We start from the raw sequence: 41,862 nt of genomic DNA on the forward strand, positions 1-41,862 counted from the left end.
CTCAGCATCACAACGAAAGCCGCCTGATCATGCCCTCAGGCCATCCGGGAAATTACACCAGCTTGACGGACGTGACCGCTGATTGCCCGCCTGGACCGGACCCTGCGCCAGACCGGACGCACCGACGCCGATCTGATCGACACGCTGACCGAGGTGAAGGCCTGGCGCAACCTGCTGTGCCACGCGGTCTGGCAGCCGGCGCCCGCGGGTGGGTGGCAGCCGGTCTTTGCCGGCAGTCGAGGCGAGCGCTTTGACGGAACGCTGGGGATCGAGGATCTGCGTGCGGTCCGCGCGCTGACCATGCACACCGCCCATAGGGCCGCGCGGGTGATCCATTCCACGGGCGATGGCGACTGGACGACCGACGACTGAGGGCGGACATTGCGCCGTTGAACCGGAGTGCCGATGATGACCACGCCTGATACCCCCCGAGGTCCCCTGCAGTACCCGCCGGTTTGGCTGGCCCTGTTCGCCGCGATGGCATGGGCCGCCGGACAGTTTTGGCCACACGGGTCCCCGTTCGTTCGGGTGATGGGGTGGGCGCTGATCGCAGCCGGTATCCTGCTGATGGGGGTGGCTGCGCTGACGATGGCACGCGCCCGCGCTACCCTGATGCCGACCAGCCGCCCCACGGCGCTGGTCACCCACGGCGTCTACGCATTCAGCCGCAATCCGATCTATTTGGCCGATGCGATCATCCTCGCCGGGTTGTGCCTGATCTGGGCACCGCTGGCGCTGCCGGTGCTGGTTCCCGGTTTCATGATCGCGATCACGCGGCGCTTCATTACGCGCGAGGAAAGGTGGTTGCGCGAGCGGGATGCCGCGACCTTCAGCGCCTGGGCCGCACGGACACGGCGCTGGCTCTAGCGGACCGGCCCTCCTGCCCGGCAAGGCGTGCCGGGCGGCCGGTCGTTGCAATCCCCCCGCGGGCCGGGCTAACACCGCGCCACCCTAGTGCACGAGGCCCTCATGTCCGCCCCCCTGCGTCTTGGCATCGCCGGTCTCGGCACGGTCGGGATCGGTGTCGTCAAGATCATCCAGAACCACGCCGACCTGCTGGCCGCGCGCTGCGGCCGCGCCGTGACCATCACCGCCGTCTGCGCCCGCGACCGGCACAAGAACCGCGACGCCGATCTGTCGGACTACGCGTGGGAGGAATCGGCCGTCGACCTGGCCCGGCGCGATGATGTGGACGTGTTCGTCGAGCTGATCGGCGGCGACGAGGGCATCGCCAAGGACGCGACCGAGGCAGCGCTGGACAGCGGCAAGGATGTGGTCACGGCCAACAAGGCGATGCTGGCCGTGCACGGCCAGGCGCTGGCCGAGCGGGCCGAGGCGCAGGACAGGCTGATCAGGTTCGAGGCGGCGGTCGCGGGCGGAATCCCGGTCATCAAGACGATGACGGAAAGCCTGGCGGGCAATGCCCTCACCCGCGTCATGGGGGTGATGAACGGCACCTGCAACTACATCCTGACCCGGATGCAGTCCGCGGGCCTGCCCTACGAAACGGTATTCGAAGAAGCCCGGCAGCTCGGTTATCTGGAGGCTGATCCGACGCTGGACGTGGGCGGCATCGACGCATCTCACAAGCTGGCGATCCTGGCCGCGATCGCCTTCGGCACCCGCGTCGCCTTCGACGCGGTGGAGATCGAGGGCATCGAGCGGGTGTCGATCGACGACATCAACCGCGCCGCCGACATGGGGTACCGGATCAAGCTGCTCGGCGTTGCCCAGATGACGGCGCGCGGGCTGGAACAGAGGATGTCGCCCTGCCTCGTGCCCTGCGACAGCCCGCTGGGCCAGCTGGAGGGCGGCACGAACATGGTCGTGATCGAGGGCGACGCGGTCGGGCAGATCGTGCTGCGCGGCGCCGGTGCCGGCGAAGGGCCCACCGCCAGCGCGGTCCTGTCCGACATCGTCGACATCGCGCGGGGCATCCGCCTGCCGGTGTTCGGCCAGCCGGCCGCGGCGCTGCAGACGCCCCATCCGGCCCGCACGGCGGTCCCCGCTGCCTATTACCTGCGCTTGGAACTGGCCGACAAGCCCGGGGCGCTGGCCAAGGTGGCCACGGTTCTGGGCGACGCCGGCATCTCGATCGACCGGATGCGCCAGTATGGCCATGCCGCCGGATCGGCCCCGGTACTGATCGTCACTCACAAGACCACGCCCGAGGCGATCGACCATGCCATCGCCGCCCTGCCCCGTACCGGCGTGATCACCGGCGACCCCGTCGAGCTGCGCATCGAAGAGGTGTGACGGCGGCCTGCGTCGCCGCTCAGCGCGGCGGCTCGGCCGGCATCAGGTGCCGCAGACCCTGCGAGACATCGGCGCGCACCGCCAGTCGCAGTCCCGGTTCGTCCCCGGCCCGCAAAGCAGCCAGGATCATCCGGTGGTGCCGGGGCGGCTCATTGCGGCGCATCCTCTGGTAGACGGCGCGCATAGTCGGGCCCAGCTGCAGCCAGATGGTTTCCAGGACGGCGAGCATCGCCGGCGCTTGCGCCCGCAGATACAGGGTGCGATGAAACTCCAGATTGGACCGCATGTAGCCGACCGCGTCATGGTTCTGCGCGGCGTCGCCGATCCCGGCGTTGATCGCCGCCAGCCGGTCGATCAGCGCCAGATGCGCTCGTGGCAGGGCGCGCGCGGCAAGTTCCGGCTCGATCAGCGCCCGCAGGGTCGCCAGTTCCTCCAGCCGCTCCACCGACAGTTCCGGCGTCGTGACACGGCCGGACCCGGAGAGCGTCAGCGCGCCTTCGGCGACCAGCCGTCGCACCGCCTCGCGCGCGGGGGTCATGCTAACCCGGTGTTCCGCGGCCAGCCCGCGCAAGGTCAGGGCACGTCCCGGCGGCAGTTCGCCCAGCATGATCCGCCCGCGCAGGCTGCGATACAGCCGCTCATGCGCGGCGGGCTGGGTCGGGGTGGCAGTGGCCATGAGATGCTTGTGATCACACGCACGGCACGGGTCAAGAGACGCGGCGGCCCCGTGTTCGGTCAATCCTCCTGCGGGACTCTAGTCGCGGAAGCGCCAGCACAGCAGATCGCCGCCGTGCCGCCGCAACCACGCCCGATGCGCTGCATGCTCCGGCAGCAGGCGCTCTACTTCCCCCCAGAACCGTGGCGAATGGTCCATGTGAGCCAGATGCGCGACCTCGTGGGCGGCGACGTAATCCAGCACCGCCGGTGGGGCCATCGCCAGGCGCCATGAAAACATCAGCCTGCCATCATGCGTGCAGCTGCCCCAGCGCGACCGCGTGTCGCGCAGGGTGATCGCGGCAAACCCTCGGCCCAGCACCGCCACATGACGGTCGCAGGCAGCGGCCAGCCGGTCGCGGGCCCGATGTTTCAGCCACGCCTCGAGCAGCGGACCGACCGGGCGGTGATCCGGGACCATAAGCACGTCCGCATCCAGCGCAACGGTCCGCACCGGACCCGGCGTCACGATGCGGTCGCGCCCCTCGACCGGAAGGGCAGACCCAGGGACCACAGTCCGGGGCACCGGCATGGCGCTGCGGGTCTGACGCAGCCACCCGGCCCGCGACACGGCGAAGGCGCGCGCCGCGGCGGGATCGGCGCGCAGCGGCATGGTCAGCACCACACCGCCGTCGCTACGCGAAACCCGCAGGGTCATCCGGCGCGCGCGCGCATGGCGGCGCAGCGTGACCGGGATGTCGCCGTCCACCACGATGATCGCTGCATCCCCTCCGGTCATCCCTGCCATCCCGTCGAACCGTCAGCCCGGCCCGGATCGGGGAAAAGGCTTTGACACCCCCCGGCGCCTGTGGCACGGGACACCGGATCTACCTGACCCCGGCAGAAAGACATTGCAATGCCCAAGGAAGAATGGGGCACGAAACGCCTGTGCCCGCAGTGCCAGACACGGTTCTATGACCTGCAGCACGATCCGATGACCTGCCCGTCCTGCGGGGTCGAGTTCACGCTCGAGGCGCTGCAGAGCGGCCGCACCCGGGCGCTGATTTCGGAAAAGACCGCAGCACCCGACACCGACCAGGACGCAAGCCTTGATGACGAGGAGCTGGGTGACGACGCCGGCGATCTGGACGACGATCTGCTGGAAGACGACGACGATGAAGACAACGTGTCGCTGGACGAGATCGCCGACGTCGCAGAAAGCGACGAGGACTGATCCTCGCCAGGCGCCGCGCGTGAACAGAGGGGCCATGAGGCCCCTTTTTTCATGGCGATCGTCACCGCCCGCGCTGCCTGACTTTTTGCGCTTGCGCCCCCGGACGCCTGCTCCTATACGACCCCCCACGCAGGCAGCGGTTGCTGCTGCGGACCTCCGGTGGGGCCATAGCTCAGTTGGTAGAGCGCTTGAATGGCATTCAAGAGGTCAGGGGTTCGACTCCCCTTGGCTCCACCAAACTCCACTGCCCCGCCAAGGGTCCGCTTTCTCGGACCGCGCGACGGTGAACCCGCCCGGAAAAGTAGGCGTCAATCGATACCAAAACAGCTATTTCGTCTGGCCCTCAAGGCAGCGGGATCGATCGATCAACGCTGAGTGTAATGCTGTTCTGATACAGGTCGGGCAGCAGCAGGGTCAGGGGCTGTCGCAGGGTGATCGGCATGATTCCGTCGACCGAGGGCAGAGCAAGTTCGACCTGCAGTTCACTCTGATCGAATGTGATCGTGTCGCGGATGGCCGCTTCCAGCTCCTCGAGATCAGTGGCCGTTTGCGGGCGATGGATCAGCGCTTTTCGCGTTGCGATGTCTGCCGCGAAGACCAGTTGATTGCGGATGAACAGGGCGCGGCCGAACTCGAATATCCCCAGGATCAGGACGATGGCGAGCAAGCCGACCAACGCGAACTCGATCGCCGCCACCCCGGACTCGCAGCACAGCGGGCGGCGCAGCTGTCGACGGTGCGTCATCGCACCTGCACTTGCAGGGATCGCGACAGGACGATGTCTGGGAGGAATATCCCCGAGAATGACTTCGAAGCAGTCAGAGAATAATAGATCCCCGTGGGCTCGGCGCCCGGACAGGTGGTGGAACAATCAACTGTGACCTGGGGGTTGTCGGGACAGGCACACATTGGCGACGTCGGCACCTCGACGAAAACAGACTCGTCGCCACTGGCTGCGATTAGCATCGGTTCGATCTTTGCAGCGTCAACACCCGCCATGATGCTCTGCGCCCCTGTTCGCAGAAGCGACCCGATGGTCATCTGCTCGGTGAGCGCGCGGCCCACATCCACGGTTCCGAGGAGGCCGAGCACCAGAACCGGAGCGAGCAGGGCAAACTCGATGGCGGATGCGCCCCGTTCCGCGACAAGGATCGAGGACAGCTTCCGGTAGACGGTGAGCGGGAACGATCCCATCAGGCAACACGTCTCCTCGCGCTGGCAGGACTAGCCTGACCGACGCGATAAGCCCGATGGCGAATGGAAACAATCGCAAAGCGGGAACAAGGTAAACGCCAGATCAACGCGCAGGGTCGGCTTCGCTGTCCAACACAGACGAGGTCAGTCAAAACCGGCGGCTAAATGGCAATGCCGGAGAAGGTCGCTGCCTACTGGACCTGAACGACAAGGCGGGGAGCCTAGGTGGCCGGCGTGACCTCCACGGCCGAAACCGGGCTTGCGACCGGCGCGGCGCCTGTCTGGTATTGCTGTATCACGTCGACCGCGCGTGGTCCAAAGCCGCCCGGGTTCGCGCCATACCCATAGGCAGGCCCGATCGTCTGGCTGCTCAGGTTTCTAAGTTGCGCCGACCCGGCGTCCGGAAACAGCCCGTCCGTATGGGACATCGGGTCCGCGCACCCTGCCAAGGCCGTGACAGCGCTCAGAAACAGGGCTCTAACCACCGCTGCTGCCCTCGATGATGTGCCCAAACGGTCCGTCGATCGAGCGCCTGCGCAGGCGGCGCTCCAACTCGCCGCGGGTGATCTCCTGCGTGCCGGTCAGGAAGAACTCCCCCTCGGTCGTCAGGATCGAGTCGTCCAGCGGGGTTGCGATCCGTTCCGTGGGGCCACCAGGCTTGTTCAGGTACGGTGTGACGATGATGACCAGGTCGGTTTCATCCTTCTGCCACGACGCCGAGCGAAAGAGCGCCCCCAGCACCGGAACGCTACCCAGCCACGGCACCTGCGACCGGCGCCGCGCGTTGTTGCGCTGCAGCAGGCCGGCGATCACGAAGCTCTGCCCGGCACGTAGTTCGATCGTCGTACTGGCGCGCCGCGTGGAAAAGCTCGGCAGCTCGATGGTGCCGGTGTTGTAGGTGTTGTTCAGGTCAAGCTGGCTGACCTCGGGCTCGAGCGTCAGGTTGATCAGGCCGTTGCCCAGCACGACGGGCGTGAAACTGAGCCGGACCCCGAACTCCTTGTATTCGACGCTCACCTCGTCACCGTCCTGCGCCACCGGGATGGGCACCTCGCCACCGGCCAGAAAGCTGGCCGTTTCCCCGGACAGCGCGGCCAGCGTCGGCTCGGCAAGGTTGCGCACCAGCCCCCTCTCCTCCAGCGCCTCGATCAGGAGATTGACCGATATCCCGTCCTCGACCAGGGTCGCGAGGAAGCTGCCGAACGGCACCGGATTGGCGATCCGGCCGGTCCCCAGCTGAAGGCGGTCATTCGAGTCGCTCTGCGCCACGACCCCGAGGCCGATGGCCTGGCCGGCCTCGCGGGATGCCTCGATCATCCGGACTTTCAGGAAGACCTGCTGCGGATCGACGACGTCGATGGCGTTGACCACCGCGTCCGATCCGTACTGGTCGGCGATTTCCAGCACGCGCGTCAGCGTCACCGCGTCGGGAACGGTTCCCGACAGGCGCAACCGCCCGTTCACGGATTCCGCCCTGACATTGCCACCCACCCCGCGCAGCACCGACGCAAGGTCCCCCGTGTCGACCGTGATCTCGAGATCGACCAGCCCGACGAGCGCGTCCTCTGAAAACACCTGCAGGTTCGTCTGCCCCAAGCTCTGCCCCAGGATGAAGAACGATCGCGGGGACACCACGACGACATCGGCGATCTCGGCGTCTCCGATCACCACTTCCTGGATGTCCTGTGCGGTCGTGAACACGCGGGACTCGCCCACCGGGATCTGCAGTTGCGCGGCTCGGCTGGTGCTGAGCGTGACCCCGGTCCCGTCCTGCGCCACGCCGGAGGTTGCAAACAGGCACAGCAGCATGAACGCCCACGCAAGCCGCGGCAGCATGGCGTTAACCGGATGAGGCATTGCGGAGGATCCTGAGGTTGTTCTCGATGACCGGGTGGCCGGGCTGCAGGCGCCGGGCCTGCGCCAGGCTGACCGAGGCGCGGCCGTAATCGCCGCGGAGCAGGTACGAGAAGCCGACGTTGTTGTGATAGGCAAAGGTTTCGCCGCCGATCTTGCGGCAGCTGGCATAGGTCTGATCGGCGAGCTCGAACCGGTACAGCCAGTCATATGAGCCTGCGAGGCCCAAGCAGGCCTCCATGTTCCGGGGCGACCCTTTCAATGCCTGCGCGAAATAGCGCGCCGCATAGCGCTGGCGCTGATGACGCCGATCATCATCGTCGGCGGCATCGTCGGCGGCTTCTTCACGCCGACCGAGGCCTCGGTGATTGCGGCACTCTATGCCCTCTTCCTCGGCGTGGTCGTCTACCGCACCATCGGCCTGCGCCTGCTGACCGAGGTCCTCTACGACACGGGGCGCTTCGCCTCAATCGCGCTGTTCTGCATCGGCACCGCCAGCGCCTTCGGCTGGCTGCTGGCCTATTTCAAGGTGCCGGCCGCCCTCGTCCTCTACGTGCAGGCGATGGAGCTGGGCGTGACCGAGATGGGCTTTGCGGTGGCGATCGCGTTCCTGATCATCGGCTGCTTCATCGATGCGATCCCCGCGATCATCATCCTCGGAACGGTGCTCTGGCCGGTCACCCAGGCGGTGGGCATGCACCCGATCCACTTCGCCATGATCGGCGTGATCAGCCTGGCCTTCGGGCTGGTGACGCCGCCCTACGGGCTGTGCCTGCTGATCTCCTGTTCGGTGGCCGGCATATCGGTGAAACGGGCGCTGCGCGACGTCGCCATCATCCTGGCGCCGATGCTGGCCATTCTGGCACTGATCATCATCTTTCCGTCGATCAGCCTCTGGCTGCCGCGGATGCTGATGCCACAATTCGTCGACTGAGCCGTCGAGGGGAGCATCTAGGCATGGACCGAGCCTGTCGTTCGTCATGACACCGGGAGGGAACAGATGACTGGCAGCGAAGCCCGACCGGACCTCTGGCTCTATCAGGACGCGATGCCGTTCTGGGTGGAGCGCGCGCAGGACCGGCGGCATGGCGGCTTCTTCGACCGGCTCTCTGCCGACGGCGCGCGCTATGCGGAGGATGCCAAGACGACGCTGGTACAGGCGCGTATGCTGTTCACCTGCGCTCATGCCCGGCTGCACGGCGGCGGCAGCGAATGCGTCGACGGCGCCGAGGCTGCGCTGGCCTTTCTCACCGATCATCTGCGCGACTCGTCCGATGGCGGCTTCTTTCGCGCGGTCGGCCGCGACGGCAGCCGGGCCGCGCCCGCCGCGAATCTGGTCAAGGACGCGTACGACCACAGTTTCGTGCTGCTCGGCCTCGCGGCCTGGCTGCGGCTCGGCGCCTCGCCCGCAGCGCGGGCGTTGATCGATACCACGTTCGACTGGCTGCACGGCACGCTCTTCGATCCGGCCACCGGCGGCTATCACGAGGATGACCGCGTGACGCGACCGGCGGAGCCCTATCCGCTGCCACGCCGTCAGAACCCGCACATGCATCTGTTCGAGGCGCTGCTGGCGCTCTACGAGACGACGGGCGAGGCGCGCTGGCTGGATCACGCCCGCCGCATCCTCGGGGTGTTCGAGGCGTATTTCTTCGACGCCGAAACCGGTTCGCTGCGAGAGTTCCTGGATCGTGACCTGGGTCCGGCGCCGCCGCCCGCGGGGCTAATCCGGGAACCCGGCCACCAGTTCGAATGGGTCTGGTTGCTGCACCGCTACGCGGCGCTGACCGGCGACCACCGCTTCGACGATCACGCCACGGCACTCTATCGCTTCGGCTGGACCCACGGCACGCACCGGGGCGGCGGCTTCGATGGCGCCGTCTATGACGAGATCGATCCGTCGGGCGCGCCGATCACCACGTCGATGCTGCTGTGGCCACAGACCGAGGGCATCAAGGCGCATCTGGCGCGGGCCGAGTCCGCCGGAGAGCGCGACGGCGTGGCCCGCGCCCGGCACTTGTCGGCCATGCTGTTCCGGAACTACATCAGCCCGGACCGCCCGATCTGGCGCAACCAGATCGACCTTGACAGCAGGACCCTGCAGCCCGACGCACCGACGCGACTGCTGTACCACGTCGCGATGGCGGTCATCGAGGGCCAACGGCTCGGGGCATGAGGGCATGCCCGTGGCGTGTGAAATCCGGAAGTCGCGTGCGGACATGCGGCATGAACGGCTTGGCGTCTTGGCGTTGTCGAAGGTTGGCGCGGGGAGCCGTATCCGAGCGAGGACAAGCGGGCGCTGTCGCGACGACCTGCCGGCTTCAGCCCTCCGCCTGGCCGCAGCGCAGTGGATCCGAGGCTGTCGGTGGCAAGGGATGGCCGGTAAGCTGATCGTCGAGGCGGACGCCGGGATCCCGGTGCCAGAAGGACTGTGATGAATGACGATCTATGTCGATGCCGACGCCTGCCCCGTGAAGGCCGAGGTCGAGCGCGTGGCCACCAGACACCAGTTGCGCGTCCTGATCGTGTCCAACGGAGGGATCCGGCCGTCGGCAAACCCGCTGATCGAAACCGTGATCGTGCCGGAGGGACCGGACGAGGCCGACAGGTGGATCGCCGATCGCGCCGGTCCTGGCGATGTGGTGGTCACCGGCGACATTCCCCTGGCCGCGAAATGCGTCGAAGCGGGTGCCCAGGTTCTGAAGCATGACGGCGCGACGCTGAGCGCGGAAAACATCGGCAACGTCTTGGCGACACGCGACCTGATGGCCGATCTGCGGTCCGCCGATCCGTTCCGGCAGGGCGGCGGGCGAGGGTTCACGAAAGCCGACCGGTCGCGATTCCTCGACGCGCTGGAACGTGCCGTGCGCCGAGCGAGCCGCTGAGCGGCCCCATGCTGAAGCCGCAACGGAACGGACCACAGCCGAACACCTCGGCAGAATCGGCGAGGCTCCTGCCGGATCGGGCTTCGCGAGAAGCTCAAATCCTCAGGACCGGGATATTTTACCTGCTTGGGCGGTTATAGGAGCAGCAAGGTTCGCCGGGACAAAGGGGACAGATGTGAGCAAAGAGGAAACGATGCACGATGTTCCGCCGGGCGAAACCTCGTCGAAGGCGGACCGACCGACGCTCTACCTCACCCTGATGACGATCGTCGCCGTCGTTCTGTCGGGCTGGGCCCTGCATGCCTTGGCAACGGTCTTCGTCCCGCTTCTCACCGCAATTCTCCTGGCGCTTGCCGTGATCCCGGTCCGCGACTGGATCCGGAAACGGGTATCGCGCAGGTTCCAGTGGCTGGGCATCGTGGCTGCCATGGCACTGATCCTGCTGATCCTGGCGGGGTTCGTCGCGGGCGTCTGGATCGCCGCGCAGCAGGTGACCGAACGGGTGCCCAGCCTTGGACGGCAACTCGTGGGCGAACTGCAGGACGGCGGCCAGCAGGGCTCGGTCCCGGAGCAAACAACGGCGGAACCAGGCGATCTTTTGGACATGGCAACGGATGCGCTCGTTGCTGGTGACGCACCCACGGGTGAGGACCGAACCAGTCGCCCCGACGCCGCGACCGCCAGCGCTCCGCCCGGCGGCAACGACCCCGTACGCGGTGCCGCCGAAAGCATCGGCTCGGCAGACCAGTCGCCTGCCCCGTTTCTGCGGATGGTGGGAGAACGGAGCCTGCGGCTTGCCGGGGGACTCGCGGAAGCCATCCTCAGCTCCTTCCTGTCGCTGGTCGCCGGGGTCGCACTGATCCTGTTCCTGACCCTGCTTCTTCTGATTGAGAGCGGCGAATGGCGCGGCAAGATCCGGACTATCATGCAGCCACGCAACGAATGGCGGCTCACCGAGTCCGCCGACGTGATCGCAGGCAAGGTGCGTGACTATCTTGGGATGCGGGCGGTGGTGGGGGCTGCAACTGCACTACTCTACGCGCTGTGGCTGTGGCTGTTCGGGGTCGACCTGGTTCTCGTCTGGGCGCTGCTGACGTTCCTCTTGAACTTCGTTCCGACGATCGGCTCGCTGATTGCCGGGCTGCTGCCGGTCGCCTACGCCATGATCACCCAGAGTTGGGGCTCCGCCCTCGCGGTCGGCGCAGGCCTCCTCGTCATCGAACAGGTGATGGGCAACTACTTCGATCCGCGTCTTCTGGGCCGCAGCATTGCCCTGTCCCCGCTCGTGATCCTCGTGTCGCTGGTGTTCTGGGGTTGGGTCTGGGGCATAGCCGGCACGCTGCTGGCCGTCCCGGTGACCGTCGCCATGGTGGTGCTCGGCGCCCACGTTCCGGTGCTGCGGCCCTACGCACTCCTGCTGACCGACCGAACAAGCATGAGGGGACTGGATGAGGCGACGCGGGCCAAGTAGGCGCAGCCAGCCTCTGGCTGCGGACCTGTCGCGTCTCCCCACCAGCAACCTTGGCGCACGCTCGACCAAGACGTCCGATCCATCCGCGAAGTTTCAGCATGGCCGCGCACTTCCATCGCGCGCGGGTCCATTGCGGCCGGACGCGTTGACACTTCGATGATCCATGCCCATTCTCTGCGTCTGCCAGGGGTGCTCCGTTCGGGGCTGAGATGCGCGGTTCGCGCGAACCCTCAAGCTGATCTGGGTAATGCCAGCGGAGCGAGGAGAAGCCATGTTCATCGGCGCGCAACTGTCCCTTTATCCCATGGCGTCCGACTTTGTCGGAGTCATAACCCACGCACTGGGTGAGCTGGACCCCTATCGCGACGCATTGCGGATCGAGACCGACGACATCTCGACGCTGATGGTTGGCGCGCCGGGCCCGCTCTTCGATGCGATCCGGGATCTCTTCGCAGCGGCGGCCCGCGGGCCAGACCACGTCGCGCTGCATGCGACGCTGTCGCGGGGCTGCCCCGGAGAGCCTGACGAGCCGTCCTGCCGCTGCGAGACGCTGACGGTGGCGCAGGACCAGCCGCTCGCCGTTCGCAGCGCGGACGCGCTTGCCGCGGTGGCGGACGCGCCACTGTCAGGGGTCGAGATCGACGTGCAGTTCTCGCTCTACGTCATGGGCGCCGACCGCCACATGGACGAGATCTACGGATGCATCGACTTCCTGAAACAGTCCGGCGTGTTCCTGCGGTCGAAGAACTTCTGCACCCGGCTGCGGGGCGACGCCGGCCCCGTGGTCGAGGCGGTGCGGCAGGCGTTCCTGCGCTTCGGTCCGGCCGAGGGGCATGTCACCATCGACCTCACCGCATCGGCCAACAGCCCGTCGCCGCGCTGAGCGCGGCCCAGGCGCACCGGATTGCTGCATGTTCCCGCGCCCGCATCCTGCGCTTGTGCTGATTGTTCTGCTGCTGGTGCTCTGGGAGGGCTACAGCCGCCTGTCCGGCGTCTCGCCGCTGGTCCTGCCGGGCCCGAGCGGCGTCGTTCGCGCGCTGATCGCCGACCGCGCCGCGATCGGCCGCCACGGGATCAGCACGCTGGGGGTGGCCGCCCTGGGTTTCTCTGCGTCGGTCGGATTCGCCTTTGCCACATCCGTTGCCCTGCATTTCCGTCCCTGGGCCGCACGCGGGCTGATCCCGCTCTTCGTGGCCAGCCAGACCATTCCGCTGGTCGCGCTGGCGCCGCTGATGATCCTGTGGTTCGGCTTCGGCCTGCTGCCCAAGGTGCTGCTGGTCATCCTCGTGACCTTCTTTCCGGTGCTGCTGAGCCTGCTCTCCGGCTATGCCCAGGTGCCGCGCGACTATGTCGACCTGCTGGCCTCGATGGGGGCGCGTCCCCGGCTGATCTTTCGCCGCGCCACGCTGCCAGCGGCGCGCGCCGCGTTCTTCAACGGCCTGCGGATCTCGGCCACCTACGCGATCGTCGCCACCATCTTCGCCGAATATGCGGGGGCACGGCGGGGCCTGGGGATCTATATCCTGGCGGCAAAGAACAGCTTCCGCGCCGACCTGGTCCTGGCCGCGGTGGTCGTCTCCGCGGCGCTGACGCTCGCGCTTCTCGGCATGCTGCACCTGATCGACCGCGTGACCGCGCGCAACCCCCTGGCAGGTCGCCATGCTTGAGGTCATCGGCCTCGACGTGCGCGCGGGGGGCGCGATCCTGCTCGAGGATCTGACGGTCAGGCTCGACGCACCTGCGCTGACCTGCCTGATCGGCCCCTCGGGCTGCGGCAAGAGCACGCTGCTGCGATGGCTGGCCGGGGTTCTTCCCCCGGCTCACGCGGCGGCGGGACGCCTGGTCCTCGATGGACAACCCGCCGCCGTCCCGCATCCGGCGATCGGCTATCAGCCACAGAACGACGCCCTGTTCCCCTGGCTGACGGTGGCCGAGAATGCGGCACTGGGCCTCGAGGTGGCCGGCCTGCGCCGCCCCGAGGCCATGGCGCGGGTGACCCCGATGCTGGCCGCCTTCGGCCTCGACGGCACCGCGGGGCTGTTTCCCGACGCCCTGTCCGGCGGCATGCGCCAGCGCGCCGCCTTCCTGCGGACGATGGCGACCGAGGCCCGCTGGCTGCTGCTGGACGAGCCGTTCTCGGCCCTGGACGCGGTCACCCGCATCCGCATGCAGCGCTGGCTGTGCGGCCGCCTCGCGGTGCAGCCGCGGGGCGTGCTCATCGTCACCCATGATCTGCACGAGGCCACGAGCCTCGCCGACCGCATCCTGGTGATGGCCGGGCCCCCGGGTCGGATCGTCGCCGACATCCCCGTGCCGCTCGCACGCGCCGCGCGGACCGAGGCGGGTCTCGCGCCCCTGCGTGAGACCCTGAAGACCCTGCTCCTGGAGGATGACCCATGATATCCCGCGCCCTGCTTGCCGCCGCTCTGACCGCGACCCTTCCTGTCGCCGCCCCTGCGGCCGAAAAGGTCGAGGTGGCGCTCGACTGGATGCTGAACACCAACCATGTCGGTCTGGTCGTCGCCCGCGAGCGCGGCTTCTACGAAGAGGTGGGTCTCGACGTCGACCTGCTGCCCTATTCGGACACCAGTTCCTCGGCGCTGCTGGCAGGTGGTGCCGCGGATTTCGCCTACATGACGGCGCTCGGCTTCATGAGCGCCCGGGCCGGGGGCGCCGACCTCGTGGCGCTCTGGGCCACGATGCAGCACGAGACCGGGCGGCTGGTCTACAACAGCGACAATCCCGACATCACCCGGCCGGCGGACCTGTCGGGCAAGATCTACGCGGGCTTCGGCAGCGCCTGGGAAGATGCCCTGATCAGGACGATGATCCGCAATGACGGGGGCGATCCGGTCTATGACACGGTGACGCTCGGCACCGGCGCCTACGAGGCGCTCGCCGCGGGCAAGGTCGACTTCACGCTGGAGGTGGCGACCTGGGAGGGCGTGAACAGCGAACTCCTCGGCCGCAGGCAATCGTCGTTCCGCTACGCCGACTACGGCATTCCCGACCAGCAGAACGGCTATATCGGCACCCGTGGAGAGATCCTGGAGGATAAGCCCGACCTAGTGCGCGCCTTCATGACTGCCACGCAGAAGGGCTATGAATGGGCGGCCGACAACCCCGAGGACGCGGCCGACCTGCTGATAGCGGCCGGGGACTTCCCGAACCGCGAACTGGTGCACGGCTCGATGCAGGCGATCGTCGGCGGCGGCTATCTGCGCGACGGCCAGGTGCCGGTTGGGAGGATCGACCCGGCCCGCTTTCAGGAGATGGCACGGTTCCTCTATGACAGCGGGGTGCTGAAGGGCGCTGACGGCGCACCTCTCTCTTGGCCGGGCAGCGTCGACGACTGGCATGATCAGGGTTGGATGGGCGAATGACCTGACCCCTGCCCTCTCGCTGGTTGTGTGAAAGACCTCGCGGATCGGCCGCGTCTGTTGTCGACCGCCCACAACCATGCGAGTTGATCGCGGCGCGAGGGTGCCGCCCGAGCGATGCAGACCGACGTCGTAGTGCAGAAGTTTCCCGTCGACGCGCTCGCAAACGCAAGCAGCTGACCTCGCACCACGACCAGTTCAGTTTGGCGCGGGCGGACTGTCCCTATCGGAGCTTCCGCCACAATCTTAGACTACACATCTCCCTCGCCCGTGCCTGTCCAGCAGGTCACAGATCAGGCCTCTTTGTCTCGCTGGCGTCGCTCGAACGGCTCTCCGCCTGTTGCCGAACGGCATGCCACGTCGATAATTTGGCCCCTCCCGTTCGTTTACTTGAACCTGAGATGTCATTTCAAAACGCTTGCTGGTCTAAGACCGTGTGCGGACATCCAGATACGACACACTTGCGCGGGATTGACCCCGAGGACCTGCGCGACGCATGATGGATGGGGTTGGGGGACCGCTCATCGTACTCGGCAAGGGCTGCACTTTCGGGCGCACCGACCCGGTCTCAGTCCCGCGCCTCCGATGGCGGAAGTCCGGGCCACCGCATCCAGGCGTTGGAGAACGAGCATGGCCGAAGATACCGCCGGAGATACCCCAAGGTCTGGGACCGTGCCTGGCCCCGATGTCCTGCTGCGGATGTGGAGTTCCTGGATGGATCAGGTTTCCGCGTCTCCGCCGTATGCAGCCGGTTCAGATGTCGCGCGGACGGACGTGTTCAGCGTTCCGCTTGCCGGGTCGCTCGCGGGCGGTACGCAGCAGCTTCAGGAGGCGCTGTCACAGAACCCGACGCTCCGCTCGATCGACCAGATGTGGAACGCGAACCCGCTGCGGGACGTCATCCCGCTGGACTGGGCAGAGATTGCCCGCGCCCTGCGTATCGTCTGGGTGCGCTCGCTGTCGCGTCCCGAAACGGCCGTGGCCGTGATGGAGTTCAATCAGGAGCTGTGGCGTTCGGCGATAAACGTCTGGCACGAGGCGGGGCAGCGCTGGCTGGGCATGGCGCAGGCCGCGCAAGAAAAGGCCCCGGCCGCTGCCCCGACGGACAAGCGCTTTGCCGCACCCGAATGGCACTCGAACCCGGCCTACCGCACCCTGATGGAGGTCTATCTGCTCGCCTCCAACTGGCTGCTGGAGCAGAGCAAGGCGGAAAACATCGACGATGCCGAGGAGCGGCGCATCAACTTCCACCTGCGCCAGTTCGTCGACGCGATGAGCCCGACCCTGATGCTGCTGTCCAACCCCGCCGCGCTGCGCAAGGCGATCGAAACCGGGGGTACCAGCCTCGCCGCAGGGGCGCGGAACCTGATGGCCGACCTCGCCGCCGGGCGGCTCAGCATAACCGATGCGGACGCCTTCGCGCCGGGACGGAACCTCGCGCTGACCCCCGGCAAGGTGGTCCATCGCAACCGGCTGATCGAACTCATTCAGTACGCGCCCGCTACCAAGCAGGCGCACCAGATCCCGCTGCTGATCCTGCCGCCCTGGATCAACAAGTACTACATCCTCGACATGCAGCCCCGGAACAGCATGGTGAAATACCTGGTGGATCAGGGCTTCACCGTATTCATGGTCTCGTGGAAGAACCCGGATGCCTCGATGGACGGGATCGGCATCGAGGATTACATGGACCTGGGCCTGCTCGAGGCGAGCGATGTCGCGCGGGAGATCACCGGCAGCCCCACGGTCAACATCATGGGCTACTGCATCGGGGGCACGCTGCTGACGATGACTCTCGCGATGCTTGCGGCCAAGGGTGACAAGCGGATCAACTCGGCCAGCTTCATGGTCTCGCTTCAGGACTTCTCGCGGGTGGGTGAAACCGCGGTGTTCATGGACGAGCCGGGGCTAGACCTGATCGAGCAGCAGATGATGGATCGCGGCTATCTCGACAGCCGCGAGATGTCGAACATGTTCAGCCTGCTGCGCTCGAACGACCTGATCTGGGCCAACGTGGTCAACAACTACCTGCTGGGCAACAAGCCGCCGGCCTTCGACCTGCTTTACTGGAACAGCGACGGGACGCGCATGACCCGTGCCGCGCACAGCTGGTATCTTCGCAACACCTATGTCGAGAACAACCTTGTCGAGCCCGGCAAGGTCACGCTGAAGGGCGTTCCTCTGGATCTGGGGACGATCAAGCAGGACTGCTACGCGATCGGGGCCGAAAAGGACCACATCGTGCCTTGGGACGCAGCTTGGCGCATCACGCAGCTGTTTGGCGGGGACGTGCGGTTCGTGCGCGCCTCCAGTGGACATATTGCCGGGGTCATCAATCCACCGGGCGGCAAGGGCGCCTACTGGACGCGAGAGGTTGCCGAAGCGGCACATAGCCCCGAACAGTGGCTGCAGAGCGCGACGCGGCACGACGGCAGTTGGTGGACGGACTGGAGGGACTGGCTCTCCGCCCGCTCGGGCAAACTGGCCGCGCCGCCCCCGATGGGCAGCGCGCGGCACCCTGCCCTTCAGGATGCCCCCGGCAGCTACGTTCTGGAGAAGTAGCGGCGAAAGACTGCTGCTGCTCTCGCGAACTCATCCCGGCTGCCCTGGGTTGCGTCCTCAGGACCAGCAATCTGTGTCCGATTAGCACGTGCCGTCGGCGCGCCGTCGACTGATACGCCCTCAGATTCGGGCACTCCCTGAGTCTCAGCGCTAGCTACCAGAAGCGACGAACCGCTCAGGTTGAGAATGTGCTTTTTCGGAGCGCCCAGCGCACCTATGCTGCGACAAAGTGCAGCATGGGGGAGCAAGACAGATGCCACAACTCACCGTGAACGGCAGTGTCCACGATGTGGAGGCCGAGCCCGACACGCCGCTGCTCTGGGTGCTTCGCGAGCAGCTGGGGCTCACCGGCACGAAGTTCGGCTGCGGCATCGCCGTCTGCGGCGCGTGCACGGTGCATGTCGGCGGCGTCGCGACCCGCTCCTGCCAGCTCCTGATCCAGGACATCGCGCCCGAGGACGAGATCACCACGATCGAGGGCCTCTCGCCCGATCGGACCCACCCGGTCCAGCAGGCCTGGCTCGAAATCGACGTGCCGCAGTGCGGCTATTGCCAGTCCGGCCAGATCATGGCGGCCGCGGCGCTCCTCGCCAGCAACCCGAGCCCCACGGATGAGGATATCGACGCCGAGATGTCGAACATCTGCCGCTGTGGGACCTACAACCGGATCCGCGCGGGCATCAAGCGCGCCTCCGAACTGCTCTGAGGAGGGGACATGACACAGCATTTGACGCTGAGCCGCCGCGGATTTCTCGCGAGCCTCGCTGCCGGCGCCTTCTCGCTCGGCTTCCGCATCCCCACGGCCGCAGCGCAGGGGGCCGTGCCCGGCACGCCCGAGCTCAATGCCTGGGTGGTCATCCAGCCGGACGACACGGTGGTCATCCGCGTCGCCCGCATCGAGATGGGCCAGGGAACACTGACCGGCCTCGCGCAGCTGGTCGCCGAGGAACTGGACGCTGATTGGGAGAAGGTCACCTGGGAATACCCGACCCCCGGCCAGAACGTCGCGCGCGACAGGGTTTGGGGCCAGTTCGGCACCTTTGGCAGCCAGGGCATCCGCGCCTCGCAGCAATATGTCCGCGAGGGCGGCGCCGCGGCACGCGCCATGCTGCTGCAAGCCGCCGCGCACCGCTGGGGCATCGAGCCGGCGACGCTCACGGTGTTGAAAGGCGTGATTTCCGGGCCGGACGGCCAGACCCTACGCTATGGCGAGCTGGCGGCCGAGGCGGCCCAGCTGGAGGTGCCTGAGGCGGTGCAGCTCAAGGATCCCGCGACATGGACCATCGCGGGCAAGCCGTTGAAGCGGCTCGACACGGTGGGCAAGCTCGACGGCAGCCAAGTCTATGCCATCGACATGAAGCTGCCGGGCATGGTGAATGCCGCAATCCGGCAAAGCCCGGTCCTGGGATCGACGGTGGCGAGCTTCGACGCCGCTTCGGTGACCGGCATGCCCGGTGTCCGCAAGGTCGTGCAGATCGACGACAACGCCATCGCCGTGGTCGCTGACACGTGGTGGCGCGCGAAGACCGCGCTGGACGCCCTTCCCATCGAGTGGACCGAGAGCGAGCACGCCAGTCTCTCGATGACCGATGTCCACGCCATGCTGGACGAAGGACTCCGCGCCGAGCAGGCCTTTGTCGGGAATGAGGCAGGCGACGTGCAGGCCGCCATCGAAGCTGCGGCGCAGGTGGTCGAGGCAGAGTACTATTTTCCCTGGCAGCACCACGCGACGATGGAGCCGATGAACGCGACGGCCCTCGTCACGGCCGACCGGTGCGAGGTCTGGGTCGCGACCCAGGATGCCGAGGCGGAGCTTGCCGTCGCGTCCGAGGCCTCGGGGCTGCCCATCCCGCAATGCGAGGTCTACCGCCTCCATCTCGGCGGCGGTTTCGGACGGCGCGCGAGTTCGCACGAATTCACCCGGCAGGCGGTCCTGATCGCCAAGGAGATGCCCGGTACGCCGGTCAAGCTCATCTGGAGCCGCGAGGAGGACATGATCCACGGCACGTTCCATCCGGTCACCAAGGCACGGATGGTCGGGGCGCTCGATGACCAGGGCAACCTCACCGGCCTCCACATGCGGATCTCGGGCCAGTCGATCGCCGCGGCGCTGATGCCAGGGATGCTCGACCAGGGAAAGGATCCCTTCACCTTCCAGGGTCTCAATCCGGACGGGGAGGAAGGGCAGTTCGGCTACACGGTTCCGAACCTGCTGATCGACCACGCGATGCGCAACCCGCCGGTGCGCCCCGGCTTCTGGCGCGGGGTGAACAACAACCAGAATGCCTTCTACCTGGAAAGCTTCATGGACGAGCTGGCCCATGCGGCCGGGCGCGACCCGCTCGAGTTCCGTCGTTCGCTCATGCAGGACCATCCGCGCCACCTCGCGGTGCTCGAGGCCGCCGCCGACGGCATCGGCTGGGATACGCCGCCGCCGGAAGGCGTGTTCCGCGGGCTCTGCCAGCACATGGGATACGGCAGTTATGTCGCGGCCGCCGCCGAGGTGTCGGTGGACGACCGCGGACAGCTGACGATCCACCGGATCGTCGCGGCGACCGATCCGGGGACCGTGGTCAATCCGCAGCAGATCGAGGCGCAGATCGACGGTTCCTTCGCCATGGGCCTGAGCGCTGCGTTGCATGGCGAGATCACCGTGGAGGACGGGCGCATCCAGCAGGAGAATTTCGACACCTATCCCATCCTGACCATGCTGGAGATGCCAGCCGTCGAAAGCCTGATCCGGCCCTCGGGCGGTTTCTGGGGCGGCGTGGGCGAGCCCACGATCTTCGTCGCCGCGCCCGCGGTGCTCAACGCCATCTTCGCGGCGACGGGAAAGCGTGTCCGACAGCTCCCGCTCGCCAACCACAGCCTCGCGAACTGAGCCAGCCGGGGCGGCGCCGGGGCACCCAGATGAGGAGCGAACTGCATGCGGATTCTTGCGATCGCCCTGCTCGCGGGACTTGCACAGCCCGCCCTGTCCCAAGGCGCGCCGCCGGGGGCTTGGTCCTGCACGGGTTGCCATGGCCCGCATTCGGGAACGACCATGGATCTTCGGACCCGTTCCGCCGAGGACATCGATGCCGCCCTGGCCGCATTCCGGGCGGGAACGCGCCCGGCGACGGTGATGGACCGGATCGCCCGCGGCTTCACCCTGGACGAGTCGCGCGCCATCGCCCAGTGGATCGCAGACCATGCGCGGCGCGAGTGACACCATGCCGCTGACCCGGCGGCGCATGGTGAGCGCGGGTGGGGCTGCCCTTGCCCTCCCCTTCCTCGGCCGTGGCGCGCAGGCACGCGGGTCGGGTCGCGTGGTCGTCGTCGGGGGCGGCTTCGGCGGCGCCACCGCGGCGCGCTTTCTCGCCGCCTTTGGACATCAGGTCACGCTCGTCGAGCGCCAGCCTACGTACTGGACCTGTCCGTTCAGCAACACGGTGCTCGCGGGCCTCAATCGGATGGAGGCGATCGCCTTCGGATATGGCGGGGTTCGAGCCGCAGGGGTGACCGTCCTGCAGGACGACGCGCAGGGGATCGATCCCGAGAGACGTGAGGTCCGGCGCGCCGGCGGTCCCGCCATCCCGTACGACCGGCTTCTCCTCTCGCCGGGCATTGAGCTGCGTTACGACGCCCTGCCCGGCTACGATCAGGCTGCGGCCGAGGTCATGCCCCACGCGTGGATCGCCGGCGCCCAGACCCGGCTTCTGCGACGCCAGCTTGAGGCCATGGAGGATGGCGGCACCGTTGCGATCGCGGTCCCGGACAACCCGTTCCGCTGCCCGCCCGGCCCGTATGAAAGGGCGAGTCTCATCGCCCATTATCTGAAGGCGGAGAAACCGAGTTCCAAGATCCTGATCCTCGACGCCAAGGATGCCTTTTCGAAACGGCCGCTCTTCGAAGAGGCCTGGGCGGCGCTTTATCCCGACATGATCGAATGGGTGCCGGTGTCGAGCGGGGGCAAGGTTGTCGAGGTGGACCCGGCCACGATGACACTGAGGACCGACTTTGCCGAGCATCGCGTCGCCGTTGCCAATGTCATCCCGCCGCAGCGCGCGGGCGCCATCGCCGAAACGGCCGGGGTCGCCGATGCGACCGGCTGGTGCCCGGTAGATCCCGAGACATTCGAATCCGCCCTCGTCCCCGGCATCCACGTGATCGGCGACGCCTGCCTCGCCGGGGCGATGCCGAAATCCGCCTTTGCCGCTAACGCCCAGGCCAAGGTCGTGGCCGGGACGATCGATGCGCTCTTGCGCGGCGAAGCGCCCGGTCCCGCCAAGCTCATCAACACGTGCTACAGTCTCGCTGCACCCGACCATGCCTTCAACGTGGCGGGGGTTTATGAAGCTGTCGACGGGGCGCTAGCCCAGATCGAGGGCGCAGGCGGCACCAGCCCCGTCGGTGCCCCCGCCGACATCCGCGCCCGCGAGGCGGAGTACGCCCGCGCATGGTACGCCACCATCACCGGCGAGGTATTCGGCTGAGATGGCTCGCGCCGCCACCTGCGCCTTTGTCCTTGCCCTCGCCGCGCCAGCAGCGCAGGCGCAAGGGCTGCCCGATCCGCTGACGGATCTACCCGGCGACGCGTCGCGCGGCCGCGCGATCGTTCTCGACCAGCCGCGAAGTCTTTGCGTCCTCTGCCACGCCGGGCCATTCCCCGAGATAGCCTTTCAGGGCAACATCGGACCCGATCTGTCCGGCGTCGGTGACCGCCTGACCCTGCCCGAATTGCGGCTGCGGCTGGTGGACAGCCGCCGGGTGAACCCCGACACGATCATGCCGCCTTTCCACAGCGTCGAAGGGCTTGTTCGGGTGGGCACGCAGTGGAAGGATACCACGATCCTCACGGCGCAGGAGGTCGAGGACGTTGCGGCCTTCCTCGCTAGTCTGAAAGGGCCATCGGAATGACAGCTCGTCCGACCCGACGCACGGCGATGGCACTCGTCCTCGCCGGCCCTCTCGCGCTGCGTCTCTCGCCCGCCGCTGCAACGCCGGACGAAATGCGCGCCGCCGTGGACGCTTTCACCGGCGGCCGTCCCGTGAACCCGGGGCGGGTCACGCTCGACGTGCCGCTTCTCGTCGAGAACGGCAACGCCGTGCCATTGAAGGTCTCGGTCGAGAGCCCAATGACCGAGGACGACTACGTCAAGGAGGTTGCCATCTTCAACGAACGCAACCCGCTGCCTGACGTGATCCGCTTGCACTTCACGCCGCGATCGGGACGTGCCGCGGCCGAGACCCGGATCCGCCTCAGCGGCTCGCAGAACGTCCACGCGATCGCGCGGATGAGCGACGGCTCGCTCTGGTCGGCCGTGGCGGACGTCATCGTGACGGCGCCCGCCTGCGCGGAGAGCTGAGATGGTGGCGATGGTCAACATCCCCGAGACGGTCACCGCCGGCACTGTGGTAGAGGTGAAGATTCTCATCTCTCATCCGATGGAAACCGGCTTTCGCACCGGACCGGATGGAACCCTGGTGCCCCGCAACATCATCCCGGAGTTTCGCTGCCTCTATGGCGGGGAGGAGGTGTTTCGCGCCGAAATCTTTCCCGCCGTCGCGGCGAATCCCTTTCTGAGCTTCTTCCTTCGTGCCGAGCAGACCGCCGAGGTCGAACTGCTCTGGACGGACGAGGCCGGGCAGGAGCACAGCGAGGCCAGGCTGCTGACGGTCCAATGATCCGTTGTGTCACTGTCCTTGCCATAGGGCTGGGGACACCCGCTGCGGCGGCCGGGGACCGTCAGTCCGGCTACGAGATCATGGGCCCCGAGCTTCGCGCCATGCAGGATGACGAGGCGGCCAATCCGGGGATGCTATGGGTGACCGAGGGCGCCGCTCTCTGGGTTGCTCCCGAGGGTGCTGCCAACCGATCCTGCGCCAGCTGCCATGGTGACGCCGCACAAAGCATGGCGGGGGTCGCCGCGCGCTACCCGGCCTGGAACGAAGCCGGCCAGGGGCCGATCGACCTGACGGGCCGGATCGGATTATGCCGCACGCGACACCAGGGGGCGGCGGCGCTGGCCCGCGACAGCAGAGCCCTCGTCGCACTCGCCGCCTTTGTCACGCGGCAATCGGACGGCCTGCCCATAGCGCCTGACCCGGACCCGCGACTCGCGGCGACGCGGGAGAAAGGCAAGGCGCTGTTCGAGACCCGCATGGGGCAGCTCAATCTCGCTTGCGCAGATTGTCACGACGACGCCGCCGGAGGACAGCTCGCCGCGGCCACGATCCCTCAGGGACATCCGACCGGCTATCCTCAGTATCGGCTGCAGTGGGAGGGGATGGGCGGTCTGCACCGGCGCTTCGAGAACTGCATGAGCGGCGTCCGGGCCGAGCCGTTCGGCGCGGGGTCGCCCGAATACATCGCTCTGGAGGCGTTCCTCATGTCGCGTGCCGCAGGTCTTCCCGTCGAGGCGCCTGCCGTACGCCCATAACCACGGGGCAGCGCATGGGGCAGCCGTCCGGCGCCACACTCCGCAGGCGCGGCTCTCAGCGACGGCGATCCTTCGGGAAGCGGTTGATCATAGTGCGGTTGGTCACCCTAACGGCGGCCGCGATGGTCAGCGCCGAAGCCGGGGATGTCGATTTCGGCGCTGCCTCCCAGTGGCGTGCTCACGCGAACATCGTGCGCACCCAGTCCGCCAGGCTAACCAGCGCCACGGTCAGCGCGACTGTTCCGGCAAGCCCTGCGCCGATCGACCATCCATCCCGCTGCACCAATCCCCAGGCGAGAAGAACGAGGCAAAGCGCGGGGGGTGTGTTGAAGAACGGCAAAGGCAGCAGCAGCAGGGACGCGAGATAGAGGCAGACGATCCCGAGAAGCCGCTCCCGCCGCACCAGGCCTGACCAGCGCGGGCGGGACAACCGTTCGGCGCGGGCGAGCACCGGCGCCACGCGGTCGCGCAGCCAGTCGGTCAGCCACCCCGGCAGAACCCGGTCGCGCAGCCGTACGGGAAGGCTTTCCGTTTCCCCAAAGACCGCAAGATGCGCCGAGATCAGGATCAGCGGTCCGCCCAGGATCGCACCGGCGCTCGGAACGGGCAGCGGCAGGGCTTCGGGAATGCTCAGCAGCAGGATCGCGACGCCATGAGTCCGGCACCCCGTCGCAGCGAGCAGTCGGCCCAAGGTGGTCGCCTGCCCGCGAGGCAGGTCGCTCAGCACCTGCGTGAGCGTTCCCTCCTCGCCCATCAGCCTGTCACCTCCGTGGCACCTGAATGGACGCCGCGGGCTGCTCCCGCAAGGGAAGGTGTTTGGCGACGGGTTCCGGGCTGGGCAGCGAGGCTCGACGGTTTGTCAACCAATATGCGTGCTGAGCAGGCGTGAACCCGGCGACCATTAGATCATTGTGCACTGTCCCGGCAGCGGCCGAGTTCATGCAGCGACTTAGAACGCTCGGCGCCCCAGCCCACCTGATCACCTGTTGCACGGAGAGATCCAAAGCCGCGTTGGTGGCCTCACACCTGCCGACATGTCAGGGCGCGAGGCCCGCAAGCCCGCCCCGAGGTTCCCGTGCGCCGCTTGACGCTCCGTTGCGCAGTGTCCTCGCCACGGAGCGCCGGGCGGCGCCCAGCATCAGCGAGAACATGCCCTGCAGCAGGCTGGCCTCGTCCTGCAGCAGCGCAAGAGGCAGTCGGCGCGGGTCGGTTCCGGGCACCGCGACGGTCGCCGCGAAGTCGGTTCCTTCCCGTTTGATCGAGGCGCCAGCGCGCCTGGCCAGCGCCGTCATCGCGGCGTTGTCGCCCTGGATCTGCAGTTCAAGTGCGGCGATGCCCAGCAGGCTGGCACGGGACCGGGCGCGCGCGATCAGTTCGCTGCCCAGACCATTGTGGTGATGGGCGGGATCGACCGACAGCGCGACCTGTGCGCTCCGGGCGGGAGGCGGATCCACGATCAGTTCGAAGGCGCCGATCAGCCGCCCGTCGAGAAAGCAGCCCTCGACGTGGCCGATGTCGATTGCACGAGCGGCATGCGCCTCAAGGATGTCGTCGCCGAGGAACCCGCAGAAGCGCCAGCGGCGTCCTTGCGGAGTGAGCGCCTTGAGATGCGCGGCATAACGGTCGGCTTCCCACGGGAAGAGACGGCGGAAATGGGCGCGGGTCCAACCCGGCATGATGCGACCTCGTCAAGACCTGCCTCCCTGTCTGCGAGGTAGGCCGACCGGGGCACGGCACAAGGATTGCCGCGGCGTCACTGGCGGCACAGTTCCGTGAGTCGAGCGTCGTCGTGATCCAGCCATCAACCCGCCCGCGTGGCCACGGGACAACGACAACTTCGCTGTCAAGGCGGAACAGAACTCGGAAGCACGGTTGCCGGCGCAGTAACCACGCTCGAATGTTGCGCCCCGCCGTGCAGGATTTCTGCTAGGATTGCTTCCCACCATGTTGCGAGGTTCCGCCATGCCGCAGGCCAGTCAGAGATGGGTGTTTCTTTCGCAGATCATCATACAGTGGCTTGCGCTCGCCATCATCGTGTCGCTCGCCGGGCTGGGCCTCGTCTGGTGGGGCGCCGCGCTGCTCGGGTGGGCGCCATGGTTGCAGCTTCGGATCGACCTTGGCGCGGGCACCGTCTTTGATGCGGGGATCGCGGCGCAGTCGGTGCTGACGCTGCTGCTCCTCGGCCTGTGCTTCTTCCTGCCGACGAATGGCCGGGTGATGCAACTTGAGCGCTCGCACCGCGAATTCAACGTGTCGATGTGGGACGTTGCGCGGGCCTATCAAGCGGTTCACGGCGCGGATCGCCAGGGTACGTTCGCGCTGCGCAGCGAATTCGACAGTGTGCGCGACCGGTTGCGGTATCTGCGCAAGCATCCCGACCTTGGGAATCTGGAGCCCGAGATCCTGGAAATGGCGGCCCAGATGAGCCATGAGAGCCGAGAACTGGCCGAAATCTATTCGGACGAGAAGGTCGAGCGTGCCAAGTGCTTCCTTCGGCAGCGCCAAGAGGAGGCACAGCGTTTCCAGGAGCGGGTGCAGATCGCCCATTCCGTCTGTCGGGACCTCAGGATCTGGCTGGACAAGGTCGAGGTAGAGGAGGCCATCGCCCGCTCGCAGTTGAAACGGCTGAAGGAGGATCTGCGAGAACTCCTGCCGGCGCTCGGCCTCGACCTCGCCAGAAAACCGATGTCCGGGGCGGAGCCCCTGCTGCCACGCATTGCGGCGGAGTAGGCAGGCTGCGACCCTGCTGGCCTGGACTCAGGACCTCTCATCTCACACAACCGCTCGCCGGATTGCTGTCCACGTCAGCAGGAAACATCGGGTTTATCGACGCTTTGGGGACAACCAGCACGGCGCCGTTGCCACTCCGCTTCGACCGCCCACCCCACAGGACGCGACAACGACTTTACTACGGCGAACGGTAAGGACGGTGCGGCAAGGCCCGGAACACAGGGCCGTCAGCCCATCAGCCGCGACTTCACCAGCGCGCCCACGGCGCCGAAATCCATCTGGCCGGCATGGCGCGTGCGCAGCTCGCTCATGACCTTGCCCATGTCGCGTACCGACGTCGCGTTCAGATCGGCGATCGCCTTGTCCACGGCCGCCGCAACCTCTCCGGGATCGAGTTGCCGGGGCAGGTATTCCTGGATGATCGCGATTTCCGCCAATTCGTGTTCCGCCAGTTCCAGTCGCCCGCCCTCCTCATAGGCGCGCGCCGATTCCTGCCGCTGCTTGACCATCCGTGAGAGTAGCGCCAGCAGATCGTCTTGGCTCAGTTCCCGCGCCTTGTCGCTGCCGCTCTCGCCGCGCAGCGCGATCTCGCGGTCCTTGATGGCGGCACCCACCAGCCGCAGGGTGGACAGGCGGGTGGTGTCGCGGGACTTCATCGCCTCCTTGGTGGCGGCGGCAATGCGTTCGCGCAGATCCATGTCGTCTCCCCAGTTACCTGGGCGCGTCTGTCCTCCACCGGCGCCACGGGGTCAAGCGGCCTTGACGCTGCCCTTCGGTTCCCCCTAGGGTCCCGCCGATTTGCCGGAGTGTTGACGATGTCCAGACCGACCGCCTGCCTTGCGCTTGCCGACGGAACGATCCTCTACGGCCAGGGCTTCGGCGCAACCGGCGAGGTGGTCGCCGAACTGGTCTTCAACACCGCCATGACCGGTTACCAGGAAATCATGACCGACCCGTCCTATGCGGCGCAGGTGGTCACGTTCACCTTTCCCCATATCGGCAACACCGGCATCAACGCGCTTGACGACGAGGCCGCCGACCCCGTCGCCGCTGGCATCGTGGTCAGGTGGGACCCGACCGATCCGTCGAACTGGCGGGCCAGCAGTGATCTGGTCGGCTGGATGGAACGGCGCGGTCGCATTGGCATCGGCGGCGTGGACACGCGCCGCCTGACCCGGGCGATCCGGCAGCAGGGTTCCCCGCATGTGGTGCTGGCACATGACCCGGACGGACGGTTCGACACACAGGCGATGCTGCGCAGGGCGGCAGCGTGGCCGGGGTTGGTGGGTCTGGACCTCGCCCGCGAGGTGAGTTGCCGGCAGAGCTATCACTGGGACGAGGGACTGTGGTCTTGGCCGGATGGGTTCACACCGGCGCAGCGGCCCGAGCGCCCGTTCAAGGTAGTGGCCGTCGATTACGGGGCCAAGCGCAACATCCTGCGATCACTGGTGGAAACGGGCGCCGACGTGACCGTCCTCCCCGCGACCGCGACGGCCGAGGACATCCTGGCCCACGATCCGGAAGGGGTGTTCCTGTCCAACGGGCCGGGCGACCCGGCCGCGACAGGACAATATGCCGTGCCGATGATTCAGGCACTGCTGGACCGTGACATGCCGATCTTCGGGATCTGCCTTGGCCACCAGATGCTGGCGCTGGCCCTGGGTGCCCGCACCATCAAGATGGGCCATGGGCACCACGGCGCAAACCACCCGGTCCGCGACGTCGAGACCGGCAAGGTGGAAATAACCTCGATGAACCACGGCTTTGCAGTTGACGCGCAGACGCTGCCGGAGGGCGTTCTGGAAACCCACGTGAGCCTGTTCGACGGATCGAACTGCGGGTTGCGCGTCGCCGATCGCCCGGTCTTCTCGGTCCAGCACCACCCGGAGGCAAGCCCGGGGCCACAGGACAGTGCCTATCTGTTCGAACGCTTTGCGCAGTCGATGGAGAAACGGCGCCGGCAGGCGCCGTAAACCACGGTTGCAATCAGGCCGCGCCGTTAACGCCTGATTAGGTTTTCTGGAGGCATCACTACGGGGTCCCTTGCCCCCGGATCGCCTCATGCCAGCCTCTGCTCTGCCGTCTAACGTGCCTGCCCGTGTCTCGCGGCTGGCGTCCTTGCGCCATCGCTGGCGCAACAACCCTGCCCCGCAACTCGAGATGCCCGCTGCGGTGCCGTATGTAGCACGGCCGAAGGCCGCCCGCGATCCCCGCCCGCTGGGGCAGATCCTGCTGGATGACGGGGCCGTCACCCCCGGCAATCTGCTGAAGGCCGTCGTGATGCGCCACCGGCAATCCGTGCCGCTGGGCGAAATCCTTGTCGCGCATGGGTGGGTCACAGAGGCCGCACTGACCCGGGCATTGTCTCGACAGTGGCGCACGACGATGCCGGACCTGCTCTCGGTACCGCCCGACGCACGGCTGATCGACGCCGCCGGCGCGCAGTTCTGCATCAACGCCGGAATCGTTCCCTGGCGGCGGATCGGCGGGATCACCTATGTGGCCGCCTCGCGCCCCGACGAGTTCGAGGCGCTGCGGCCCCGCCTAGCGGTTGCTCTGGGTGAGGTCCGGATGATGCTGTGTTCGCCCAGCCTCGCCCGTGACTCGGTCCTGCAGACCCGGAGTACCCGGCTGATCCGCGAGGCGGAAACACGCGTCGCCGGTGCCTTCAGCTGCCGGACCCGCAGCGAGCGACTGGCCGGTCATCTGGCGCTGGCGGCGCTGGCCATACTGGTCGCCGGATTGTTCGTGGCGCCCTTGGGTGTCCTGACCGTGCTGACCTTGTGGGCGGCACTTACCCTCGTCGGGACGATCGTGCTGAAGCTGCTGGCATTCCGTGCCACGCTGCGCGGCCAAATCGTGCAGACGGCTCCGCCCCCCGAGTTGAAGGGCCCGCTGCCGCTGATCTCGGTCATGGTACCGTTGTTCGAGGAAGCCCATATCGCCGACCGGTTGGTCGGGCGGCTGTCGCGGCTGACCTATCCGCGCGAGCTGAGCGACATCATCCTGGTCGTCGAGGAGACCGACAAGGTCACCCGCGCCGCGCTGGACGGCGTGACGCTGCCCCGCTGGTTGCGGGTGGTGATCGTCCCGGATGGGCGGATCAAGACCAAGCCTCGCGCCCTGACCTATGCGCTCAGCTTCTGTCGGGGCGAGATCATCGGCGTCTGGGACGCCGAGGACCGGCCCGAGCCGGACCAGCTCTACAAGGTTGCGCGGCACCTGCACGCAGCCGGTCCCGATGTCGCCTGCGTGCAGGGTGCGCTGGACTTCTACAATCCCCGGACGAACTGGCTGTCGCGCTGCTTCACAATCGAGTACGCCGCCCTGTTCCGCGGGATCCTGCCGGGCGTCTCTCGGCTCGGTCTGATCGTGCCGCTCGGCGGCACGACGCAGTTCTTCCGGCGCGAGGCGCTGGAACGATCGGGCGCATGGGATGCCTGGAATGTGACCGAGGATGCCGATCTCGGGGTTCGTCTGGCACGCATGGGCATGCGGGTCGAGGTCGGGGATTTCACGACGCATGAAGAGGCCAACTGCCGCACCCTGCCCTGGATCCGGCAGCGGTCACGCTGGCTGAAAGGCTACGCCATGACATGGGGCGTGCATATGCGCCGCCCTGCCCTGCTGTGGCGCCAGGTCGGACCCGCTGCCTTTGTGGCGTTCCAGGTGCAATTTCTGGGGATGCTGACCCAGTATCTGCTCGCCCCCCTGCTGTGGAGCTTCTGGTTGCTGAGTCTGGGCCTGCCCCATCCGCTGAGTGCCCCGCTGGGCAGTCTGTGGGGTGGCTGGGGCATCCCGGTCCTGTTCACGATCTTTGTCGCCTCCGAATTGCTGACGATGTTCATCGGCGCGTGGGCCGTCCGCAGGACGGATCATGCGCGGCTGTGGGCATGGGTGCCGACCATGCATTTCTACTTTCCGCTGGGCTGTCTCGCCGCGTGGAAGGCGCTGTACGAAGTGGTCGCCAATCCGTTCTACTGGGACAAGACGGCACATGGGGTGTTTGACGGCGAAGCCGATACGCCGACGGAGGGGTCCGGAACCGTACTGAACGCATCGCCGCCTGTCAGCGTGGCAGGCTGAGCGATCGTAATCGCCCCGGGTCGGGGCGTCACGTCGCAGAGTTCCAGATGAATGGCGGGCGACCCGCCCGAGGGCGAGAACGGCTCCAAGCACTTTCGCGGCAGTCCCGACGCGTCAGCAGCTGATGCGATGCCGGGTCCGCCGCAGTGGCGCTGTCAGGTGCCGTCGCCGCTGCTCCTGTCCTCGATCAAGTCGTCGATGATCGCCCCTGCCTCCCCAACGCGCTGGTCCAACTCGACAGCCAGTTCGTCGAGAGAGGCCGCCTCGGTTTCCCTGAGCAGGAACTCCTGCCCGCCCTTGCCGATCCTGGAGAGATCCAGCGCGCCTTCGGTCAGCAGGCGCGCGGTGCACTGAATGCGCCACAGGAACCGATGCGCCGCGGCAAGCTGCATCGCCGCGGAGCCATCCAGCAGTCTGGCCCGCTGACCCGCCCGGATCTGCGCGCCCACGCCCTGTGCCGCGGCACCCGACCGGAGCGCGAGAGACTGCGCCATCAATTCGATGTCCTGCAGGCGACCCTTTCCGATCTTGGCCTCCCACCGGCCGTCCGGGGCCTTGGCAGCGAAGATCCGGGCCCGCATCTGGGCGAGATCAGGCACCACTCTCGGATCGGTTCCGCGGGTCTTCAGGATCTCGATCCGCAGCGCGTCGAACTCGGTTGCGATCGGGCCGGCGCGGTCGCCCATCCCTGCGACGACCCGCGCCCGGGTCAGGGCGAGATGCTCCCAGGTCCAGGCTTCGTTCAGCTGATAGTCGCGGAAGGACGCCAGCGACGTTGCGACCGGTCCCTGCCGTCCGGACGGGCGCAGCCGCATGTCGACCTCGTAGAGCCGCCCGGCCGCCGTCGGTGCGGTGACTGCAGTGAGCAGCGCCTGCGTGAGTCTGGCGTAATAGGCGCGCGCGGACAGCGGCCGGTCTCCGCCGGACTGCTCGGTGCCCTCGGCGTCGTAGATGACGATCAGGTCCAGATCGGACTGCGCGTTGAGCTGGCGCCCACCAAGCGAGCCCATCCCCAGGACGATTGCCCCCCTCCCCGGGGCAGGTCCATGCCGCCGGGCGAAGTGATCCGCGACGACTCCCGCCAGCGCCCCGATCACCGCATCGGCGATGTCCGCGTATTGCCGCCCCGCCTCCTCGGCCCCGATCAGGCCGCGGAGATGATGCACGCCGACGCGGAATTGCCATTCATGCGCCCAGCGGCGGGCGGCATCCAACGCCCGTTCATACCCCCCGGCCGGCGCAGTCAGCGTCGCCTGCAGATGACGCGACAGCGTCGCCCGCAGCTCGGCGGTGCCCGGCCATGGCGCAAAGAAGCTGCCCGCGAGCACGCCGTCCAGCACCTCGGAATGACGGGCCAGATAGCTTGCAAGCCCCGGCGCCGTTCCGCAGATATCGACGAGCAGGTCGATCAGGTGGGGATTGGACCCGAACAGCGAGAACAGCTGCACACCCGCCGGCAACCCGCGCAGGAAGCTGTCGAACCGCGCCAGCGCCGCTTCGGTATCGGCGGCACGGGTCAGCCGGGACAGGATCTGCGGCTCGATCCGGCCGAACAGTTCCTGCGCACGGCTGGACCGCAAGGCCGGATAGGCGCGCCACGCCTCGACCGTCGCGGCCGCCTCGGGCGTCAGATCGGGAACCTCCGGGTCCTCGGAGCCGCCGCCCTCTGCATTGAAGAAATCGCCGGCAAGCTCGTCCACCCGCCGCAGCCGGCGTTCCAGCGCGGCGGACCAGTCCCGGGGATCGGCAGAGCCATCCAGCCCCGCGACCAGGGCAAGCCCCTCCGACCCTGCGGGTACCGTGTGGGTCTGCGCGTCGTTGACCATCTGGATGCGGTGTTCGATTTCGCGATGCCTGCGATAGTGATCGGTCAGCTCGGCCGCCACCCGGTCGGGGATCCAGCCCTTCGCGGCAAGCGCGGCCAGGGCCGCGACGGTGCCGGGCGCGCGCAGGTCCGGATCGCGCCCACCCGCGATCAGCTGCTGCGTCTGGGTCAGGAATTCGATGTCGCGGATCCCGCCCTGCCCCAGCTTCAGATCATGGCCGGCCGCCTGGATCGAGCCATGCAGTCCCTTGTGGCTGCGGATGCGCCGCCGCATGTCGTGGGTGTCCTGCAGGGTGGCAAAGTCCAGATGCCGGCGCCAGACGAACGGCCTCAGTTCCATCAGGAAACGTTCGCCGGCCGCATGGTCACCCGCGCAGACCCGCGCCTTGATATAGGCCGCACGTTCCCAGCTGCGCCCCTCGGCCTCGTAATACGCAAGTGCCGCAGAGGCCGACATGCAGACCGGGGTGACAGAGGCATCCGGGCGCAGACGCAGGTCCGTGCGGAACACGTAACCATGATCGGTGAGGTCCGACAGTGTGGCGGCGGCCTTGCGGGTGACGCGGATCAGCGCCGCGCGTGTGGCGAGCTGGTCGGCCGGGGCATAGGCCGCGTCGTCGTACAGGACGATAAGGTCGATGTCGGAGGAGTAGTTCAGCTCGCGCGCGCCCATCTTGCCCATCGCGAGAACGAACAACCCGGCCGCGTCGGGTGATGCACCCTGGTCATGTGTCGGCAGCTTGCCGCGCCGCACCTCCTCGGCCAGATGCGCGCGAAACGCCAGGTCCGTCGCCCGATCGGCCAGATCGGTCAGCGCACCGGTCACCTGTTCCAGCGTCCACACCCCGCCCAGATCGGCCAGCGCCAGCCACAACGCGGTGCGACGCTTGGCGCGGCGCAGGGCCGGTCCGAGCTGCGTTGCTCCTAGCTCATCAAGGCCGTCGGTTTCTCGCCGCACGACATCGCCGGCCTGCAGCGCCGGCAGCAGCCAGTCGGATTCGTGCTCGATCAGCCCCGCCAAGTAGGGGCTCGACCCGGCCGCCCCCGTGATCAGCCGCCCAAGGGCATCGGGGATGTCGGGAAACAGCGCCCGGGCGGCGGCGCCGCGCGCCGCATCTGCTGGCACGGGGAAGCGGACGATGCGGCTTGCGAAATCCATGCCGGCACCCTAGCTGCGGATCATTCGTCGTCAATCGGCGGCGGCCGGGGATCTTGTTCATGGCGATGTTGGGTTTCCACCCGCAATCCATCGGCGGGAATATGTCCGATCCGGTCGGGCGAGAGGTTCGCCGCTTGGCGCACCGGCAAACTGTTGCTACGCTAAGTCAACGACATCACGATCAGCGAAGTCACGCCATGCCGCCGTTCCGGACGCCGAACCCCACCACCCGGCCGGCCGATAGACGCAGTGAAAGCGGCGCTGGATGATGCGGCACACCCTGCCCAACGCCCCGCAGTTCTATGTGACCGCCCCGCAGCCATGTCCGTATCTGCATGGGCGCGCGGAACGCAAGCTGTTCACCGCACTGGCAGGCGACAGCGCGATGACGCTGAACAACGCGCTGTCGCGCCAGGGCTTCCGTCGATCCCAGAACGTCCTCTATCGGCCGAGTTGCGAAAGCTGCGTCGCCTGCATGTCCGCCCGCATCAGCGTCCGGGACTTCAGCCCCAGCCGCACGCAGAAACGTGTGATGCGCCGCAACGAGGGGTTGGAGCGCGTCGTGACCAGCGCCTGGTCGACGGAAGATCAGTATGAGCTGTTCCGTCGCTACCTGGACGACCGTCACGCCGATGGCGGCATGGCCGACATGGACGTGTTCGAGTTCGCCGCGATGATCGAGGAAACCCCGGTCCGCACCCGGGTCATCGAGTATCGCGAGCGGCCGTCCGGGAACCTGACCCGGGTGGATGGCGCCTTGCGCGCCGTGTGTCTGACGGACGTGCTGGATGACGGCGTGAGCCTTGTCTACAGCTTCTACGACCCCGCGGCGCCAGAGGCGAGCCTGGGCACCTACATGATCCTGGACCATATCGAGATGGCACGTCAGGCCGGCCTGCCCTATGTCTATCTGGGCTACTGGGTGCCGGGCAGCCGCAAGATGGCCTACAAGGCACGGTTCAGCGCTCTGGAAATCTACAAGGGTGGGGTCTGGCAGGACATGGGCGACCCCCAGGCGCATGAATCCGACATTCATCCGCTATCGGTGGATCCGATCGTCGAGCAGGTAGCACGGATCGATCTGCCGCTGGACTGAGTTGGCGGGAAGCACCCCGGAAAGAAAGTTTCAAAACTTGACCTGCTGGCGTCATGTTTTTCGCGTGGCGTCATTGACCCTGTGCGGTCGCCTAAATAGGTTGCGGCGACGCAGCGAGGACCCTTGATCACCCCGCAGGCGCGATGATCGGTTGAATGGAGAGACGAACATGTCCCGAACGATGACGGGTGCGAGAATGGTTGTCGAAGCCCTGCGCGATCAGGGTGTCGATACCGTATTCGGCTATCCGGGCGGGGCGGTTCTGCCGATCTACGACGAGATCTTTCAGCAGAACGACATCCGGCACATCCTTGTGCGGCACGAGCAGGGCGCCGTGCACATGGCCGAGGGCTATGCCCGATCGACCGGCAAGCCGGGCGTGGTTCTGGTCACCTCGGGGCCGGGGGCGACCAACGCCGTGACCGGCCTAACCGATGCGCTGATGGACTCCATTCCGCTGGTCGTGCTGTCGGGACAGGTCCCGACCTTCATGATTGGCACGGATGGTTTCCAGGAGGCGGACACCGTCGGGATCACCCGCCCCTGCACCAAGCACAACTGGCTGGTGAAAGAGACGGAAAAGCTGGCCGAGACGATCCACCGGGCCTTTCACATCGCGACCAGCGGCCGGCCCGGGCCAGTGCTGATCGACATCCCCAAGGACGTGCAGTTTGCCGAAGGCAGTTATGTCGATCCCCGGCAGATCGACTACACCCGCTATCAGCCGGTGAAGAAAGGGGATCTGGCCTCGATCACCCGATTGGCCGAGCTGATCGAGAATGCCGAGCGGCCGGTCTTCTACACCGGCGGTGGCGTCATAAATTCCGGGCCGGGCGCCAGCCAGCTGCTGACCGAACTCGTCGATGCGACCGGGTTTCCGATCACCTCGACGCTGATGGGCCTGGGCGCATATCCCGCCAGCGGCAAATCCTGGCTGGGGATGCTGGGCATGCACGGCCTCTACGAGGCCAACATGGCCATGCATGGCTGTGACCTGATGATCACAGTCGGCGCGCGCTTCGACGACCGGATCACGGGACGGGTCGCCGATTTCTCGCCGGGATCGGTGAAGGTGCATATCGACATCGATCCCAGCAGCATCAACAAGGTCGTCCGTGCCGATCTGCCGATCGTGGGCGATGTCGGCCACGTGCTGGAGGATCTGCTGAAGGTCTGGAAATCGCGGGGCCGCAAGACGAACGCCGGTCCGCTGAAGGCCTGGTGGTCGCAGATCGACCAGTGGAGGGCGCGCCGGTGCCTGTCCTATCGCGCATCGACCAGCGTGATCAAACCCCAATACGCGATGGAACGGCTGGAGGCACTGACCAAAGGCCACGACCGCTACATCACCACCGAGGTGGGGCAGCACCAGATGTGGGCCGCGCAGTACTTGGGGTTCGAAGGTCCGAATCGCTGGATGACGTCCGGGGGCTTGGGCACCATGGGATACGGTCTGCCGGCCTCGGTCGGCGTGCAGGTCGCTCATCCCGACGCCCTGGTCATCAACGTCGCGGGCGACGCCAGTTGGCTGATGAACATGCAGGAGATGGGAACCGCGGTCCAGTTCCGGGCGCCCGTCAAGCAGTTCATCCTCAACAACGAACGTCTGGGCATGGTGCGCCAGTGGCAGCAACTGCTGCACGGCGAACGCTACAGCCAGTCCTGGTCCGACAGCCTGCCCGACTTCGTGAAGCTGGCCGAGGCGTTCGGCTGCCGCGGCCGGCAGGTCAGCGAGCCCGGCGATCTCGACGACGCGATCCGCGAGATGATCGAGTATGACGGCCCGTTCATTCTGGATGTCCTGGTCGAGAAACACGAGAACTGCTTCCCGATGATCCCGTCCGGAAAACCCCATAACGAGATGCTGCTGGGCGACATGGAATCGGCCGAGGATATCGGGACGGCGATCCAGACCGACGGCGCGGTGCTGGTCTGAGGAGACAGGTCGATGAATGCTCTGAACATCGCACAGGGTGCGAGCAGCCACTCCGCGTATGATCTGCGCGACCCCAACGCGCAGATCGAGGAACGGCACACGCTTGCGGTCCTGGTGGACAACGAATCAGGCGTGCTGGCCCGGGTGATCGGCCTGTTCTCGGGCCGCGGCTACAACATCGACAGCCTGACGGTGGCCGAAACCGACCATGCGGGGCATCTGTCACGGATCACCATCGTGACGCGGGGGACCCCCTCAGTGATCGAGCAGATCAAGGCGCAGCTTGGCCGGATCGTTCCCGTTCACCAGGTCAACGACCTGACGGTCGAGGGGCCGTTCGTCGAACGCGAACTTGGGTTGTTCAAGGTTTGCGGAACGGGCGACAAGCGGGTCGAAGCGCTTCGGATTGCCGATATCTATCGCGCGAAAGTCGTCGATTCGACGCTGGAGAGCTTTGTCTTCGAGATCACCGGATCGCCGGAAAAGCTGGATGCGTTCGCGGACATGATGCGGCCCTTGGGGTTGTGCGACCAGGCGCGCACCGGGGTCGCAGCCCTCGCCCGCGGCGCCTGACTCCGGGCGCCCGGATCAGACCTCCAACGGACGTCCCAAGTCAGGGGACTCGTCGCCTCGTCATGAGCAGGCCGCTGCCCCTGCCCGTCTGACCGGGTCCGATGGCGCGCGGGCTGCAGGCGTGCGCGCTGACGCACGACGCTCCTGCGCGCTCGCCCACCGCCTGACCCGGCGCGCATAGTGAAATCCGGCTGCGCGCTCTTCATCAAGGCGGACGATCTCGCCGCAATCCGGCCATCCATCGTCAATGAAATCACCTGAAGATTCCAAATAGGCCAAGCCGCCGTTGTTCTCGCACCAGATAACGGCACGCTGCTGCTCGGCACTGCTCCAGAGAATAACTCCGATCAATGCTGCATCTCCTCTCACCCCTCGGCGGATTTATGCCGACAAATAGGCGAGTGAGATACCGAATATTCCCCTCAGGGCGTGTGACGTTGCGTCAGTTGCTAAAATGCAACGAGATTTTCTAGGACGCGCGGCCGGACATGACGTCCGCCACAGCCCTGGTCACCTGCTGCTCGCGGGCGGCACGGCTGGGATGCGAGCCGAGGATGCGGTCACCCGGATCCGGCATGCGCGCGAAGAACCGCGCGCCCCGGGCAGGATCATAGCCGCCCTTGAACGCGATGATGGCCCCCAGATAGTCGGACTGCAGTTCCCATTCCTTGGAATAGTACCGGGCGCCGACCTGCGCGCCGACCCGCTGCGCAACCTCCAGCGACGACGGGTCGACCCCGCTGGCCGCCGCGATGCCGGTCAGGATCACCGCCCCGGCCGACGCCGCATTCTGGCGTTGCGACAGATGGTTGAGGATGTGGTGGGACGCCTCGTGCCCGACGACAAAGGCGATCTCGTCATCGTTCTGCGCCGCCGCCAGCAGGGACAGGGTGAACCCGATGACCGGCCGCCCGTCGCGGCCGATGGTCTGGAACGCGTTCGGTTCCAGCCCGGGACGGTCGTCGACGACGAACTGGTAATCGCAGTTGATCGGTGTCGTCCGACGCAGCAGGCACTCGCGCTCGATGGCCGGTTCCATGGTCCGGATCACCGTCACGAAACTGCGGGCGGCCTCTTCGGGGGACTGATAGGCCGGCGCTGGCGCGGTCGCGGCCGGTTCCGGTTGGGTCCGCGCGACCGGTACCTGGACGGGCCCTCGAGCGGGTTGCGTCACGACCACCGGGGCGACGCACCCCGACAGGATCGTCGCCATCAGAGCGCCTGCTGCCAGTGTCCGGACGGTCATCATGATGTGCACCCTGCCTGTTCAACCTGTTGTCGCCATGCCCGTTCGCGGCTGGTCGGCCCAGCGTATCGCTGTTCGCGGGGCCGCGCCATGCGAACGGGTTGCGTACGCCGTCCTCTCACGCGAGAGTTCTGGCAAAACGGAAAGCGATCGCAAAGGCCCAACATGTTCACCATCGAACACGACTTCGATGCCACGGTGATCACCCTGATCGACGAGGTGCGCCAGGGCCGCAGACCTCTGCTGGAGGATGTCGTCATCACCGCCTTCGATGACCGGGTGACGCTGAGCCAGACAGATGCGGACACCGACGCGACCAGCACCATCACGCTGAGCATCGAACAACTCGACGAGTTGCGGGCCGCCCTGAATCTGCCCGAGGGGAACTATCGGCTGATCCAACGCTGACCGGCAAGAACGGCGCTGTGCGGTGGCCGGCACCCGTGGGTTCGCCGCCACACCCGATCCAGGCCAACGCAGGCATCGCAACTCTCCCCATCCATGCAAGCCATCTCTCCCATGGAACCCTGAACATCCGCTTAATGATCCACCCACCACCGGCCCGAGATCGCGAGGCGCGCAGTCCCCAGCCGTCGCAAGAAGTCCGAGGGTGGCTCCGGCCCCTGCCCCCGCGCCAGCCGCCGCAGGGCCCGGCCGGCGGCAGCGCCCGGATAAAGCACCGCCCCCAGCCCGCGCGGCACCGCCCGGCGGCCGGTCGCGGCGCTAAGGAACGCAGCCATTCCGCTGTCGGCCAGTCCGCGACGCAAGGCCGGATCCTGCAGTCCAAGGCCCAGCGCCGCCAGGGCGGGCTCCGCCATGAGCCATGCGGAAAGGCCGGCACCCATCGCCTGCGCGTCGACCACCGGGTAAGCGGCGGCCGGCATCCGGACAGCCCGCGCGGCCAGTCGCATCAGCGTGCCGGCGGTTCTGTCGACATAGTGCTCCAGCGCCTCGGCCGACCCGAAAGGCTCCCTCTCCGCGTCGCGCAACCGCGCCTGGGCGAGCGGGGCCAGCATGGCCGCGTCACGCCCCCACGCCTCATGCACCGCCTGCAGCAGGGCGTGGGCGGGCGGCTGGGCGTGGTCCAGCGCCGTCAGGTGGTCGATCCACCACTGCACCCGGATCTGGGCCAGCACCGGGTCACGCGCGCCAAGCGGTGCCCGGGCGAGTTCGAGGTTCAGTGCATACAGCGTCACCAGCCGTGCCCGTGCCTCGGCGGGGGCAAGCAAGGCCATCGCATGGCGGTCCGGGTCGGACTGGCGGAGGGCTGATAGAAGCGCGTCGGTCATCCGAACAGAGCCTGTAGCTTCGCGACGTGTCGCGGGCGCGGCGGGACAGCCGTCAGTCCTGCACCCCGCGCCAGACAGTCCCGGCGGCCGTGTCACGCAGTTCGATCCCGAGTTCCGCGATCTTCACCCGAAGGGCGTCCGCCAGGGCATAGTCCTTGTCCTGACGAGCGCGCCGGCGCTGGTCGATCAGCCCTGGAATATCGGCCTGATCCGCGGCAAGGGCAAGCTGACGGGTCAGTGTGGAGTCCGTGTCGAAACTCGAGATCACCCGTTCCTGCACCCCCAGGTGGCGCGCTGCGTCGCGGACGAGTTGACAGATCGCCGCCTGGTAAGCAGCCACCGACTCGTCCCCCGGCTGCACCGGATCCGGGGGATGATCCCCGGCGATGTCGTGCCAGACCGCGGCCCGAACCCGCGCGTAATCACGCCGAGCGTTGCGCACGTCATCCGGCATATCGGGTTCGTCCAGGATGGCGGAACCGGTGTCGGTCCGGGACAGACCGATGAACTCCAGCCCTGCCTTCAGGTCACGATACCGGCCCGTCTTCGAGAATTCCTTGAGCAGACGGAGATATTCGGACGTGTTCAGATCGTCTGCCAATGCTTCGATCAGCCCGGGCGCGATCTGGTCGGCAGGCGCGACCGTCCGTGTCTGGGCGGCATAATCGGCCAGGGTTCGCCGGCCCTCACGGACCTTGTCGGCGGTCCAGTCCATGGGCTTGCGATAATGCGTCATCAGGAAGACGTAGCGGATCACCGCCCCCGCCACGCCCTGGTCCAGCAGATCCCGGACAGTGAAGAAATTGCCGAGCGACTTCGACATCTTCTTGCCCTCGACCTGCAGCATCTCGTTGTGCAGCCAGATGCGCGCGAAATCCGCGTCCGGGTAGGCACAGCGGCTCTGAGCAAGTTCGTTCTCGTGATGCGGAAACTGCAGGTCGATTCCCCCTGCATGAATGTCGAAGCTGTCGCCCAGCAGGGCCGACGCCATCGCGCTGCACTCGATGTGCCAACCTGGCCGCCCCCGTCCCCACGGCGATTCCCACCCCGGGGTCGTGGCGTCGGACGGCTTCCACAACACGAAATCCATGGAATCGCGCTTGAAGGGCGCGACCTCGACCCGCGCGCCGGCGATCATGTCGTCGACGCTGCGACCGGACAGGCGTCCATAGGCGGGAAAGCTGCGCACGTCGAACAGCACGTGACCCTCGGCCACATAGGCGTGACGGTCGGCGATCAGTTCCTGTATCATGGCGATCATCTGCGCGATGTAGTCTGTCGCGCGCGGCTCGGCCGCAGGCGTCACCTCACCCCGAAGCGACGGCCGCAGCGCCCCCAGCGCGTCCATGTCGGCGTGGTACCAGCCGATCGTCTCGTCGGTGATCTCGCGGATGGGACGCCCGATGGCCGCTGCGCGTGCGTTGATCTTGTCATCGACGTCGGTGAAGTTGCGCACATAGCTGACGTGATCGGCGCCGTAGACATAGCGCAGCAGGCGATAGAGCACGTCGAACACCACGACCGGCCGCGCATTGCCCAGATGGGCACGGTCATAGACGGTGGGACCACACAGATACATGCGGACATCGGTGGGATCAATGGGCGCAAGATCGACCTTGCCGCGGGTCAGGGTATCGGTCAGCCTGATCTCGACCATACGGGTCCTCCGGGCGGGATGTCGACAGGACGGCGCGCCTCTCCCTTGGTGATCACGAACGGTCCGCAAGGTGGGGAAGAGACCGCGTGCGAAACCCCGCCTGTACCAGTGCAGCCCCGCCCCGGCAATCGCCGCGATGGTGCCAGCCCCACCCGCTTGATCCGGAGGCAACGCTGCGCTACGCGATGACGCTGCGGAGGCGTGGCAGAGTGGTTGAATGCACCGGTCTTGAAAACCGACGTGGGCGCAAGTCCACCGTGGGTTCGAATCCCACCGCCTCCGCCACTTGCCCCCACGAAAGCGTTCTCCCGATCCGGCTGCGGCCGGATTTTTCCGTTGTTTTCGAGGGTTAT

The 41,862-nt window shown here is 67.0% G+C and carries 42 protein-coding genes, 2 tRNA genes and 1 riboswitch; of the genes, 30 read left to right on the top strand and 14 right to left on the bottom strand.

The features are described 5' to 3' along the window. The first annotated feature begins 153 nt into the window (after window positions 1-153). The 3 genes from Q0938_RS16010 to Q0938_RS16020 all read left to right on the top strand — a co-directional run bounded on the left by Q0938_RS16010 (window position 154) and on the right by Q0938_RS16020 (window position 2,256). Window positions 154-372: a hypothetical protein gene (locus tag Q0938_RS16010; protein WP_299364476.1), complete on the top strand. Its 219-nt coding sequence runs from the start codon at window positions 154-156 to the stop codon at window positions 370-372. A 36-nt stretch (window positions 373-408) separates the two neighbouring features. Continuing rightward, window positions 409-867 (top strand): isoprenylcysteine carboxylmethyltransferase family protein, encoded by a 459-nt coding sequence (locus Q0938_RS16015; RefSeq protein WP_299364479.1) that lies wholly within the window; start codon window positions 409-411, stop codon window positions 865-867. A gap of 102 nt (window positions 868-969) precedes the next feature. After that, window positions 970-2,256 carry a homoserine dehydrogenase gene (locus Q0938_RS16020; protein WP_299364482.1) on the top strand — a complete coding sequence of 429 codons (1,287 nt, stop codon included), beginning with the start codon at window positions 970-972 and terminating at the stop codon, window positions 2,254-2,256. Between the two features lie 19 nt (window positions 2,257-2,275). Here the strand turns inward: Q0938_RS16020 and Q0938_RS16025 are convergent, their stop codons facing one another. Both Q0938_RS16025 and Q0938_RS16030 read right to left on the bottom strand, forming a co-directional pair. Further along, the gene (locus Q0938_RS16025) at window positions 2,276-2,932 is read right to left on the bottom strand and encodes a GntR family transcriptional regulator (RefSeq protein WP_299364485.1); all 657 of its coding nucleotides are present in this window, start codon (window positions 2,930-2,932) and stop codon (window positions 2,276-2,278) included. 78 nt (window positions 2,933-3,010) lie between these two features. After that, window positions 3,011-3,709 carry a SprT family zinc-dependent metalloprotease gene (locus Q0938_RS16030; RefSeq protein ID WP_299364488.1) on the bottom strand — a complete coding sequence of 233 codons (699 nt, stop codon included), beginning with the start codon at window positions 3,707-3,709 and terminating at the stop codon, window positions 3,011-3,013. Window positions 3,710-3,826: 117 nt separating this feature from the next. Here Q0938_RS16030 and Q0938_RS16035 point away from each other — a divergent pair, with 117 nt between their 5' ends. Both Q0938_RS16035 and Q0938_RS16040 read left to right on the top strand, forming a co-directional pair. Further along, on the top strand, window positions 3,827-4,144 hold the full coding sequence (locus tag Q0938_RS16035) for a TIGR02300 family protein (protein WP_299364491.1): 318 nt from the start codon (window positions 3,827-3,829) through the stop codon (window positions 4,142-4,144). Window positions 4,145-4,305: 161 nt separating this feature from the next. Then, a tRNA-Ala gene (locus tag Q0938_RS16040) sits at window positions 4,306-4,381 on the top strand. 106 nt (window positions 4,382-4,487) lie between these two features. On the opposite strand, the gene Q0938_RS16045 is transcribed toward Q0938_RS16040, so the two are convergent. The 5 genes from Q0938_RS16045 to Q0938_RS16065 all read right to left on the bottom strand — a co-directional run bounded on the left by Q0938_RS16045 (window position 4,488) and on the right by Q0938_RS16065 (window position 7,433). Next, window positions 4,488-4,841 carry a TadE family protein gene (locus tag Q0938_RS16045; RefSeq protein ID WP_299364494.1) on the bottom strand — a complete coding sequence of 118 codons (354 nt, stop codon included), beginning with the start codon at window positions 4,839-4,841 and terminating at the stop codon, window positions 4,488-4,490. 44 nt (window positions 4,842-4,885) lie between these two features. Further along, window positions 4,886-5,338 carry a TadE family protein gene (locus tag Q0938_RS16050; protein ID WP_299364497.1) on the bottom strand — a complete coding sequence of 151 codons (453 nt, stop codon included), beginning with the start codon at window positions 5,336-5,338 and terminating at the stop codon, window positions 4,886-4,888. A gap of 221 nt (window positions 5,339-5,559) precedes the next feature. Further along, window positions 5,560-5,766, bottom strand: a complete 207-nt coding sequence (locus Q0938_RS16055; RefSeq protein WP_299364500.1) for a hypothetical protein — start codon at window positions 5,764-5,766, stop codon at window positions 5,560-5,562. A gap of 49 nt (window positions 5,767-5,815) precedes the next feature. Continuing rightward, window positions 5,816-7,195, bottom strand: a complete 1,380-nt coding sequence (locus Q0938_RS16060) for a type II and III secretion system protein family protein (RefSeq protein ID WP_299364503.1) — start codon at window positions 7,193-7,195, stop codon at window positions 5,816-5,818. Further along, window positions 7,179-7,433, bottom strand: coding sequence for a hypothetical protein (locus Q0938_RS16065; protein WP_299364506.1), 255 nt, complete (start codon window positions 7,431-7,433; stop codon window positions 7,179-7,181). The genes Q0938_RS16060 and Q0938_RS16065 overlap by 17 nt, the downstream gene beginning before the upstream one ends. Before the next feature lie 45 nt (window positions 7,434-7,478). On the opposite strand from Q0938_RS16065, the gene Q0938_RS16070 reads away from it, so the two are divergent. The 17 genes from Q0938_RS16070 (at window position 7,479) to soxA (ending at window position 23,912) form a co-directional block, all read left to right on the top strand. Then, window positions 7,479-8,126 carry a TRAP transporter large permease subunit gene (locus tag Q0938_RS16070; protein ID WP_299364578.1) on the top strand — a complete coding sequence of 216 codons (648 nt, stop codon included), beginning with the start codon at window positions 7,479-7,481 and terminating at the stop codon, window positions 8,124-8,126. A 66-nt stretch (window positions 8,127-8,192) separates the two neighbouring features. Then, on the top strand, window positions 8,193-9,368 hold the full coding sequence (locus Q0938_RS16075) for an AGE family epimerase/isomerase (protein WP_299364508.1): 1,176 nt from the start codon (window positions 8,193-8,195) through the stop codon (window positions 9,366-9,368). 262 nt (window positions 9,369-9,630) lie between these two features. Beyond that, entirely contained in the window at window positions 9,631-10,077 is a 447-nt protein-coding gene (locus tag Q0938_RS16080) for a YaiI/YqxD family protein (protein WP_299364510.1), read from the top strand. A gap of 193 nt (window positions 10,078-10,270) precedes the next feature. Further along, window positions 10,271-11,548 (top strand): AI-2E family transporter, encoded by a 1,278-nt coding sequence (locus Q0938_RS16085; RefSeq protein ID WP_299364512.1) that lies wholly within the window; start codon window positions 10,271-10,273, stop codon window positions 11,546-11,548. A gap of 175 nt (window positions 11,549-11,723) precedes the next feature. Further along, window positions 11,724-11,827, top strand: a riboswitch (TPP riboswitch). Further along, the gene (locus Q0938_RS16090; protein ID WP_299364516.1) at window positions 11,820-12,431 is read left to right on the top strand and encodes a YkoF family thiamine/hydroxymethylpyrimidine-binding protein; all 612 of its coding nucleotides are present in this window, start codon (window positions 11,820-11,822) and stop codon (window positions 12,429-12,431) included. (Overlaps the previous riboswitch by 8 nt.) Window positions 12,432-12,459: 28 nt before the next feature. Beyond that, a complete protein-coding gene (locus tag Q0938_RS16095; protein WP_299364519.1) occupies window positions 12,460-13,215 on the top strand; it encodes an ABC transporter permease in 756 nt (251 codons plus the stop codon). Further along, window positions 13,208-13,948: an ABC transporter ATP-binding protein gene (locus tag Q0938_RS16100; RefSeq protein ID WP_299364520.1), complete on the top strand. Its 741-nt coding sequence runs from the start codon at window positions 13,208-13,210 to the stop codon at window positions 13,946-13,948. The genes Q0938_RS16095 and Q0938_RS16100 overlap by 8 nt, the downstream gene beginning before the upstream one ends. Further along, window positions 13,945-14,931 carry an ABC transporter substrate-binding protein gene (locus tag Q0938_RS16105; RefSeq protein WP_299364523.1) on the top strand — a complete coding sequence of 329 codons (987 nt, stop codon included), beginning with the start codon at window positions 13,945-13,947 and terminating at the stop codon, window positions 14,929-14,931. The genes Q0938_RS16100 and Q0938_RS16105 overlap by 4 nt, the downstream gene beginning before the upstream one ends. Before the next feature lie 771 nt (window positions 14,932-15,702). Next, window positions 15,703-17,490 carry a class I poly(R)-hydroxyalkanoic acid synthase gene (phaC, locus tag Q0938_RS16110; RefSeq protein ID WP_299364525.1) on the top strand — a complete coding sequence of 596 codons (1,788 nt, stop codon included), beginning with the start codon at window positions 15,703-15,705 and terminating at the stop codon, window positions 17,488-17,490. 253 nt (window positions 17,491-17,743) lie between these two features. Continuing rightward, window positions 17,744-18,196 carry a (2Fe-2S)-binding protein gene (locus Q0938_RS16115; RefSeq protein WP_299364528.1) on the top strand — a complete coding sequence of 151 codons (453 nt, stop codon included), beginning with the start codon at window positions 17,744-17,746 and terminating at the stop codon, window positions 18,194-18,196. 9 nt (window positions 18,197-18,205) lie between these two features. Beyond that, a complete protein-coding gene (locus tag Q0938_RS16120; RefSeq protein WP_299364530.1) occupies window positions 18,206-20,371 on the top strand; it encodes a molybdopterin cofactor-binding domain-containing protein in 2,166 nt (721 codons plus the stop codon). Between the two features lie 162 nt (window positions 20,372-20,533). After that, complete coding sequence (locus Q0938_RS16125) at window positions 20,534-20,698, top strand: hypothetical protein (RefSeq protein WP_299364533.1); 165 nt, start codon at window positions 20,534-20,536, stop codon at window positions 20,696-20,698. Beyond that, window positions 20,682-21,965, top strand: coding sequence for an NAD(P)/FAD-dependent oxidoreductase (locus Q0938_RS16130; RefSeq protein ID WP_299364536.1), 1,284 nt, complete (start codon window positions 20,682-20,684; stop codon window positions 21,963-21,965). Before Q0938_RS16125 ends, Q0938_RS16130 begins: the two co-directional genes overlap by 17 nt. Before the next feature lies 1 nt (window position 21,966). Further along, window positions 21,967-22,389 carry a sulfur oxidation c-type cytochrome SoxX gene (soxX, locus tag Q0938_RS16135; protein WP_299364538.1) on the top strand — a complete coding sequence of 141 codons (423 nt, stop codon included), beginning with the start codon at window positions 21,967-21,969 and terminating at the stop codon, window positions 22,387-22,389. Further along, a complete protein-coding gene (locus tag Q0938_RS16140; protein ID WP_299364541.1) occupies window positions 22,386-22,838 on the top strand; it encodes a SoxY-related AACIE arm protein in 453 nt (150 codons plus the stop codon). The genes soxX and Q0938_RS16140 overlap by 4 nt, the downstream gene beginning before the upstream one ends. Window position 22,839: 1 nt before the next feature. Next, window positions 22,840-23,157: a thiosulfate oxidation carrier complex protein SoxZ gene (soxZ, locus tag Q0938_RS16145; RefSeq protein WP_299364544.1), complete on the top strand. Its 318-nt coding sequence runs from the start codon at window positions 22,840-22,842 to the stop codon at window positions 23,155-23,157. After that, window positions 23,154-23,912, top strand: a complete 759-nt coding sequence (gene soxA / locus Q0938_RS16150; RefSeq protein ID WP_299364547.1) for a sulfur oxidation c-type cytochrome SoxA — start codon at window positions 23,154-23,156, stop codon at window positions 23,910-23,912. The genes soxZ and soxA overlap by 4 nt, the downstream gene beginning before the upstream one ends. A 178-nt stretch (window positions 23,913-24,090) precedes the next feature. Here the strand turns inward: soxA and Q0938_RS16155 are convergent, their stop codons facing one another. Both Q0938_RS16155 and Q0938_RS16160 read right to left on the bottom strand, forming a co-directional pair. Beyond that, window positions 24,091-24,666, bottom strand: coding sequence for an exopolysaccharide biosynthesis protein (locus tag Q0938_RS16155; protein ID WP_299364550.1), 576 nt, complete (start codon window positions 24,664-24,666; stop codon window positions 24,091-24,093). Between the two features lie 283 nt (window positions 24,667-24,949). Beyond that, the gene (locus tag Q0938_RS16160; protein WP_299364553.1) at window positions 24,950-25,588 is read right to left on the bottom strand and encodes a GNAT family N-acetyltransferase; all 639 of its coding nucleotides are present in this window, start codon (window positions 25,586-25,588) and stop codon (window positions 24,950-24,952) included. 286 nt (window positions 25,589-25,874) lie between these two features. Between Q0938_RS16160 and Q0938_RS16165 the strand changes: the two genes are divergently transcribed. Next, window positions 25,875-26,642, top strand: coding sequence for a DNA repair protein (locus Q0938_RS16165; RefSeq protein ID WP_299364555.1), 768 nt, complete (start codon window positions 25,875-25,877; stop codon window positions 26,640-26,642). Between the two features lie 227 nt (window positions 26,643-26,869). Here the strand turns inward: Q0938_RS16165 and Q0938_RS16170 are convergent, their stop codons facing one another. Next, window positions 26,870-27,340, bottom strand: a complete 471-nt coding sequence (locus tag Q0938_RS16170; protein WP_299364557.1) for a GatB/YqeY domain-containing protein — start codon at window positions 27,338-27,340, stop codon at window positions 26,870-26,872. A 117-nt stretch (window positions 27,341-27,457) separates the two neighbouring features. Here Q0938_RS16170 and carA point away from each other — a divergent pair, with 117 nt between their 5' ends. Both carA and Q0938_RS16180 read left to right on the top strand, forming a co-directional pair. After that, window positions 27,458-28,615 carry a glutamine-hydrolyzing carbamoyl-phosphate synthase small subunit gene (gene carA, locus Q0938_RS16175; protein ID WP_299364560.1) on the top strand — a complete coding sequence of 386 codons (1,158 nt, stop codon included), beginning with the start codon at window positions 27,458-27,460 and terminating at the stop codon, window positions 28,613-28,615. 88 nt (window positions 28,616-28,703) lie between these two features. Further along, window positions 28,704-30,728 (top strand): glycosyltransferase family 2 protein, encoded by a 2,025-nt coding sequence (locus Q0938_RS16180; RefSeq protein ID WP_299364562.1) that lies wholly within the window; start codon window positions 28,704-28,706, stop codon window positions 30,726-30,728. 155 nt (window positions 30,729-30,883) lie between these two features. On the opposite strand, the gene Q0938_RS16185 is transcribed toward Q0938_RS16180, so the two are convergent. Continuing rightward, entirely contained in the window at window positions 30,884-33,712 is a 2,829-nt protein-coding gene (locus tag Q0938_RS16185) for a glutamine-synthetase adenylyltransferase (RefSeq protein ID WP_299364565.1), read from the bottom strand. Between the two features lie 268 nt (window positions 33,713-33,980). On the opposite strand from Q0938_RS16185, the gene Q0938_RS16190 reads away from it, so the two are divergent. The 3 genes from Q0938_RS16190 to ilvN all read left to right on the top strand — a co-directional run bounded on the left by Q0938_RS16190 (window position 33,981) and on the right by ilvN (window position 37,317). Continuing rightward, on the top strand, window positions 33,981-34,808 hold the full coding sequence (locus Q0938_RS16190) for an arginyltransferase (RefSeq protein WP_299364579.1): 828 nt from the start codon (window positions 33,981-33,983) through the stop codon (window positions 34,806-34,808). A gap of 169 nt (window positions 34,809-34,977) precedes the next feature. Next, window positions 34,978-36,744 (top strand): acetolactate synthase 3 large subunit, encoded by a 1,767-nt coding sequence (locus Q0938_RS16195; protein WP_299364567.1) that lies wholly within the window; start codon window positions 34,978-34,980, stop codon window positions 36,742-36,744. A 12-nt stretch (window positions 36,745-36,756) separates the two neighbouring features. Continuing rightward, window positions 36,757-37,317, top strand: coding sequence for an acetolactate synthase small subunit (gene ilvN, locus Q0938_RS16200; protein ID WP_299364570.1), 561 nt, complete (start codon window positions 36,757-36,759; stop codon window positions 37,315-37,317). A gap of 469 nt (window positions 37,318-37,786) precedes the next feature. On the opposite strand, the gene Q0938_RS16205 is transcribed toward ilvN, so the two are convergent. Beyond that, complete coding sequence (locus tag Q0938_RS16205) at window positions 37,787-38,566, bottom strand: M48 family metalloprotease (protein ID WP_299364572.1); 780 nt, start codon at window positions 38,564-38,566, stop codon at window positions 37,787-37,789. Between the two features lie 162 nt (window positions 38,567-38,728). On the opposite strand from Q0938_RS16205, the gene Q0938_RS16210 reads away from it, so the two are divergent. Beyond that, the gene (locus Q0938_RS16210; RefSeq protein WP_299364574.1) at window positions 38,729-38,971 is read left to right on the top strand and encodes a hypothetical protein; all 243 of its coding nucleotides are present in this window, start codon (window positions 38,729-38,731) and stop codon (window positions 38,969-38,971) included. Window positions 38,972-39,102: 131 nt separating this feature from the next. Here the strand turns inward: Q0938_RS16210 and Q0938_RS16215 are convergent, their stop codons facing one another. Both Q0938_RS16215 and cysS read right to left on the bottom strand, forming a co-directional pair. Further along, window positions 39,103-39,852: a squalene/phytoene synthase family protein gene (locus tag Q0938_RS16215; RefSeq protein ID WP_299364576.1), complete on the bottom strand. Its 750-nt coding sequence runs from the start codon at window positions 39,850-39,852 to the stop codon at window positions 39,103-39,105. Between the two features lie 52 nt (window positions 39,853-39,904). Continuing rightward, window positions 39,905-41,509: a cysteine--tRNA ligase gene (gene cysS, locus Q0938_RS16220; protein ID WP_299364577.1), complete on the bottom strand. Its 1,605-nt coding sequence runs from the start codon at window positions 41,507-41,509 to the stop codon at window positions 39,905-39,907. A gap of 195 nt (window positions 41,510-41,704) precedes the next feature. Here cysS and Q0938_RS16225 point away from each other — a divergent pair. Continuing rightward, window positions 41,705-41,794, top strand: a tRNA-Ser gene (locus Q0938_RS16225). The last annotated feature ends 68 nt before the right edge of the window (window positions 41,795-41,862 follow it).

The sequence above is a fragment of the uncultured Paracoccus sp. genome (assembly GCF_947496875.1).
Taxonomy (GTDB): Bacteria; Pseudomonadota; Alphaproteobacteria; order Rhodobacterales; family Rhodobacteraceae; genus Paracoccus.

Excerpts from the sequence above, each read along its gene's own strand:
- Q0938_RS16015 (WP_299364479.1), top strand. The coding sequence starts at position 409 with ATGACCACGCCTGATACCCCCCGAGGTCCCCTGCAGTACCCGCCGGTT.
- Q0938_RS16020 (WP_299364482.1), top strand. The coding sequence starts at position 970 with ATGTCCGCCCCCCTGCGTCTTGGCATCGCCGGTCTCGGCACGGTCGGG.
- Q0938_RS16025 (WP_299364485.1), bottom strand. The coding sequence starts at position 2,932 with ATGGCCACTGCCACCCCGACCCAGCCCGCCGCGCATGAGCGGCTGTAT.
- Q0938_RS16030 (WP_299364488.1), bottom strand. The coding sequence starts at position 3,709 with ATGACCGGAGGGGATGCAGCGATCATCGTGGTGGACGGCGACATCCCG.
- Q0938_RS16035 (WP_299364491.1), top strand. The coding sequence starts at position 3,827 with ATGCCCAAGGAAGAATGGGGCACGAAACGCCTGTGCCCGCAGTGCCAG.
- Q0938_RS16050 (WP_299364497.1), bottom strand. The coding sequence starts at position 5,338 with ATGGGATCGTTCCCGCTCACCGTCTACCGGAAGCTGTCCTCGATCCTT.
- Q0938_RS16055 (WP_299364500.1), bottom strand. The coding sequence starts at position 5,766 with ATGTCCCATACGGACGGGCTGTTTCCGGACGCCGGGTCGGCGCAACTT.
- Q0938_RS16060 (WP_299364503.1), bottom strand. The coding sequence starts at position 7,195 with ATGCCTCATCCGGTTAACGCCATGCTGCCGCGGCTTGCGTGGGCGTTC.
- Q0938_RS16065 (WP_299364506.1), bottom strand. The coding sequence starts at position 7,433 with ATGGAGGCCTGCTTGGGCCTCGCAGGCTCATATGACTGGCTGTACCGG.
- Q0938_RS16075 (WP_299364508.1), top strand. The coding sequence starts at position 8,193 with ATGACTGGCAGCGAAGCCCGACCGGACCTCTGGCTCTATCAGGACGCG.
- Q0938_RS16080 (WP_299364510.1), top strand. The coding sequence starts at position 9,631 with ATGACGATCTATGTCGATGCCGACGCCTGCCCCGTGAAGGCCGAGGTC.
- Q0938_RS16085 (WP_299364512.1), top strand. The coding sequence starts at position 10,271 with ATGCACGATGTTCCGCCGGGCGAAACCTCGTCGAAGGCGGACCGACCG.
- Q0938_RS16090 (WP_299364516.1), top strand. The coding sequence starts at position 11,820 with ATGTTCATCGGCGCGCAACTGTCCCTTTATCCCATGGCGTCCGACTTT.
- Q0938_RS16095 (WP_299364519.1), top strand. The coding sequence starts at position 12,460 with ATGTTCCCGCGCCCGCATCCTGCGCTTGTGCTGATTGTTCTGCTGCTG.
- Q0938_RS16100 (WP_299364520.1), top strand. The coding sequence starts at position 13,208 with ATGCTTGAGGTCATCGGCCTCGACGTGCGCGCGGGGGGCGCGATCCTG.
- Q0938_RS16105 (WP_299364523.1), top strand. The coding sequence starts at position 13,945 with ATGATATCCCGCGCCCTGCTTGCCGCCGCTCTGACCGCGACCCTTCCT.
- Q0938_RS16115 (WP_299364528.1), top strand. The coding sequence starts at position 17,744 with ATGCCACAACTCACCGTGAACGGCAGTGTCCACGATGTGGAGGCCGAG.
- Q0938_RS16120 (WP_299364530.1), top strand. The coding sequence starts at position 18,206 with ATGACACAGCATTTGACGCTGAGCCGCCGCGGATTTCTCGCGAGCCTC.
- Q0938_RS16125 (WP_299364533.1), top strand. The coding sequence starts at position 20,534 with ATGGATCTTCGGACCCGTTCCGCCGAGGACATCGATGCCGCCCTGGCC.
- Q0938_RS16130 (WP_299364536.1), top strand. The coding sequence starts at position 20,682 with ATGCGCGGCGCGAGTGACACCATGCCGCTGACCCGGCGGCGCATGGTG.
- soxX (WP_299364538.1), top strand. The coding sequence starts at position 21,967 with ATGGCTCGCGCCGCCACCTGCGCCTTTGTCCTTGCCCTCGCCGCGCCA.
- Q0938_RS16140 (WP_299364541.1), top strand. The coding sequence starts at position 22,386 with ATGACAGCTCGTCCGACCCGACGCACGGCGATGGCACTCGTCCTCGCC.
- soxZ (WP_299364544.1), top strand. The coding sequence starts at position 22,840 with ATGGTGGCGATGGTCAACATCCCCGAGACGGTCACCGCCGGCACTGTG.
- soxA (WP_299364547.1), top strand. The coding sequence starts at position 23,154 with ATGATCCGTTGTGTCACTGTCCTTGCCATAGGGCTGGGGACACCCGCT.
- Q0938_RS16155 (WP_299364550.1), bottom strand. The coding sequence starts at position 24,666 with ATGGGCGAGGAGGGAACGCTCACGCAGGTGCTGAGCGACCTGCCTCGC.
- Q0938_RS16160 (WP_299364553.1), bottom strand. The coding sequence starts at position 25,588 with ATGCCGGGTTGGACCCGCGCCCATTTCCGCCGTCTCTTCCCGTGGGAA.
- Q0938_RS16165 (WP_299364555.1), top strand. The coding sequence starts at position 25,875 with ATGCCGCAGGCCAGTCAGAGATGGGTGTTTCTTTCGCAGATCATCATA.
- Q0938_RS16170 (WP_299364557.1), bottom strand. The coding sequence starts at position 27,340 with ATGGATCTGCGCGAACGCATTGCCGCCGCCACCAAGGAGGCGATGAAG.
- carA (WP_299364560.1), top strand. The coding sequence starts at position 27,458 with ATGTCCAGACCGACCGCCTGCCTTGCGCTTGCCGACGGAACGATCCTC.
- Q0938_RS16180 (WP_299364562.1), top strand. The coding sequence starts at position 28,704 with ATGCCAGCCTCTGCTCTGCCGTCTAACGTGCCTGCCCGTGTCTCGCGG.
- Q0938_RS16185 (WP_299364565.1), bottom strand. The coding sequence starts at position 33,712 with ATGGATTTCGCAAGCCGCATCGTCCGCTTCCCCGTGCCAGCAGATGCG.
- Q0938_RS16190 (WP_299364579.1), top strand. The coding sequence starts at position 33,981 with ATGCGGCACACCCTGCCCAACGCCCCGCAGTTCTATGTGACCGCCCCG.
- Q0938_RS16195 (WP_299364567.1), top strand. The coding sequence starts at position 34,978 with ATGTCCCGAACGATGACGGGTGCGAGAATGGTTGTCGAAGCCCTGCGC.
- ilvN (WP_299364570.1), top strand. The coding sequence starts at position 36,757 with ATGAATGCTCTGAACATCGCACAGGGTGCGAGCAGCCACTCCGCGTAT.
- Q0938_RS16205 (WP_299364572.1), bottom strand. The coding sequence starts at position 38,566 with ATGATGACCGTCCGGACACTGGCAGCAGGCGCTCTGATGGCGACGATC.
- Q0938_RS16210 (WP_299364574.1), top strand. The coding sequence starts at position 38,729 with ATGTTCACCATCGAACACGACTTCGATGCCACGGTGATCACCCTGATC.
- Q0938_RS16215 (WP_299364576.1), bottom strand. The coding sequence starts at position 39,852 with ATGACCGACGCGCTTCTATCAGCCCTCCGCCAGTCCGACCCGGACCGC.
- cysS (WP_299364577.1), bottom strand. The coding sequence starts at position 41,509 with ATGGTCGAGATCAGGCTGACCGATACCCTGACCCGCGGCAAGGTCGAT.